Origin of the sequence: Allobosea sp. 2RAB26, assembly GCF_052115465.1 — a bacterium.
Classification (GTDB): Bacteria; Pseudomonadota; Alphaproteobacteria; order Rhizobiales; family Beijerinckiaceae; genus Allobosea.
In genome coordinates, this window is sequence record NZ_JBFRGS010000025.1 from 1 (window position 1) to 54,581 (window position 54,581).

At 65.6% G+C, this 54,581-nt stretch carries 60 protein-coding genes and 1 tRNA gene (1 of these 61 running past the window's edge); 20 read left to right on the forward strand and 41 right to left on the reverse strand.

All coding sequences use genetic code 11. The annotated features are described in order from the left end of the window. A partial coding sequence (locus AB4118_RS30250) for an autotransporter domain-containing protein (RefSeq protein WP_441493237.1) occupies positions 1-246 on the forward strand: 246 nt, incomplete at its 5' end. Positions 247-356: 110 nt separating this feature from the next. Here the strand turns inward: AB4118_RS30250 and AB4118_RS30255 are convergent. Next, a complete protein-coding gene (locus AB4118_RS30255) occupies positions 357-1,022 on the reverse strand; it encodes an LssY C-terminal domain-containing protein (RefSeq protein WP_441493287.1) in 666 nt (221 codons plus the stop codon). Between the two features lie 361 nt (positions 1,023-1,383). Next, a complete protein-coding gene (locus tag AB4118_RS30260; RefSeq protein WP_441493238.1) occupies positions 1,384-1,932 on the reverse strand; it encodes a GNAT family N-acetyltransferase in 549 nt (182 codons plus the stop codon). 129 nt (positions 1,933-2,061) lie between these two features. On the opposite strand from AB4118_RS30260, the gene AB4118_RS30265 reads away from it, so the two are divergent. Beyond that, positions 2,062-2,535: a GNAT family N-acetyltransferase gene (locus AB4118_RS30265; protein WP_441493239.1), complete on the forward strand. Its 474-nt coding sequence runs from the start codon at positions 2,062-2,064 to the stop codon at positions 2,533-2,535. Between the two features lie 235 nt (positions 2,536-2,770). On the opposite strand, the gene AB4118_RS30270 is transcribed toward AB4118_RS30265, so the two are convergent. Further along, the gene (locus tag AB4118_RS30270) at positions 2,771-3,112 is read right to left on the reverse strand and encodes a phasin family protein (RefSeq protein ID WP_441493240.1); all 342 of its coding nucleotides are present in this window, start codon (positions 3,110-3,112) and stop codon (positions 2,771-2,773) included. Positions 3,113-3,443: 331 nt separating this feature from the next. Between AB4118_RS30270 and AB4118_RS30275 the strand changes: the two genes are divergently transcribed. Continuing rightward, the gene (locus tag AB4118_RS30275; RefSeq protein ID WP_441493241.1) at positions 3,444-5,135 is read left to right on the forward strand and encodes an SPOR domain-containing protein; all 1,692 of its coding nucleotides are present in this window, start codon (positions 3,444-3,446) and stop codon (positions 5,133-5,135) included. Between the two features lie 45 nt (positions 5,136-5,180). Here AB4118_RS30275 and AB4118_RS30280 read toward each other — a convergent pair whose 3' ends face one another. Together AB4118_RS30280 and AB4118_RS30285 are read right to left on the reverse strand one after the other, a co-directional pair. Beyond that, a complete protein-coding gene (locus AB4118_RS30280; RefSeq protein WP_441493242.1) occupies positions 5,181-5,894 on the reverse strand; it encodes a J domain-containing protein in 714 nt (237 codons plus the stop codon). Next, a complete protein-coding gene (locus tag AB4118_RS30285) occupies positions 5,891-6,643 on the reverse strand; it encodes a VWA domain-containing protein (RefSeq protein WP_441493243.1) in 753 nt (250 codons plus the stop codon). Before AB4118_RS30285 ends, AB4118_RS30280 begins: the two co-directional genes overlap by 4 nt. 102 nt (positions 6,644-6,745) lie before the next feature. Between AB4118_RS30285 and panC the strand changes: the two genes are divergently transcribed. Continuing rightward, positions 6,746-7,594 carry a pantoate--beta-alanine ligase gene (gene panC, locus AB4118_RS30290; protein WP_441493244.1) on the forward strand — a complete coding sequence of 283 codons (849 nt, stop codon included), beginning with the start codon at positions 6,746-6,748 and terminating at the stop codon, positions 7,592-7,594. Between the two features lie 66 nt (positions 7,595-7,660). Here the strand turns inward: panC and AB4118_RS30295 are convergent, their stop codons facing one another. After that, positions 7,661-8,098: a DUF1489 family protein gene (locus tag AB4118_RS30295; protein WP_441493245.1), complete on the reverse strand. Its 438-nt coding sequence runs from the start codon at positions 8,096-8,098 to the stop codon at positions 7,661-7,663. Positions 8,099-8,265: 167 nt separating this feature from the next. On the opposite strand from AB4118_RS30295, the gene AB4118_RS30300 reads away from it, so the two are divergent. Both AB4118_RS30300 and AB4118_RS30305 read left to right on the forward strand, forming a co-directional pair. Next, complete coding sequence (locus AB4118_RS30300) at positions 8,266-9,048, forward strand: SDR family NAD(P)-dependent oxidoreductase (protein WP_441493246.1); 783 nt, start codon at positions 8,266-8,268, stop codon at positions 9,046-9,048. 6 nt (positions 9,049-9,054) lie between these two features. Beyond that, positions 9,055-9,894 (forward strand): aminoglycoside phosphotransferase family protein, encoded by an 840-nt coding sequence (locus AB4118_RS30305; RefSeq protein WP_441493247.1) that lies wholly within the window; start codon positions 9,055-9,057, stop codon positions 9,892-9,894. 106 nt (positions 9,895-10,000) lie between these two features. Here the strand turns inward: AB4118_RS30305 and AB4118_RS30310 are convergent, their stop codons facing one another. The 5 genes from AB4118_RS30310 to AB4118_RS30330 all read right to left on the reverse strand — a co-directional run bounded on the left by AB4118_RS30310 (position 10,001) and on the right by AB4118_RS30330 (position 16,104). Then, positions 10,001-11,983, reverse strand: coding sequence for an acetyl/propionyl/methylcrotonyl-CoA carboxylase subunit alpha (locus AB4118_RS30310; RefSeq protein ID WP_441493248.1), 1,983 nt, complete (start codon positions 11,981-11,983; stop codon positions 10,001-10,003). A 199-nt stretch (positions 11,984-12,182) separates the two neighbouring features. After that, entirely contained in the window at positions 12,183-13,433 is a 1,251-nt protein-coding gene (locus AB4118_RS30315; protein WP_441493249.1) for a YeeE/YedE family protein, read from the reverse strand. Positions 13,434-13,473: 40 nt separating this feature from the next. Then, the gene (locus tag AB4118_RS30320; RefSeq protein WP_441493250.1) at positions 13,474-14,409 is read right to left on the reverse strand and encodes a sulfurtransferase; all 936 of its coding nucleotides are present in this window, start codon (positions 14,407-14,409) and stop codon (positions 13,474-13,476) included. A gap of 161 nt (positions 14,410-14,570) precedes the next feature. Then, positions 14,571-15,245 (reverse strand): cation efflux transmembrane domain-containing protein, encoded by a 675-nt coding sequence (locus AB4118_RS30325; RefSeq protein ID WP_441493251.1) that lies wholly within the window; start codon positions 15,243-15,245, stop codon positions 14,571-14,573. A gap of 97 nt (positions 15,246-15,342) precedes the next feature. Continuing rightward, a complete protein-coding gene (locus AB4118_RS30330; RefSeq protein WP_441493252.1) occupies positions 15,343-16,104 on the reverse strand; it encodes an SDR family oxidoreductase in 762 nt (253 codons plus the stop codon). Between the two features lie 158 nt (positions 16,105-16,262). On the opposite strand from AB4118_RS30330, the gene AB4118_RS30335 reads away from it, so the two are divergent. Continuing rightward, positions 16,263-17,351, forward strand: a complete 1,089-nt coding sequence (locus AB4118_RS30335; RefSeq protein ID WP_441493253.1) for a Kelch repeat-containing protein — start codon at positions 16,263-16,265, stop codon at positions 17,349-17,351. Between the two features lie 25 nt (positions 17,352-17,376). Here the strand turns inward: AB4118_RS30335 and AB4118_RS30340 are convergent, their stop codons facing one another. The 3 genes from AB4118_RS30340 to lipB form a co-directional block, all read right to left on the reverse strand. Beyond that, positions 17,377-18,984 (reverse strand): carboxyl transferase domain-containing protein, encoded by a 1,608-nt coding sequence (locus AB4118_RS30340; RefSeq protein WP_441493254.1) that lies wholly within the window; start codon positions 18,982-18,984, stop codon positions 17,377-17,379. A gap of 106 nt (positions 18,985-19,090) precedes the next feature. After that, positions 19,091-19,273 carry a hypothetical protein gene (locus AB4118_RS30345; protein WP_113517734.1) on the reverse strand — a complete coding sequence of 61 codons (183 nt, stop codon included), beginning with the start codon at positions 19,271-19,273 and terminating at the stop codon, positions 19,091-19,093. Positions 19,274-19,366: 93 nt separating this feature from the next. Beyond that, the gene (gene lipB, locus AB4118_RS30350) at positions 19,367-20,068 is read right to left on the reverse strand and encodes a lipoyl(octanoyl) transferase LipB (protein ID WP_441493255.1); all 702 of its coding nucleotides are present in this window, start codon (positions 20,066-20,068) and stop codon (positions 19,367-19,369) included. Positions 20,069-20,199: 131 nt separating this feature from the next. On the opposite strand from lipB, the gene AB4118_RS30355 reads away from it, so the two are divergent. The 6 genes from AB4118_RS30355 (at position 20,200) to AB4118_RS30380 (ending at position 25,432) form a co-directional block, all read left to right on the forward strand. Then, a complete protein-coding gene (locus AB4118_RS30355) occupies positions 20,200-20,469 on the forward strand; it encodes a FliM/FliN family flagellar motor switch protein (RefSeq protein WP_074471588.1) in 270 nt (89 codons plus the stop codon). A gap of 109 nt (positions 20,470-20,578) precedes the next feature. Continuing rightward, a tRNA-Leu gene (locus AB4118_RS30360) sits at positions 20,579-20,663 on the forward strand. A 174-nt stretch (positions 20,664-20,837) separates the two neighbouring features. Beyond that, positions 20,838-22,244, forward strand: coding sequence for a magnesium transporter (mgtE, locus tag AB4118_RS30365; protein ID WP_441493256.1), 1,407 nt, complete (start codon positions 20,838-20,840; stop codon positions 22,242-22,244). 77 nt (positions 22,245-22,321) lie between these two features. After that, positions 22,322-23,254, forward strand: coding sequence for a glycoside hydrolase family 25 protein (locus tag AB4118_RS30370; protein ID WP_441493257.1), 933 nt, complete (start codon positions 22,322-22,324; stop codon positions 23,252-23,254). A 108-nt stretch (positions 23,255-23,362) separates the two neighbouring features. Beyond that, the gene (locus tag AB4118_RS30375) at positions 23,363-24,331 is read left to right on the forward strand and encodes a glycoside hydrolase family 25 protein (protein ID WP_441493258.1); all 969 of its coding nucleotides are present in this window, start codon (positions 23,363-23,365) and stop codon (positions 24,329-24,331) included. A gap of 105 nt (positions 24,332-24,436) precedes the next feature. Continuing rightward, entirely contained in the window at positions 24,437-25,432 is a 996-nt protein-coding gene (locus AB4118_RS30380) for a CorA family divalent cation transporter (RefSeq protein WP_441493259.1), read from the forward strand. Between the two features lie 22 nt (positions 25,433-25,454). Here AB4118_RS30380 and dmeF read toward each other — a convergent pair whose 3' ends face one another. Both dmeF and AB4118_RS30390 read right to left on the reverse strand, forming a co-directional pair. Continuing rightward, complete coding sequence (gene dmeF, locus AB4118_RS30385; protein ID WP_441493260.1) at positions 25,455-26,441, reverse strand: CDF family Co(II)/Ni(II) efflux transporter DmeF; 987 nt, start codon at positions 26,439-26,441, stop codon at positions 25,455-25,457. Between the two features lie 19 nt (positions 26,442-26,460). Beyond that, complete coding sequence (locus AB4118_RS30390) at positions 26,461-26,727, reverse strand: metal-sensing transcriptional repressor (protein ID WP_441493261.1); 267 nt, start codon at positions 26,725-26,727, stop codon at positions 26,461-26,463. A 212-nt stretch (positions 26,728-26,939) separates the two neighbouring features. Between AB4118_RS30390 and AB4118_RS30395 the strand changes: the two genes are divergently transcribed. After that, the gene (locus tag AB4118_RS30395; protein ID WP_441493262.1) at positions 26,940-28,112 is read left to right on the forward strand and encodes an isovaleryl-CoA dehydrogenase; all 1,173 of its coding nucleotides are present in this window, start codon (positions 26,940-26,942) and stop codon (positions 28,110-28,112) included. Between the two features lie 4 nt (positions 28,113-28,116). Beyond that, positions 28,117-28,635 carry a gamma-glutamylcyclotransferase family protein gene (locus AB4118_RS30400; RefSeq protein ID WP_441493263.1) on the forward strand — a complete coding sequence of 173 codons (519 nt, stop codon included), beginning with the start codon at positions 28,117-28,119 and terminating at the stop codon, positions 28,633-28,635. A gap of 204 nt (positions 28,636-28,839) precedes the next feature. On the opposite strand, the gene AB4118_RS30405 is transcribed toward AB4118_RS30400, so the two are convergent. The 3 genes from AB4118_RS30405 to AB4118_RS30415 form a co-directional block, all read right to left on the reverse strand. Next, positions 28,840-30,636: an ABC transporter ATP-binding protein gene (locus AB4118_RS30405; RefSeq protein WP_441493264.1), complete on the reverse strand. Its 1,797-nt coding sequence runs from the start codon at positions 30,634-30,636 to the stop codon at positions 28,840-28,842. Between the two features lie 384 nt (positions 30,637-31,020). Continuing rightward, positions 31,021-31,194 carry a hypothetical protein gene (locus AB4118_RS30410; protein WP_441493265.1) on the reverse strand — a complete coding sequence of 58 codons (174 nt, stop codon included), beginning with the start codon at positions 31,192-31,194 and terminating at the stop codon, positions 31,021-31,023. Positions 31,195-31,203: 9 nt separating this feature from the next. Continuing rightward, positions 31,204-31,626 (reverse strand): rhodanese-like domain-containing protein, encoded by a 423-nt coding sequence (locus AB4118_RS30415; RefSeq protein WP_441493266.1) that lies wholly within the window; start codon positions 31,624-31,626, stop codon positions 31,204-31,206. Positions 31,627-31,736: 110 nt separating this feature from the next. On the opposite strand from AB4118_RS30415, the gene AB4118_RS30420 reads away from it, so the two are divergent. From AB4118_RS30420 to AB4118_RS30430, 3 genes are all read left to right on the forward strand, one after another. Then, positions 31,737-32,426 (forward strand): DUF599 domain-containing protein, encoded by a 690-nt coding sequence (locus tag AB4118_RS30420; RefSeq protein WP_441493267.1) that lies wholly within the window; start codon positions 31,737-31,739, stop codon positions 32,424-32,426. 100 nt (positions 32,427-32,526) lie between these two features. Then, the gene (locus AB4118_RS30425; RefSeq protein ID WP_441493268.1) at positions 32,527-33,225 is read left to right on the forward strand and encodes an alpha/beta hydrolase; all 699 of its coding nucleotides are present in this window, start codon (positions 32,527-32,529) and stop codon (positions 33,223-33,225) included. 129 nt (positions 33,226-33,354) lie between these two features. After that, entirely contained in the window at positions 33,355-33,621 is a 267-nt protein-coding gene (locus AB4118_RS30430) for a DUF3253 domain-containing protein (RefSeq protein WP_441493269.1), read from the forward strand. Between the two features lie 18 nt (positions 33,622-33,639). Here the strand turns inward: AB4118_RS30430 and AB4118_RS30435 are convergent, their stop codons facing one another. The 9 genes from AB4118_RS30435 to crcB all read right to left on the reverse strand — a co-directional run bounded on the left by AB4118_RS30435 (position 33,640) and on the right by crcB (position 41,845). Further along, the gene (locus AB4118_RS30435; RefSeq protein ID WP_441493270.1) at positions 33,640-34,428 is read right to left on the reverse strand and encodes a YdcF family protein; all 789 of its coding nucleotides are present in this window, start codon (positions 34,426-34,428) and stop codon (positions 33,640-33,642) included. Positions 34,429-34,603: 175 nt separating this feature from the next. After that, a complete protein-coding gene (locus tag AB4118_RS30440) occupies positions 34,604-35,134 on the reverse strand; it encodes a hypothetical protein (RefSeq protein WP_441493271.1) in 531 nt (176 codons plus the stop codon). 36 nt (positions 35,135-35,170) lie between these two features. Continuing rightward, positions 35,171-35,791, reverse strand: a complete 621-nt coding sequence (locus AB4118_RS30445) for a glutathione S-transferase family protein (RefSeq protein WP_441493272.1) — start codon at positions 35,789-35,791, stop codon at positions 35,171-35,173. 96 nt (positions 35,792-35,887) lie between these two features. Continuing rightward, positions 35,888-37,888: an acetyl-CoA carboxylase biotin carboxylase subunit gene (locus AB4118_RS30450; RefSeq protein WP_441493273.1), complete on the reverse strand. Its 2,001-nt coding sequence runs from the start codon at positions 37,886-37,888 to the stop codon at positions 35,888-35,890. A 120-nt stretch (positions 37,889-38,008) separates the two neighbouring features. Continuing rightward, positions 38,009-38,446, reverse strand: a complete 438-nt coding sequence (locus AB4118_RS30455) for a hypothetical protein (protein ID WP_441493274.1) — start codon at positions 38,444-38,446, stop codon at positions 38,009-38,011. A 434-nt stretch (positions 38,447-38,880) separates the two neighbouring features. Continuing rightward, complete coding sequence (locus tag AB4118_RS30460) at positions 38,881-39,561, reverse strand: HAD-IA family hydrolase (protein ID WP_441493275.1); 681 nt, start codon at positions 39,559-39,561, stop codon at positions 38,881-38,883. A 55-nt stretch (positions 39,562-39,616) separates the two neighbouring features. After that, positions 39,617-40,105: a hypothetical protein gene (locus AB4118_RS30465; RefSeq protein ID WP_441493276.1), complete on the reverse strand. Its 489-nt coding sequence runs from the start codon at positions 40,103-40,105 to the stop codon at positions 39,617-39,619. Between the two features lie 91 nt (positions 40,106-40,196). Beyond that, a complete protein-coding gene (locus AB4118_RS30470) occupies positions 40,197-41,465 on the reverse strand; it encodes an RluA family pseudouridine synthase (RefSeq protein ID WP_441493277.1) in 1,269 nt (422 codons plus the stop codon). Further along, complete coding sequence (crcB, locus tag AB4118_RS30475; RefSeq protein ID WP_441493278.1) at positions 41,462-41,845, reverse strand: fluoride efflux transporter CrcB; 384 nt, start codon at positions 41,843-41,845, stop codon at positions 41,462-41,464. Before crcB ends, AB4118_RS30470 begins: the two co-directional genes overlap by 4 nt. A 159-nt stretch (positions 41,846-42,004) precedes the next feature. Here crcB and AB4118_RS30480 point away from each other — a divergent pair, with 159 nt between their 5' ends. After that, positions 42,005-43,318 (forward strand): hypothetical protein, encoded by a 1,314-nt coding sequence (locus AB4118_RS30480; protein WP_441493279.1) that lies wholly within the window; start codon positions 42,005-42,007, stop codon positions 43,316-43,318. A gap of 99 nt (positions 43,319-43,417) precedes the next feature. Here AB4118_RS30480 and AB4118_RS30485 read toward each other — a convergent pair whose 3' ends face one another. Continuing rightward, positions 43,418-44,725 (reverse strand): replication-associated recombination protein A, encoded by a 1,308-nt coding sequence (locus AB4118_RS30485; protein WP_441493280.1) that lies wholly within the window; start codon positions 44,723-44,725, stop codon positions 43,418-43,420. Continuing rightward, positions 44,722-46,155, reverse strand: coding sequence for a DegQ family serine endoprotease (locus tag AB4118_RS30490; RefSeq protein ID WP_441493281.1), 1,434 nt, complete (start codon positions 46,153-46,155; stop codon positions 44,722-44,724). The genes AB4118_RS30485 and AB4118_RS30490 overlap by 4 nt, the downstream gene beginning before the upstream one ends. Before the next feature lie 155 nt (positions 46,156-46,310). On the opposite strand from AB4118_RS30490, the gene AB4118_RS30495 reads away from it, so the two are divergent. Further along, positions 46,311-46,730: a BLUF domain-containing protein gene (locus AB4118_RS30495; protein ID WP_441493282.1), complete on the forward strand. Its 420-nt coding sequence runs from the start codon at positions 46,311-46,313 to the stop codon at positions 46,728-46,730. A 9-nt stretch (positions 46,731-46,739) separates the two neighbouring features. Here AB4118_RS30495 and AB4118_RS30500 read toward each other — a convergent pair whose 3' ends face one another. From AB4118_RS30500 to rplR, 11 genes are all read right to left on the reverse strand, one after another. Continuing rightward, complete coding sequence (locus AB4118_RS30500; RefSeq protein ID WP_441493283.1) at positions 46,740-47,711, reverse strand: tripartite tricarboxylate transporter substrate-binding protein; 972 nt, start codon at positions 47,709-47,711, stop codon at positions 46,740-46,742. Positions 47,712-48,108: 397 nt separating this feature from the next. Continuing rightward, complete coding sequence (gene rplQ, locus AB4118_RS30505; RefSeq protein ID WP_113517762.1) at positions 48,109-48,525, reverse strand: 50S ribosomal protein L17; 417 nt, start codon at positions 48,523-48,525, stop codon at positions 48,109-48,111. Between the two features lie 112 nt (positions 48,526-48,637). Next, a complete protein-coding gene (locus AB4118_RS30510) occupies positions 48,638-49,654 on the reverse strand; it encodes a DNA-directed RNA polymerase subunit alpha (protein WP_043237077.1) in 1,017 nt (338 codons plus the stop codon). A 90-nt stretch (positions 49,655-49,744) separates the two neighbouring features. Further along, positions 49,745-50,134 carry a 30S ribosomal protein S11 gene (gene rpsK, locus AB4118_RS30515; RefSeq protein WP_043237079.1) on the reverse strand — a complete coding sequence of 130 codons (390 nt, stop codon included), beginning with the start codon at positions 50,132-50,134 and terminating at the stop codon, positions 49,745-49,747. A gap of 118 nt (positions 50,135-50,252) precedes the next feature. After that, positions 50,253-50,621 carry a 30S ribosomal protein S13 gene (gene rpsM / locus AB4118_RS30520; RefSeq protein ID WP_043237082.1) on the reverse strand — a complete coding sequence of 123 codons (369 nt, stop codon included), beginning with the start codon at positions 50,619-50,621 and terminating at the stop codon, positions 50,253-50,255. Positions 50,622-51,105: 484 nt separating this feature from the next. Continuing rightward, positions 51,106-51,687 carry an adenylate kinase gene (locus AB4118_RS30525; RefSeq protein WP_441493284.1) on the reverse strand — a complete coding sequence of 194 codons (582 nt, stop codon included), beginning with the start codon at positions 51,685-51,687 and terminating at the stop codon, positions 51,106-51,108. After that, positions 51,687-53,024 (reverse strand): preprotein translocase subunit SecY, encoded by a 1,338-nt coding sequence (secY, locus tag AB4118_RS30530; RefSeq protein WP_069880173.1) that lies wholly within the window; start codon positions 53,022-53,024, stop codon positions 51,687-51,689. The genes AB4118_RS30525 and secY overlap by 1 nt, the downstream gene beginning before the upstream one ends. A 98-nt stretch (positions 53,025-53,122) precedes the next feature. Beyond that, positions 53,123-53,602: a 50S ribosomal protein L15 gene (rplO, locus tag AB4118_RS30535; protein WP_069880172.1), complete on the reverse strand. Its 480-nt coding sequence runs from the start codon at positions 53,600-53,602 to the stop codon at positions 53,123-53,125. Between the two features lie 13 nt (positions 53,603-53,615). Further along, positions 53,616-53,810, reverse strand: coding sequence for a 50S ribosomal protein L30 (gene rpmD, locus AB4118_RS30540; protein WP_069882649.1), 195 nt, complete (start codon positions 53,808-53,810; stop codon positions 53,616-53,618). A 10-nt stretch (positions 53,811-53,820) separates the two neighbouring features. Continuing rightward, positions 53,821-54,384, reverse strand: coding sequence for a 30S ribosomal protein S5 (gene rpsE / locus AB4118_RS30545; protein WP_113517766.1), 564 nt, complete (start codon positions 54,382-54,384; stop codon positions 53,821-53,823). A gap of 68 nt (positions 54,385-54,452) precedes the next feature. Next, positions 54,453-54,581, reverse strand: the 3' end of a protein-coding gene (rplR, locus tag AB4118_RS30550) for a 50S ribosomal protein L18 (RefSeq protein WP_441493285.1). Its footprint extends 234 nt past the window's final position; 129 of the gene's 363 nt are visible here — the last part of the coding sequence; the start codon falls outside the window, past its right edge; its stop codon occupies positions 54,453-54,455.

Sequence of the window (54,581 nt, forward strand, 5' to 3'; positions counted from 1 at the left end):
CGCGGCATGCTCGGTTGGCGCCATGCCTTCGGCGACACCACACCCGCGGCCAAGCTTGCCTTCATCGGTGCCGCAACACCGTTCCAGACCTTTGCCGCCCCGCTTGCCCGCAACGCCCTGGTGGCCGAGGCCGGCCTCGCCTGGCGCGCAACCGCCACCACCACGCTCGGCGTCAGCTACAGTGCCGCACTGGGCGACAACGCCCGCGATCATGCCCTCAAGGGCAGGCTCGACGTCAGGTTCTGACAGGCGCAACCTTTGAAGTGCGTGGCTCCGCGACGGAGCAGCCGCGCATTGCAACCGGCGCAGCACATCGCCGGAACAGGATGGTGCGCCTCTCCCGACACGAAGCGGTGTCAATCAGCAAGGAGGCGAGACCCCAGAGAGAATGCGGCATCCTTCAGCTGTATAAGGGGAGGTGGCGCCGTGATCTCGGCAGGCTTGGCTGCCTCGCTACCAGCGGTGACGAGGCGGGCTATCCAAATCTCGCCATCCGAATAATAGGGATCGCCCTCAGCGTTGCGGCCAGTCAGCGTCGGGCCAATGCCCTTCATCTGATCGATGCCGACCACCATGCGAGCTCTGTTCAGCCCCTCGATCAGCCTCTTGCGCTCTTCGTCGATAGCGGGGGCAATGCGGTGTGTAACCTGTCCGGTGTCGCGGCTGAGCGTGACCCCGCTGTCAAATGTTGCCGAGCCGAGCCAGACAGGACGCGTATCAGTTCCGTTTGCAAGCGCCTGCCAGAGCCGCACATGCTCACGACGATCGGCACTGCCGCCCGCGGGCCTTTCAAACGCCAGGTCCTCGCGTCGTCCTTCGAAGTAGAGAGGGCTGACCGGCGCGGTCTTGTAGGGCCTGTCGAGCAGGACGCTCCCGATGATTTCCAGGCTGGTCCGCAGGGTGACCGGATCGGCGGGATACCAACTGGCCGCATGAAACGCACGCACGACATCGTCACGCGTTCCGATCAGGCCGACATTGATCGGATCGCCCGGGATGCCCTGCGCATTCGCGGTCAACATCGTCCGTGTTGACAGCTCCGGCTCTCGCTCGATGCGCGTCCAGACCGCGGGCAGAATGAGATAGCTGACGCCGAGATAGAGAATGAGGGTCGCAGCAAGGAGCTTCACAGCTCGCCGCTTCCTTCGCCTCTCCGTCGTCGGTTCGGTCATAGGGGCACCGGACATCGTCTCGGCCTGGATTTCCAGGTCATCATCCGACGGTTCATGACCGGAGGGAAGAATGATACGAAAGCCGGGCTGGGATTGTTGACTGGGATCAGGGAGCCCGAACCGGATCGGCGACGATTACGCCATGCTTGACGACAAGGTCGACATGGCTCTTCGCTTCGGCCGCCATCCCCAATCACGGCGGTCGAGGGCGCTAGAAAGCCGTTGCAGCTTCGCCGAAGGTCAGTGAATACCGGACAGCGGGCTTTGCTGAATGCGGCGCGGCCCCCCGCTGCTTCAATCCAATCTTCTCCGCAACCCGCAGGGAACCGAGATTCTCGCGGTCGATCTCCGCAACAACCTCCGAGAGCTTCAGCACCTCGAAGGCGTGGGTCAGAACGGGTCGCGCGGCTTCCGTGGCCAATCCTTGACCCCAGAACCGCTGGCGAAGCCGCCAGCCAATCTCGATGTCCGGTCCGACTGCGTCGACGGGAATCAAGAGCACCCATCCGACGAAAACGGCAGGCTCCTGGCGCAGCACGATCGTCCAGTAGCCCATGCCTGGCAGCCACGGGCCGGACGTCCGATTCTCGATGAATTCCCGGTGGGCGGATGGGTCGGACCATGGACCGCTGACGAAGCGGGTGACCTCCGGCTCACGATCCATGAAGAAGCAATCATTGGTGTCGGCCAGCGTACGCGGACGAAGCAAGAGTCGTTCGGTCTCGAAGGTGTTGCAGGCACCGGCGCCGGTAACGATCATGTCGTGAGGCATCCCGCAGTCCGGTTCCGTACATTGGCCGCCCGCGTGGCCAGCGTAACTTCGCCTTCTCCCATAGCGCGACCGCCTTTGGCTTGCCATTGCGAACTGCCCCATGGAAAAGCCGGTGCGATGATGACGACGACTGACCAGACCATCGAGATTACGGCGCTGAGCGAACGGCCACATTTCCGCGAGGCGGTGTCCGACCGGATCTGGAAGGCATGGTGGCGCGACGAGGGATACCTCCTCGAGCAGATCGACGACCGCGTTCGGCAAAGCCTCGGACCCGAAATCATCCCGGCTGCGCTTGTCGCTGCCGCGGGCGAACGGTTTCTCGGAACGGTGTCGTTGATCGACAACGATATGGACGAACGGCCCGGGTACAGCCCCTGGATTGCGGCGCTGTGGGTCGATCCCGCGCATCGCCGACGGGGCGTAGGAGCGGCACTGGTGCGGGCCGCGGCGGCAAGGGCCTTCGAGGCGGGCTTTCCAACGGTCTATCTCTGCGCGACGCCTGACAACACGCCCTTCTACTTTCCCCTGGGCTGGCAACAGATCGAGGCGAATGTCGCGGGCCTGAACATCCTCTCGCTCTCACGATAAGGCCGGGCGCCAGGGCCCCTCTCCCCCTTCGGAGGTTGATCGCGCTCAGAGGCGATCTGGCTGATCTGCACTCAAAGCGGGACTCCATCAGGCGTGCTCCCGTCCCGTCCAGCGAGATCGGGAGCTTGCATGCCTCCGCAAAGAAAAAGCCCGACCAGATGGCCGGGCTTCCCGAAACTCAATGCTATCTGCCCGCATCGCGCCGCTATGAGGCGGCGCGGCAGCAGGCCGGGTATCACTTAGCGGCCGGGGTGACCTTGGCGACGATGCCTTCGAACGGCTTGTAGGCGTCCTTGGCCAGGGCGCTGTAGAGCTCGCCCATCTTGGTCATCTGGGCAACGGCGCCCTCGAACGAGGTCTTGATGAAGTCGGCCTGGATCTCAAGCGCCTTGTCGAGCGTCTTGACGCCAGCCAGCTTCTCGATGGCGGCAGTGCCGGCCTCGAAGGACTTCTTGGCATAGTCGGTGGCTTCGACGGCAATGGTCTGCACGCCCTTCGAGGTGACGCCGAAGGCCTTCAGAGCCGCATCAACGTTATCCTTGGAAGCCTTCTGGATCGTCTCGAACTGCTGGATCATTCTTCCCACAACGCGTTAGCGTTGCCTCCTTGCTGGCGAGCCCGTAGGCCCTGTTTCCACGCCCCAAGGCCTGATGAAACTGTTCACCACCGGGGACTTCCTGTATATTGTGCAGCGCAACATAAAAGTCAAGGCCGCGCTGCAATGCATCAAACGCTAGGTAATGCCATTCCGCCCGGAGCCCATCCGGGAGCGGGATCGGATCACGATCTTTCGCCGTTTAACGGCTCCGTAACCCCATCATCCTAACCTTCCCAACTGTGTCCTTCGCGCCACGTCGCCAGACGCCGCGGAGACCGGGGAACAGTAGTACTGGGTTGAGGCGGGTTGCATGAGTTCTGGTAGCGTTGGTTCCCGGCGCGTGCGTCTTCGCGCACTTGTCGGACTGATCGGTGTTGTCGCCGTCGCGCTCAGCGTGGCCGCGTCCCCTGCCGAGGCCGCACGCAAGAAGCGGCGCCATGTGGGCGGTGGCTATACACCGCCCTATGCGGCGATGGTCGTCGACGTGAAGAGCGGTCGCACGCTGCACGCGGCGAATGAGGATGCCCCGCGCATCCCCGCCTCCCTCACCAAGGTCATGACGCTCTATCTGCTGTTCGAGCAGCTCGAGCGCGGCCGCTTCAACATGAACTCCGAGCTGACGGTCTCGTCCTACGCGGCGCGTCAGGCGCCTTCCAAGATCGGCTTCGCGCCCGGCGAGACGATCGAGGTGCGCGACGCGATCATGGCGCTGATCACCAAATCGGCCAATGACGTCGCCATGGCGGTCGCGGAGAATGTCGGCGGTTCCGAGGACGAATTCGCACGGATGATGACGGCGCGCGCCCGCTCGCTCGGCATGAGCCGGACCAGCTTCTACAATCCGCATGGCCTACCGCATAATCCGCCGAACCTGACGACGGCGCGCGATCTCACCATTCTCGCCCGCGCGATCCAGGAACGCTTCCCGCGCTATTACCCGATGTTCTCGACCCGCGTGTTCAACTATGCGGGCGGCGCCTACCGCAACCACAACAAGCTGCTCGGCCGCGTCGAGGGCGTGGACGGCATCAAGACCGGCTACACCAACGCTTCGGGCTTCAACCTGATGACTTCGGCCAAGTCGGACGGTCGCCAGATCGTCTCGGTCGTGCTCGGCGGCCGCTCCGGCGCCAGCCGCGACAAGATCATGGCCGACCTGGTCGCCGCCAATCTGCCGCGCGCCGCGGCCGGCGGGCGGTCCGCCCCGATGGTCGCCGAGGCCGAGCCGGCGCAGGAGCGTCCGCATCAGGCGACCCAGGTTGCCGCGGCTCCCGTCCAGCATGCGGCCGCCAGCGAGCCCGCGCCAAGGCCGGTGCCGCGTCCGCGCGTCGAGAGCGAGCCGGAAGTCCCGGCGGCTGCCCGCGCCTATGCCGCAACCACCACCACACCGATCGCGCCGCCGCGCCCGATCAATCTCGGCGCTCAGCCGCTGCCGCTCTCCGGTATGCGTCCGGTCACCGCGACGACGACGCCCTCGGCCATGCGCTGGTCGATCGGCGCCCCGCCGGTTGATGGCAAGATCCTGCGCCCACCGGCGAATGTCGATGTCACCTCGTCGATTGCAAAGGTTGCCGAACCTGAAGAAAAGCCCGTCGCCCGGGCTCCCGAGCCCGCCAAGGTCGAACTGCGCCAGCCTGAAGTCGCCCCGGCCATCGCCCAGGCCAAAGCTCCCTCTGCCGGCACCACGACGCTCGCCAAGGCCCAGGACAGCAACAAGGCGAGCGATGCGCGCAGCGGTTCAACCGCGATCCCATCCGGCAAATGGGTGATCCAGCTCGGCGCCACCGATGACGAAGCCAAGGCCAAGGATATCCTGGCCAAGGCCCGCGCCAAGGCCGCAGGCCCGCTCGCCGAGGCATCCCCCTTCACCGAGAAGGTCGAGAAGGGCGGCACCACGCTCTTCCGCGCCCGCTTCGCCGGCTTCGAGGATCCGAAGGACGCTCAGAACGCCTGCGCCAAGCTCAAGCGCGACGGCTTCTCCTGCTTCGCGATCCGCGGCTGAACGAACTGGGAAAGGACCTCAGCCATGTCGTTCCAGCCCGGAATCTCACTTCAGCAGAGCATCCTTGGCCTGATTGACGCGAGCAGCAAGCCCGCTGGTGCCTCCGGCGTCCGGGTGGATCCGCTTCATCAGGGCTCGATGGGCCTCGCGGACCGCCTCCTCGCCCGCCCCAGGCTGAAGCCCCAGGATCTCGTAGGCCTCCTGTTGCGTCATCGCGCCCGGGCGCGTCGCGCCGCCCTGCCCCGCGTCGCGGTGACCATCAGCGTGTTCACGCCAGCCGGGCGTCCGGCGGTCGAGATAAGCCTCTAGCAGCCGCGCTCCCTCCGGGTCCTGCGCCAGGCAGTCCCGCATCAGACGGGCGATCTCGTCGAGGCTCAGCGCATCGAGATCGCGGCCGGCGAAAGCGCCGGCCTTGACCTTGCCGGTCATGCCGCCGCTGTCATGGTCGAGTTCCATCTCCAGCAATGTCGACGAGACGCGCGAGCGCGCGCCCGGTGTCTCCCGGGCCCCGCCGCTCCAGGGAAAGCGCATTCCGCCGGGCCCATAGGCACTCCAGCCGAGGAGCCAGGCTCCGATACCGCCGACGAAGATCGCCATGTCGAGCCGGCCTCGCAGCATCATGAGAGCCGCCACGCCAAGCGAGAGAACGCCACCCAGCGTCTTCAGCGCCTTCGCCAGCAGTTGCGGATTGGCCCCGGTGAAGAGCTTCGAAACCCACCAGAGCAGGATCACGACGGCGATGCCGTAGAGCAGCGTCACCGACGGCCTCCATCCATGGCAGCGAGCAGGCCCTTCACGGCGGGGCTCGCACCGGCAAGCTTCAGCATCGCCTCGCGTCCTCCGCTGGCATAGGCGGCGGCGCCGCGCAGCAGATCGAGCAGCGAGCCCGGCGCAGTCGCGTCGAAACGCGCATAGGCGCCACCGGTCAGCCGCGCGATGGAGGCGAAGGCAGCGCTTGCCGCAGGATCGCCCCCCTCCTGGAACATGAAGCCGCGAATGCCGCGCAGGCCGAGTTCGCCGGCAAGGGTGGCAAGCGTGTCGACATCCTCCTCCATCGCATCGCCGACGAAGACGAAGGCGCGCACCGGCACTGCCCTGGCCTCGTCGCGGACGTGCCTGAGCACGCGCGAGATCTGGGTCTGCCCGCCTTCGCAGGCAATTTGCGTCATCAGCCCGGTCAGGCGGCGCGGTTCGCCAATCCAGCCCGAGGCGCGGCATTCGGCAAAGCCGCGGAAATAGACGAGTTGGACGGCGAGCCCGCCGGAGCCGGCCGCGACCTCGAACATTCTTGCCTGCAGGGAGCAGGCGAGGTCCCAGGTCGGCTGACGGCTCATCGTGGCGTCGAGCGCGAAGACGAGCCGACCGGCCTGCCCGGTCGCAAGCGGTGCGAGCTGCTTGGCGGCGCCGAGGAACCTGTCGATCTCTCCCGGCGCGGAATGGCCGGCCTGTGGCGCATTGGGCGAAACGCCCGCCGCCTTGCCTACAGCCTTGTCGGTCTCTCGCGTCATCAGGGTCCCGGGCGCATCACGCTGCCAAACTCGAATCCAAACCTGATATTGGCCATCGCTCCCGCATTTGCTACCCGTCTCCGGCCGATGGAGAGAGAACCGATGACGCAGGTGGCGGTGGTGGAGACGGTCCGGGACCTGCGCCGGGCGGTGGCGGGCTGGCACGCAGCGGGCGAAAGGGTCGCCTTGGTGCCGACCATGGGCGCCCTGCATGAGGGCCATATCGCGCTGGTGAAGCTGGCGCAGCAGCATGCGCGCCGCGTTGTCGTCTCGATCTTCGTCAATCCGACCCAGTTCGCCCCGCACGAAGACTTCAAGAAATATCCCCGCACATTCGACACCGACCGCAGCCTGCTGGAAGCGGCGCAGGCGGACGCGATCTTCTTCCCCTCGGTCGAGGAGATGTACCCGGCGGGCTTCGCCAGCCGCGTGCTGCTGCTCGGCCCGGCCGCCGTCGGCCTCGACGATCGCTTCCGCCCGACGCATTTCGAGGGTGTCGCAACGATTTGCTGCAAGCTGTTCACCCAGAGCCGGGCTGATTGCGCCGTCTTCGGCGAGAAGGACTACCAGCAGCTCAAGGTGGTGACGCGGATGGGGGCGGATCTCGATCTCGGCATCGAGATCATCCCCGCGCCGACCCATCGCGAGCCGGATGGCCTCGCGATGTCCTCACGCAACCGCTACCTCTCGCCTGAGGAACGCGCGCTGGCGCCCCTGCTCCACCGTGTCATGCAAAACCTTGCCATGCGCATCCGCAACGAGGACCCGCTCTTCCAGGCGGTCGGCCAGGCGCAAAGCGAGATCATCACCGCCGGGTTCGAGCTCGACTATCTCGAGGCCCGCCACGCCGAGACGCTGGCCCCGGTCACCGGCCTGGCCGACGGCCCGATCAGGCTGCTGGTGGCGGCGCGCCTCGGCGGAACGCGGCTGATCGACAACATTTCCGTGTGACGGGCTAACCCGGATCCCGAGCAGCCCTTGGGGGCGCAGTCGGCCGCTCCCCGAGAGAACACGGGCCTAAAGCAGACCCAGCCCAGCCAGTTCGCGTCGCATCTCTTCCGGCATCTCGGCAAGGTCACCGCCATGCTGGCCGATGTCGCGCGGGGCGTCCTTGGGCTGCAGGTAGCGCCAGCCCTGGAAGGGGCGGAACGGCCGCGGCTCGACCGGGATCACTACCGGCTCCATCACCAGATGGCAGCGCCCGATCCCCTCGCCATCGGTGAAAGGCCGAATATCCGTCAGTCGCTGGCGCGCCGAGATCTGCCCCTTGATCACCCAGTAGAGCGAGCCGCCATCGACGATCTCCTTGATGCGCTTGGGCACCATGCGGGTGGTATGGGTCTGCTCTTCCCGGCGGCCGAGCCGGCGCATCAACGCCATCTGCTCCTCGACCCATTCCTCGAGATCGCGAATGGATTCGGCGCCGACGCAGAGTTTGAGCATGTGCAAGGCCATGGCCGCATATTAATCCCCCCTGGCGAACCGGGCCAGCGTTGCCGGAGTTTCTCCACAGAGGCTGGATCGCCCGCTCTCAGCCGTCTCCGGGCTCTGCTTGCGCTGACCCGGGATGACGACAGCCGAGAGACGCGATACCTCAGTACCGGGAGAAGGAGACCCAGAACATGCGCGGACTTGCTGGCAAGGCCATTCTCGTCACCGGAAGCACATCGGGCATCGGCTATGCGATGGCGGAACGTCTCGTCGCCGAAGGCGCCAAGGTCCTGGTTCATGGCCAGGACGACGCACATGTGGCGGCCGCCTGCGCCAAGCTCGGGGCCTCCACGCAGGGCGCGACCGGCGACCTCGCCGAACCCGCGACTGCCCAGATGCTCGTCGACGCCACCGTCAGGGCCTTTGGCCGCATCGACGGGCTGGTCAACAATGCTGGCATCTATCCACGCGGCGTCATCGGCGAGACCACGGCCGCCTTCTTCGACCATATCTTCGCGATCAATACCCGCGCCCCGCTTCTGTGCGCCGAGGCGGCGATCGCCGCCTTCCGCCTGCAGAAATCCGGGGGCGCCATCGTCACAGTCGGTTCGATCAACGCGCTCTGCGGCCAGAGCGACCTGACGGTCTATTCCATGTCGAAGGGCGCATTGACGACGATGACGCGTAATCTCGCCGATGCGCTCGGGCAGGAACGCATCCGGGTCAACGCGCTGAATGTCGGCTGGACCTTTACGGCGAACGAGGACGCGACCCAGCAGCGCGAGGGGCGCGAGCCGGGCTGGCAGAACCATGTTTCGCCGATCTTCGCCCCGACGGGCCGGATCATGCAGCCCGACGAGATCGCCGCCCACACAGCGTTCTGGCTCTCCGACGATAGCGCACCGGTCTCCGGCCAGATCTACGAGGTCGAGCAATATCCCCTGATCGGCCGCAACCGCACGCAGACGACCTGAGGCAGCATGCCAGACTATGACTACGCGCCCCATCTCGCACGCTGGGGCCTGGTGCCCGACGGCGTGCCGATCGTCACCCATAGCAGCCACCTTCTCCCGGTCAGGCACCATGGCGCGCCCGCCATGCTGAAGCTGCCGGAGGCGCCCGACGAGCGCCTCGGTTATTTGCCGCTGGAATACTGGGCTGGCGAGGGGGCGGCACGGCTGCTCGCCCGCAGCCCGACCGGCGACGCCATGCTGCTCGAACGCGCGACCGGCCAACGTTCGCTTTCGGCCATGGCTCGCAACAGCGCCGCTGCCGACGACGAGGCGACGGCGATCCTGTGCGAAGCGATCGCGGGATTGCACAAACCGCGCGGCCGGGCACCGGCCGGCCTCATTCCGCTCGAAACCTGGTTTGCGGACCTGTTTCCGATGGCGGCGCAGCGGGGTGGCATCCTGGCGCGCTCTGCTGCGGCGGCGACCGAATTGCTCCCGGCGCAGCGCGAGATCGTGCCGCTGCATGCCGATCTCCACCACGACAACGTGCTCGATTTCGAGTCGCGCGGCTGGCTCGCCATCGACCCGAAATGTGTGCTCGGCGACCGCGCCTTCGAGTACACGATCCTGTTCTGCGATCCCGATCTCTCGGACCCCGATCCACCTGTCGCCATCGTCCCGGGGCGTTTCGAGCGTCGGCTGGAGATCGTTCTGGAGAAATCGGGGCTGGAACGCCGCCGCCTGCTGAGCTGGCTCCTGGCCTGGTGCGGATTGTCGGCCGCCTGGTTCCTCGGCGACGACGACCCGCTTGCAGAGATCAATCTTGCCGTCGCGGAAAAGGCTGCGGCGCTCCTCGATGAAACCTAGAGCCGGCCCAATTCTCGGCTGGCACAAGGCTATCCCGCTGAAGCGCGGCGGTGGCATCAACGATGGCGGGCCAGCAACGCTGGGATAACCGAAATCAGTTGGAGCCCTACTCTCCCAGCACCACGACCTTGGCGCCCTCGGCCACCTGTGCCCCCGGCTGACCGGCAACTTCGGTCACGGTGCCGTCGCGCGGAGCCGTCAGCACATGCTCCATCTTCATCGCCTCGACGATCGCGAGCCGCTGGCCCTTGGTGACCAGCTCGCCGGGCTGGACGAAGAGCGCGATCAGCTTGCCATGCATCGGCGCCTTGATGACGCCCCCAGACCCCGCGGCGGCGTCGAGATCGACCGCAAACGGATCGTAGAGCGAAACCGTCGTCTGCCGCCCGCGGTGCAGCGCGAACCAGACGCCCCGCTCGGCCTGCGCCAGCGTGATCTCGTGCTCGCCCTCATCGATCTCATGGCCAGGCAGGCTGACGCGCGCACCGTCTTCATGCCACTCGATCCGGGCATCGATCCGTTCGCCGTCGACTGAGAGCGGCAGGCCAAGCGGCTGGCGCGGCATCAGCGAGAAGGCATCGGGAACGACCCAGGGCGAAAGCGCCCCGCCCTCATGCGCCGCCGCTGCAACGAGGCCGGCCTCCTGGCGCTGCTCCTCGAGCTGCAGCGCGGCAGCAGCTACCGCCGCGGCATCGAGCGGCTGCGGCACGGCACCCAGCGCATCGAGATTACGATCGATGAAACCGGTATCGAATGGCCCCTGCCGGAAGCCCTCGGCCTCCGCGAGATGCTTGAGGAAGGCAAGGTTGGTGCGCGGCCCGGCGACGATCGTTTCGCCCAGCGCCTGCGCCAGTCGGTCGAGCGCCTCATTGCGATCGGCGCCATGGGCGATGACCTTGGCAATCATCGGATCGTAGAACGGCGTCACCGTGTCGCCGGCCTCGACGCCCGTATCGATGCGGATGCCTTCCCCCTCGGTGAACTGCAGCGCCCAGAGCTTGCCGGTCGACGGCAGGAACCCCTTTTCGGGATCCTCGGCATAGAGCCGCGCTTCGACGGCATGCCCATTCGCCTGCACATCGGACTGGGTGAAGCCGAGCGGCTCGCCGGCCGCCACCTTGAGCTGGAGCTCGACCAGATCGAGCCCCGTGATCGCCTCCGTGACCGGGTGCTCGACCTGCAGGCGCGTATTCATTTCCATGAAATAGAAGCGGTCGGCCCTCAGGCCTTCCCGCCCATCCGCAATGAACTCGACCGTGCCGGCGCCGACATAACCGACAGCGCGCGCCGCCTCGGTGGCTGCCTTGCCCATCGCCGCCCGGACCTCGGCGCTCATGCCCGGAGCCGGGGCCTCCTCGATCACCTTCTGGTGCCGGCGCTGCAGTGAGCAATCGCGTTCGTAGAGGTGGACGACATTGCCATGACTGTCGCCAAAGACCTGAATTTCGACATGGCGCGGCGAGAGCACGTATTTCTCCACCAGCACGCGGGCATCGCCGAAGGCGCTCTTGCCTTCACGCTGGGCGCTGGAGAGCGCGTCGGCGAAATCCTCTGGCCGATCGACCTTTTTCATGCCTTTGCCGCCGCCACCCGCGACCGCCTTGATCAGCACGGGATAGCCGATCACTTCGGCTTGCCCCGCGAGGAAGCCGACATCCTGTTCGGCGCCGTGATAGCCCGGGACCACCGGCACCTTCGCCTTCTCGACCAGCGCCTTGGCTGCATCCTTCAAGCCCATGGCGCGAATGGCCGAGGCCGGCGGACCGACGAAGACGATGCCGGCAGCGGTGCAGGCATCGGCGAAATCGGCATTCTCGGAGAGGAAGCCGTAGCCCGGATGGATGCAGGCAGCATTCGCCTGCCTGGCAACGGCCAGGATCTTCTCGGCGTCGAGATAGCTTTCGCGGGCCGGCGCAGGACCGATCCGATAGGCCTCGTCCGCCATCTCTACGAAGAGCGCATCCTCATCGGCGTCGGAATGGACCGCGATGGTGCGCAGGCCCAGGCGCCTGGCTGTCCGGATGACGCGGCAAGCGATCTCGCCGCGATTGGCGATCAGGATGGAAGGCAGTTTCTCGGCGATCGTCATGGGCCGCGTCCTTTGAACGTCTGCCCCGTTATAGCAATCCGCACGGCGATGTCTGCGCGCCATTGCGCATCTGCGGATGCGCGGCTCGTCGCGCTTACGCCTCCTCCCCGCTTTGGGAGGAGGCGCAGCCGACTGACCGATCGCGAGGCAACAGAGCAGCCCTTTCGATAGCTTCGTTGCGCTCCAAGGGAAGACCCGCCTAACTCAGCACTCCGAGTCGGCGGCCGAGTTTCAGCGTGACCGTAGCTCCGACCAGCAGCGCCACACCAAAGATCCAGCCGGAGACTGCGCCTGCCGATACGCCCGAGAGCAGCGTGCCGACCGTGCAGCCAAGCCCGACCAGTGTTCCCCAACCGAGGAGCACGCCACCCAGAATCCCACGCAGGATCTGTGGCGGACGCGGCAGGCTCGGCCTGAACTCGCCCGAAGCGAGCGCAGCGCAGAAGGACGCCAGCACAAGGCCGATGACGAACAGACCGTTCGGCGTCAGCAAGGCGTCACGGATCACCGTGGCGCAGCCGCGAAAGCTGTCGAGGCCTTCCAGCCGCTCCGGCAGCAGGTCGAAAGCGTTCGCCACCTGCCGTGAGCGCGAGCCGAGTTCGGCCGTGACGCCGAGCGGGCTCAGCCGCAGATAGGCTGCTATGCCGACGAGGCCGAGGAAGAGACCGCCGAGCCAGGACGGCCAGCGCGCGACGAAGACCTGATGCAAAGGGGCTTGTGACTCCGCTTCGGTCCCGCCGATCGGCCGCCCTACCCGCAACAGCACGAGCGCCAGCGCGGCCAGCGCGCCAAGGCCACCGAGCAGCGCGCCGGCATAGCCGAGATGGCGCGGCAGCCAGAGCACCGCGGATTCCGAGATGCTGAGCAGGTAGAGTTCGTTCCAGCTCAGGAAACCGAGCCCGAAGCCAAGCCCGGCCCCGATCAGCGCGAAGGGCGCGGTCGGCGAGCCTTCGCCCAGTCTGTACCAATGGGCACTGATGCAGGAGCCGGAGATCGCCATGCCGGCGCCGAAAGCCAGGCCCGCCAGAACCAGTACAGGACCGACCGGACCGATATGGGCCGTCGGCGGCAGCCGTGCCCCCGACGGGTCGGGCAGCCAGGCTCCGAAGATCAGGGTATAGCCGACGATGCCGACCGCAAGCGCAGTCAGGATACCGAGCAGACCGCGCGGGTCGCGCCGGTCGAGCCAGTCCCGCCAGATGCAGAGGAAGCAGAAGCGGGAGCGCTGCAGCACGAAACCGAAGACCGCGCCGAGGATCAGCGAGAGCTGCAGTTGCGGTGCCGGGTCGCCATGGGTTCCGACGAGATGGATCGCCCCGGCGAGCACCAGGACGACGGCCGTCGCGGCCACGAAGCGCGCAGGCGGGAACTGCAGCTCATCGGCAGCAATCCCGCCCGAGGCGGCTTCGCGCGCCCGCTGATAATCGAGCGCGCCAGTGTCGTCGGACATGCTCATGGATGCTGCCCGGGCAGACTCGCCAGCCTGGCGCTCACTTGCCGCTCCAGACCGTGCCCGCCGGGTTATTGATCGGCAGGCCGACGACATTGCCGTACTCAGTCCAGGAACCGTCATAATTGGCGACCTGGTAGCCAAGCAGGCGCGACAGGATGAACCAGCTATGGCTCGATCGCTCGCCGATCCGGCAGGTCGTGATGATCGGCTTCGAGCCGTCGATGCCGATCTCGGCATAGAGCTTCCTCAGCTCCTCGACCGGCTTGATCGTGCCATCAGCCTGGTTGACTGCGCGTGCCCAGGGCAGGTTGACGGAGCCTGGGATATGGCCGGCGCGGAGCGCCAGTTCCTGGAACCCAGCCGGTGCGATGATCTTGCCCGAGAACTCGTCGGGCGAGCGGATGTCGAGGATGCGGGCATCGGACTTCCTTTCGACGACATTCACGACATCCGTCAGCCGCGCGCGCAGCGTGCGGTTGGGTTGGGAGACGGTGAAGCCCGACGCCTTGACCGGTGCCGGACTGGTCGCGACCGGGCGCTTCTCCAGCTCCCATTTCTTGCGGCCACCATCGAGCAGCTTCACGTTGTCGCGCAGGCCGTAGATGTCGAACACCCAGGCGCCCCAGGCGGCGAACCAGTTGTTGCTGTCGCCGTAGAGAACGACCGTCGTATCCTTGTCGAGGCCGAGCTTGCGGGCCAGCGCCTGGAATTTCTCAGGTGTCGCGATATCCCGTGACACGGTCTCGACCAGATCGGTGTGCCAGACGACGTTCTGCGCCCCCGGGATATGGCCGCGTTCATAGAGCCCAGGCTCGACGCTGACCTCGACGATCCGAAGCGTCGGATTCGCGAGGTTCTGCTCGAGCCATTCGGTCGTCACCAGCGGACCGCCATTCGCCCAGGCAGCCCCGATCGATGCGAGCCCCCCCAGCACCGAACCGAGCACCCATCCCAGTCGCGTCTTCCCAGCCATATCGCCTCAACTCCGTCCATTTGATCGAGAAATCGGGAGGGAGATCGTCGCCGCCAGGGCCGCGCAAGAACAGCCGAACAGGATTTTTTTGTTTGCCGGGTGCGGACAAGAACCGTCCCCCGGCGCCTGCCGTAGGGGAAGATCCTTCCGAAAGGCCCGTGTCAGGCTTCCGCTGGGAGGGTTTTGTCCTGCGGCACCCGGGCAGCTTTCCAGATCGCCCAGGTCGCCTGGAAGCAGATGCCGGCCACGATGAGGTCGAACAGATATTCCGGCCAGCGCACCGGGGCGACGCGGGCGACGAGACCAAGCAGCGCAAAGCCGGTGGTCGAGATCACGTCGTTGCGGCTGGAGAGCCAGGTCGCCTTGATCACCGGATTGGTCTCGCGGCGGAAGCGCCAGAGCAGCGCGACGATCAGGATGGCGATGACGATCGCGCTCGCCGCGGAGAAGCCGAGCGTCCAGATCTCGATCGGCCTTGGGCTGACAATCTTGTCCCAGAGGTCGTAGAGCGTGTGGATACCGGCGACCGCCATGACCGCCCCGATACCGAGCGCGGCCCAGCGCTCGGCCCGCTCGTCACGGCCGAAGACCAGCGCGGCGATGCCGTAGAGCAGGACGTCGTAGACCCAGTCGACGCCGTCCTTGAGCAGTTGGGCGTTGCCGATGCCGTGCGCCCAGAGCACGACATGGGCGGCGAACAGGAAAATGCCGAGCGCGATGCCCCAGATGGTCAGGCGATAGGCGCGGGCCATGCGTGCCTGCGCCTTGCTGTCATGGCCGGGCCCGCCCCGACCTTCCATGTCTTCAAACGGCGTGTTCGTCTCGAACGCGGACATGCAAGGCGCTCCTCAAGGCCGGCATCCCACTGTCCTGCAACGAGCTGGCGACGCAAGGCGTCATGACCGGGACAGGCCCAGCCGTGACGCCGAGAGATCAGCCGCGCCCGACCAGCGGCGCCTTGGTCGCCATCACGGTGACGAACAGCACATTGGCCTCGATCGGCAGGCTCGCCATGTGCAGAACCGTGGAGGCGACATGCGCCACGTCCATCACCGCCTCAACCTTGATCGAGCCGTCGGCCTGCGGCACGCCGGTCGTCATCTTCTGCGCCATCTCGGTCAGTGCATTGCCGATATCGACCTGGCCGACCGCGATGTCGTATTTGCGGCCGTCGAGCGATGCGGTCTTGGTCAGGCCGCTGATCGCGTGCTTGGTCGCGGTATAGGCGGCCGAGTTCGGGCGCGGCACCTGCGCCGAGATCGAGCCGTTGTTGATGATGCGACCGCCGCGCGGGCTCTGGTCCTTCATCTGCTTGAAGGCCTCCTGCGTGCAGAGGAACGGCCCGGTCAGGTTGGTGTCGACCACCGCCTGCCACTGCTCTAGCGAGAGATCCTCGAGCAGGATTCCGCCCGGTGCATTGACGCCGGCATTGTTGAACAGCACGTCGAGGCGGCCAAAAGTCTCCTTCGTCCTGGCAAAGAGGTTCTTCACGGAAGCCTGGTCGGTCACATCGGTCGAGACGGCGAGCGCCTGCGCGGCCGGGGCGCCCGAGAGCTTGATCGTCTCCTCCAGCGCGTCCACCCGACGCCCGGCGAGGACCGTGCGATACCCGTCCTTGAGGAAGGCGATCGCGACGGCGCGGCCGACGCCCGAACCCGCACCGGTGATGATGGCGACCTTGTTGTGCCCAGACATGCGTATCCTCGCGTTTCCCGTGATTTCAACCGTTTCAGGCGGCCGGACCATAACAGCGTATGCAGTATGCGGAACAGGGTTTGGCGCAAGCCCGTCCCCGCCCTTTCGCTTGCCAAGGCCCGCGGCTGACATAGTCTTGTAGCGAGGGAGGATGCATGATGACCAGCCTGAGCCGCCGCCGTTTCATCGCCACCGGAGCGGCAACGCTTGCAACTGCCCCCGCACTGGCCCAGCAGCCGGGCCACGAGCACCATGGCGGCGCCTATGAGCGGCTGAACCAGCCCGGCCGCATCGACCGGCCGGAACTTGCAAAGACGCAGAACGTCTTCGATTCCCCTGCCCCGAAGGCCGCCAACCCCGGCCGCTGGCAGGCGAAGGCGCCGCTGCCGATGCCGCGCTCGGAAATGGCCTGGGCGACGGCGCATGAGGGCAAGATGCACATCGTCGGGGGGTATGCCGAGCAGCGCGTCGACCGCCCCTATCACCATGTCTACGAGGCAGCCTCCGACCGCTGGAGCGATGCCGCTCCGTTGCCGCTAGGCGCCAACCATGTCGGCGTCGCCTTCCTGGACGGAAAGCTCTACGCGATCGGCGGCTTCCTGGAGCAGAATCGCAAGCCGCATCCGCGCTGCTTCGTCTATGATCCGGCGAGAGACAGATGGGCCGAGATCAGGTCCCTGCCGCGCCCCGTCGGCTCGGCGGCGATTGTTGGCCTGGGCGGTCGGTTGCATGTCATTGGCGGCGCCATCGGCGAGACGACCGACAGCAAGAAGTCGATCGACTGGCACCTGACCTACGATCCCAAGGCCGACAACTGGGAGAACCGCGCGCCGTTGCCGACCGCCCGCGACCACACCGGCACGCTCGCCATCGCGCCCCTGATCCATGTCATCGGCGGCCGCGTCGACTCCTTCCACACCAATTCGAACCTGCACCACGCCTATGACCCGGCGACCGACAAATGGACGCCGCGCAATCCGCTGCCAACAGCCCGCTCCGGCCACGGCGCGGTGCTCTACCGCGGAAAGGTCTTCGTCATGGGCGGCGAAGGCACCAACCGCGTCTTCGGCCAGATGGAGGCCTATGACCCCGTTGGCGATGCCTGGGAGCAATACGCTCCAATGCCAACGCCCCGCCACGGGCTCGGCGCTGCACTGGTCGGAGACGCCATCCATGTCGCCGGCGGCGGCCCGATCATGGGCGGCGGCGTCCAGAGCGCCGTGCACGAGGCATTTGTGCTGGGCTGAGCCCCTGGCGGCCAGCGCTCCCGCCTCACATCCGGAAGACGCCGAAGCGGGTCTCCGGCACTTCGGCATTGAGACAGGCGGAGAAGGCCAGCGCCAGCACGCGGCGCGTCTCGGAGGGAAGGATGATGCCATCGTCCCAGAGCCGCGCGGTGGCGTGATAGGGCGAGCCCTCATCCTCGTATTTCGCGCGGATCGGGGCCCTGAAGGCCTCTTCCTCCTCGGCCGACCAGGACTTGCCCTCAGCCTCGATATTGTCGCGGCGGACGGTCGCGAGCACGCTCGCCGCCTGCTCGCCGCCCATCACCGAGATACGGGAGTTGGGCCAGGTGAACAGGAAACGCGGTGAATAGGCGCGCCCGCACATGCCGTAATTGCCGGCGCCGAAGGAGCCGCCAACCAGTACGGTGATCTTCGGCACGCGGGCCGAGGCGACTGCCGTGACCAGCTTGGCGCCGTCCTTGGCAATGCCGCGCGTCTCGACATCGCGGCCGACCATGAAGCCGGTGATGTTCTGCAGGAAGAGCAGCGGAATGCGACGCTGGCAGCAGAGTTCGATGAAATGCGCGCCCTTCAGCGCGCTCTCCGAGAACAGGATGCCATTATTGGCGATGATGCCGACCGGCATGCCGTGGATGCGGGCAAAACCGGTGACCAGCGTCGTGCCGTAGAGTCGCTTGAATTCGTCAAATTCGGAGCCGTCGACGAGCCGGGCGATAACCTCGCGGATGTCGTATTGCTTCTTCAGGTCGGTCGGTACCACGGCCTCGAGCTCGGCGGGGTCGTAGAGTGGCTCCTCCGGCTCGGCAATGTCGATATCGGGACGCTTGACGCTGTTCAGGTTGGCAGCGATGCGGCGCGCAATCGCGAGCGCATGGGTGTCGTCGCCGGCATAATGGTCGGCGACGCCGGACAGCCTCGCATGGACATCGGCGCCGCCCAGGTCCTCGGCCGAGACGACCTCGCCGGTCGCCGCCTTCACCAGCGGCGGACCGCCCAGGAAGATCGTGCCCTGCCGGCGCACGATCACCGTCTCGTCCGACATCGCCGGCACATAGGCTCCGCCGGCCGTGCAGGAGCCCATGACGACGGCGATCTGCGGAATCCCCTCCGCCGAGAGCGTCGCCTGATTGTAGAAGATCCGGCCGAAATGCTCGCGATCGGGGAAGACATCGGTCTGGTGCGGCAGGTTGGCACCGCCGGAATCGACGAGGTAGACGCAGGGCAGCCGGTTCTCGCGTGCGATCTCCTGCGCGCGCAGATGCTTCTTCACCGTCATCGGGTAATAGGTGCCACCCTTGATGGTGGCGTCGTTGCAGACGACCATCACCTCGCGGCCGGCAACGCGACCGATCCCGGCGATCATGCCTGCGCCGTGGATCTCCTTGTCATACATCTCGAAGGCGGCCAGCGCCCCGATCTCGAGGAAGGGCGAGCCCGGATCGAGCAGGCGCAGCACCCGCTCCCGCGGCAGCAGTTTTCCACGAGCGGTATGGCGCTCCCGCGACTTGGCATTGCCGCCGAGCGCAGCGGCCGCGCGGTGCCGGGCCAGCTCGGCACGCAGGCCGTCCCAGGCCTCGGCGTTGGCGCGCGTCTCGGCCGAGTTGAGATCGACCTTGCTCTCGATGACCGCCACGGCACGCTCCCTTAAGCGAAGAAGTCCTCGCCGGTTTATGGCGCGCCACGCGAAAAACGCCAACCGGCGCGGATGCGCAGGGGCGCGAGCGCAAATCCGCCCGCTCTCAGCGCGCCACCGCAGGGGCAGCCACGGCGCCGATCGCGCCCCCCGCAACCGCTCCGATCGGCCCGCCGATAAGGGCCCCCGTGCCGGCGCCCGCAGCCGCGCCGGCGATGATCTTGTCGTTGGTGGTGCAGGCACCCAGCACGACCGCGCAGGCGGCCGCGAACATCACTGTCCGGATCATCTTCGTCCCCGTTTCCGATTCATCCCACCGCGGGAGGTTGGCCGGCTTTGGTCAACGGATGGTGAACGAAGGATGAAGAGCCTTAGTCGAGGCTCAGGCGAGAACGGTTGCCCCGAAGATCCTCTCGAACTCGGCACGCAGCATCGAATCGACCTCCGGAAGCGTCACCGGCAACCCGAGATCGACCAGCGAGGTCACGCCCTGGTCACTGACGCCGCAGGGCACGATTCCCCCGAAATGCGACAGCTCCGGCTCGACATTCAGCGAGATGCCGTGGAACGAAACCCAGCGCCGGACGCGGATGCCGATGGCGGCGATCTTGTCCTCGCTATCCGCTCCTTTCTCGGGCCGGCGCACCCAGACGCCGACACGGTCCTCGCGCCGCTCGCCGCGGACATTGAAGCGCTCAAGCGTGCCGATCAGCCAGGCTTCGAGGGCGGCAACGAATCGCCGGAGGTCGGGATCGCGACGCTTCAGGTCGAGCATGACATAGGCCACCCGCTGGCCGGGACCGTGATAAGTGAACTGCCCGCCCCTGCCGCTCTGATGCACCGGAAAGCGTTCGGGCTCGATCAGATCGGCCTCGCGGGCCGAGGTGCCGGCGGTATAGAGCGGCGGATGCTCGATTAGCCAGACGCGCTCGCGGGCCTTGCCGTCCGCGATCAGCGCCGCGCGCGCGTCCATCTCGGCGACAGCTTCGTCATAGCCGACAAGCCCCCCGGCATGGACCCATTCGACGGGCTCGGAGCCCGGCTGCGGCAGGAATGAAACCGCAAGCGTCTCACGTGTCTTCACGGTGCATTAACTCTGTTTGTTCAACGATCGCTAACCGGCTACCGCCTGTCGCCGGCAGGCTCATGCGCCGAAGCCGGCCGGCAGGCAAGTTTCGTTGGTTGAATTCGCAAGTAGGGTTTCGGAGGCAGGACTTGAAGGCCGATCTCGATCTCGTTTCGGTGGAGCTCACCGTGGTTCTGGGCTCGACTCAGATGCCGATCTACAAATTGCTGCGCATGGGCCGCGGTGCGATCATCGAGCTCAACGCCACCGAGAACGACGAAGTCCAGATTCTCGCCAACAATCACCCGTTCGCCCGCGGCAACGTCGTGGTCAGCGGTTCGCGCATCTCTGTCGAGATCACCGAGCTCCTGAAGCGCCCCACGGTCTTCAGCGCGCAGACCATTGCCGAGGCCGCCTGAAAAGGATTTCAAAGTTTTCCACACAACGAGCTTGTCGCGGCGGATTCGATTTGTTAGACCCGCGCCGCTCCGGAGTTCACCGCCTCACCGCGGTTTTCTCTTAGCCGCTGCGGTCATGGCGGAATTGGTAGACGCACTACCTTGAGGTGGTAGCGGGGAGACCCGTGGAGGTTCGAGTCCTCTTGACCGCACCAAATTCAGGCTGATGCCTTGAAACGGCGACCCTCGCGGGTCGCCGTTTTGGTTTTCGGCCCTGCCGGCCATGAAACGTGAGGTCGCCGCGGCGCGTTGCCAGCACAGTCCACGGCTGACACAAGAGGCCCTTCCCTCGAATCCAAGCCCTTTCCTCAAATCGTGGAGTCGGACCGATGGTCGAAGCCGAAAACGCTCCCGACGAATCCGCCACCCGCAGGATTCGCGACGAGGATGGCGCGATTGATCCCGCGCTGGTCGAACAGGTCTCGCAGGCCGTCCTGCTCTCGGACGTCACGACGTTGCGCGGCATCGTTGCCGACATGCACGAGGCCGATCTCGGCGCATTGCTGGAAGCCCTCGACGCCGACGAACGCCCGCGCCTGATCTCGCTGCTCGGCTCCTATTTCGACTTCACGGCGCTGACCGAAGTCGACGACACCGTTCGCGAGGAAATTCTCGAAGAGCTCTCGGCCGAGACCGTCGCGGAAGGCGTACGCGAACTCGACACTGACGACGCGGTCTACATTCTCGAGGACCTTAACGAGGCGGACAAGCAGGAGGTCCTCGACAAGCTCACGCCCTCCGAGCGCATCGCCCTGCAGCAGGGCCTGGATTATCCCGAGGACACGGCCGGCCGGCGCATGCAGAGCGAGGTCATCGCCGTGCCGCCCTTCTGGACCGTCGGCCAGACCATCGACTTCCTGCGCGACACCGCAGATCTGCCCGACCGATTCTTCGAAATATTCGTGGCCGACCCGGCCCATCATTTCGTCGGCACGGTGCGGCTGGACCGGCTGCTGCGAAATCGGCGCCCCGTGGTGATTTCGCAGCTGCTGGAGGAAGACCGACGGGTCGTCGAGGCGACCGACGAACTCGAGGACGTGGCGCGGCTGTTCCAGCGCTATAATCTGGTTGCCGCACCGGTGATCGATGCGACCGGTCGTCTCGTCGGCGTGCTGACCATCGACGATATCGTCGACGTCATCGAGGAAGCCGCGGACGAGGATGTGAAACAGCTCGGCGGCGTCAATCCCGACGAAGAGCTCTCCGACCCGGTCCGAAAGATCATCTGGAGCCGCTTCAGCTGGCTCTTCGTCAACCTGATGACCTCCTTTCTTGCCGCCGCGGTGATGAGCCTGTTTGAGAATCAGCTCGCAAAAGTCGTGGCGCTGGCGATCCTGGCGCCGATCGTAGCGAGCCAGGGCGGCAACGCCGCCACTCAAACCATGACGGTCGCTGTCCGCGCCCTGGCCACGCAGGAGCTTGGCGCCTGGAACCTGCGGCGCTTCTTCACCCGCGAGCTCGTCGTCGGCCTCGTGAATGGCTTCGGCTTTGCCGTGATCACCGGCGCCATCGCCGCCGCCTGGTTCGGGAGCGCGGGCCTCGGCGCCGTCATCGCGATCGCGATGGTCGTCACCCTGATCTCGGCCGCCATTGCCGGCGTCCTCATTCCACTGGCACTCGACAAACTCGACATCGATCCGGCGATTGCGTCCGGAACCTTCGTCACGACGGTCACCGACGTGGTCGGCTTCTTCGCCTTTCTGGGGATCGCCACACTTCTGCTCGGCCTGGGGTGACGAAAGCAAAAACTTCGGTAACGTAAACCGGGCGTCAAGTTTTCTCCGCAATTCTCCGCGAGATGATCGCCCGTCGCATGTCCCGCCTCCGTTCAGCCCCATTTCTCGCCGTCGCCGTCGCCGCGCTCGCGGTCCTTGGCGGCTGCGTGGCGTTCGAGGGCCGATATCCGCAGAAGGGCGATGCCCGGCCGCATCCCGGCGTCGCGAGCGCCCTGAACTATGCCGTCCAGGGCATCGATATCTCGCGCTGGCAAGGCGAGATCGACTGGGCCGCGGTCAAGGGCGCCGGCACCCGCTTCGTCTACATGAAGGCGACGGAGGGCGGCGACCACATCGACCCCTCCTTTCTGCGCAACTGGGAAGGCGCGCGCCGGGCCGGCGTGCCGCGCGGAGCCTACCACTTCGTCTTCTGGTGCCGCCCCGCCCATGAGCAGGCAGTCTGGTTCAAGCAGCATATCCCGAACGACCCCGGCGCCTTGCCGCCGGTGCTCGATGTCGAGTGGAATGGCCATTCCAAGACCTGCCCGCAGAAGATCGACCGCTCGCTGGCACTGGAGAAGATCCAGCTGATGCTGACCGAGCTCGAGCAGCTCACCGGCAAGAAGCCGATCATCTATACCGACATCACCTTCCATAAGGACGTGTTGGAAGGGCAGTTCAACGAATATCCCTACTGGATCCGCTCGACGGCAGCGAAGCCCGAGACACGCTACGAGAACCGCCCCTGGGCCTTCTGGCAATTCACCACGACCGGCCGCGTGCCGGGCATCAGGGGCGATGTCGACCGCAACGCGTTCTTCGGCGACGAAGAGCAGTTCATCGGCTGGATCAACGGCGAGTTCGACATCGGCCGGAGGCAGTGGACCAAGCGGCGCGCCTCTCCGGCGCAACCCAGCCCCAGCATCGTCAATGATCCGGAATTCGAGCCTCCGGTCAGCCAGGCTCCGCCCGCCCCGGTCATACCCGGCGCGCTGCAGCCGGTGCCGTCCTCGCTGCAGATCGGCGGATAGCGGGCGCGCCGGTTAACCAACCCTGAAATCATCCGCTCGCATCCGAGCGAACGCTTACCGCGCCTTAACCACGACTGCCGCACCACTGTTTGCATGCAGGAGGGGCGGATGCCGGCGCGTATGAAGACCGATTACAAGGGACTGCGGTGCTTTCTTGCAGTTCTCGGCCTTACACTCGGCTGCTCCGGCCCTGCCCTCGCGCTCTATCCCAAGAAGGGCGACGCCTCGCCCCATCACGGCGTCCGCGATGCACGCCGCCAGGCTATCCAGGGCATCGACATTTCGCGCTGGCAGGGCGAGATCGACTGGGCCAAGGTCAAGGATGCCGGCACCCGCTTTGCCTTCATCAAGGCGACCGAGGGCGGCGACCACCTCGACCCCAGTTTCCGCAAGAACTGGGAGGGGGCGAAGAAGGCCGGCGTCGCGCGCGGTGCCTACCATTTCGTCTATTGGTGCCGCCCGGCCAAGGATCAGGTGCGCTGGTTCAAGCGGCATATCCCGAAGGACCCGGATGCCCTGCCGCCTGTGCTCGATGTCGAATGGAACGGCGAGTCGGAGAGCTGCGGCAAGAAGATCCCGCGCGAGAAGGCGCTGGCCAAGATCAGCGAGATGCTGAAGGGCCTGCAGGAACACACTGGCAAGAAGCCGATCATCTATACCGACATCACCTTCCACGAGGATGTGCTGGAAGGCGAGTTCAACGATCATCCCTACTGGCTGCGCTCAACCGCGGCCCCACTGCGCCATCGCTATGAGCGTAGCAAATGGGAATTCTGGCAGTTCACCACCACAGGACGCGTGCCCGGCATAACCGGCGATGTCGACCGCAACGCGTTCTTCGGGTCCGAGCGGGAATTCGCAGCCTGGCGCGAGGGCCGTTTCGACATCGGCGCCCGGAAGTGGCGGGGTGGCGAGCCGAAGGTTGCCGGCAACCGCGCACCTGCGACATCGGCCGGCTCCAAGGCGCCGCAGGCTGCCGGAGGCGCGACGCTCAAGATGCTGCCTCCCGCGCGCGTCCCGGGCAAGGCGACCGCCAACCGTGATCCACAAGTGACCGGCTCTCTCGCCCGCGATTGACTTTGCGGCACCCGCTGCGCTGTCACGAAGCTGTCATGAGACGCGCGCCCTGATCCCGGGCAGCGCAACCTCTCATGAGAAATCGCCCGCCAGGGCGTGGCCGGAATGCTCCATGATCTGCAATCCCGGGCCGGGTTCGTCTGGGTCTACCATTTTGATTCCGACGGCCGTGCGCATCTCCTTCCTCGCCGCGAGATGCCCGACCTTGCCCTCCCCGGGGCCGAGTTCGTCTGGATCCATCTCGATCTCGTGCATGGCCGCGCCAAGCAATGGGTCGCCGATTGCACCGCTCTGCCCGCCGAGGCGCAGACCCTGTTCCTGACCCAGGACGATCACCAGCGCCTCCATCACAATCGTGACTTCGCCTGGGGCATCACCTTCGACCAGATCCGCGAGGTCGACAGCCCCGCCGACGAGATGGGCATGCTGCACTGGATCATCGCCGACCGGTTTCTGCTGACGGGTCGGAGACAGGCCATGCAGGCAACGCGCCTGACGCGCGACGCCTTGGAGGCCGGCTACCGGGCGAGCTCGCCGGTGATGCTGTTCGAGCGCATCATCGAGTTCGTCATCGAGGATGTGGCCGAAGCGGTGATGCAGCTGACAGAGGACACCGACTCGATCGAGGACCATGTCATCGACGAGCGCGTCAGCGACGAGGCGCGCCGGTTAGGGTTGATCCGCCGGCGGACGGTGAGGCTGCACCGCCAGCTCAACGGGCTGCACCAGCTCTTCCGTCGCTTCTCCGAGAATGCCTCGACACGGGCTGCGCCGGAGACCGTGAAGAGCGCCGCCAGCCGCCTGCTGCAGCGCGTCGACACCATGCTGACCGACGTCCAGATCGTGCAGCAGCGCGCCCGCCTGCTGCAGGACGAGATTGCCTCGCGCCTGACCGCCCAGACCAACAGCCATCTCTATGTGCTCTCGATCCTGACCGCGACGCTGATGCCGGCGACGCTGATCACCGGCCTGTTCGGCGTCAACACCAAGGGCCTGCCCTTCCTCGAGAACGAATGGGGCTTTGTCTATGTCGTGATCCTGTGCGCCGTGGCAGCGCTCAGCGTGTATCTCCTGCTCAAGCGCCGCGACATGATCCACTGAGCCCGGGCGGGCTCCTGATGCATCACAGCGCGGCGATGCGCGGGTTCACCTCGACGGTGACATGGGACAGCATCGGCAACCCGGCGAGCAGCGCCTTGTAGGCTGCGGGCGGCTTCGGATCAGTGGCCACGACCGAGACGATCGCCGAGCAATGCCCCGGCCCAACCTGCCAGAGATGCAGGTCTGCGACCTCTGCGCCCTCGGCGGTGAGTCGCGCCTCGATCCCGGCGGCGAGAGCCGTGTCGGGCACAGTGTCGAGCAGCACCGCCCCCGAGGCGCGCAGCAATCCGAACGACCAATGCGCGATCACCAGCGCGCCGACGATGCCCATCGCCGGGTCGAGCCAGACCCAGCCATAGAGGCTGCCGCCGAGCAGCGCGACGATGGCAAGCACGGAGGTGAAGGCATCCGCCAGCACATGCAGATAGGCCGCCTGCAGATTATGATCCCGCCCACTCCCGGCGTGGTGGTCATGATGGTGATTGTGGTCCGCGCCACCATGCGCATGATGGTGATGGTCATGGTGATGCGCAGGGCCATGGTCATGTCCGTGTTCGCCCTTCAGCAACCAGGCGCTGGCGAGATTGACCGCAAGGCCCAGAACCGCGACGGCAATCGCCTGCCCGAAGACGATCGGCACCGGCTGGACAAGCCGCATCACCGATTCCCAACCGATGAACAGGGCGACCAGCGCCAGGACGAGCGCGCTCGCGAAGGCTGCGAGGTCGCCGAGCTTGCCGGTGCCGAAGCTGAAGCGTGGGTCGCGGGCGTGGCGCCGCGCGAAGCGATAGGCGAGAGCCGCAATCAGCAGCGCCGCCGCATGGGTCGACATGTGCCAGCCATCGGCGACGAGCGCCATCGAGCCGAACAGCGTGCCGGCGGCGATCTCGCCGACCATCATCGTCATGGTCAGCGCAATGACGATCCAGGTGCGCCGCTCGTTCTCCTGGTGGTCTGCGCCGAGGAAGACATGGTCGTGACGCGGCGCCAGGCTGGCCAGTTCGGACATCGCTGGAACTCCCGTTGGATCAAAGATACTTGGTCAGCGCCTTCAGGCTCTCGATCGAGCGCCGCGTCTCGGGCGTCTGCGTGCCTGTCGTCTCGAACAGGTGATGGTCGATATGGTCGAAGATCAGCAGCATCTTGACCTTCTCCAGCGCCTTTTCGACCGCCTGGAGCTGCTGCACCACCTCTGGCACCTCGCGCCCTCCCGCGAGCATCTTCACGACGGTGTCGAGATGGCCCTGCGCCCGGCGCAGCCGCTTGACGATATCGGGATCATGTGCGTGGCTCATGCTCACATCCTATCCAGGGGATAGGATGTGTAAACCGAGTGTCGGCGCTCCCGCCCCCTCTCGGTCGCCGGCTGCAAGTGGCATAGCAGATCACCCGCCGGTGTGGCCACGCCCATCCGGGAGATCGCGCTGGAACAGCCTGACAGGGCCACAAAGCGCGCTATAACGCTGCAAAGCCGTGCCCGATGCGCGGCGTCTTCCGGGAGGCCACCATGCTCGCCAACGCCCCGCGCCCGTTCAATTTCGATCTCGGCGAGACCGCCGACGCGATCCGCGACACCGTCCACGCCTTCGCGCAGGAGAAGATCGCGCCGCGCGCCGAGGAGATCGACCGCTCAAACCAGTTTCCGCGTGACCTCTGGCCCGAGATGGGGGCCCTCGGCCTGCATGGCATCACGGTCAGAGAAGAGGATGGGGGCGCAGGCCTCGGCTATCTCGAGCATGTCGTGGCGATCGAGGAGGTCAGCCGGGCCTCCGCCTCGGTCGGCCTGAGCTACGGGGCCCATTCGAATCTGTGCGTCAACCAGATCGCCCGCAACGGCAATGCCGCGCAGAAGGCGAAGTACCTGCCAAAGCTGATCTCGGGCGAGCATGTCGGATCGCTCGCGATGTCCGAGCCCGGCGCCGGCTCGGACGTGGTCTCGATGAAGACACGGGCCGAGAAGAAGGGCGACCGCTACGTCATCACCGGCAACAAGATGTGGATCACCAACGGCCCGATCGCCGAGACGCTGGTGGTCTACGCCAAGACCGACCCCGCCGCCGGCGCGAAGGGCATCACCGCCTTCCTGATCGAGAAGGGCATGAAGGGCTTTTCGACCGCCCAGAAGCTCGACAAGCTCGGCATGCGCGGTTCGGACACCTGCGAGCTCGTCTTCGAGGAGTGCGAGGTCCCGGAGGAAAACGTGCTCGGCCAGGTCGGGCGCGGCGTTAACGTGCTGATGTCGGGGCTCGACTATGAGCGCGTCGTGCTCTCGGCCGGGCCCCTCGGCATCATGCAGGCGGCCATGGACGTGGTCATGCCCTATATCCACGAGCGCAAGCAGTTCGGCCAGTCGATCGGCGAATTCCAGCTCGTCCAGGGCAAGGTCGCCGACATGTATGTGATGATGAATGCCTGCAGGGCCTATGTGTATGCCGTCGCCAAGGCCTGCGACCGCGGCGAGACCACGCGAGAGGATGCCGCCGGCGCCATCCTGATCGCGGCCGAGAAGGCGACGCAGATCGCGCTCGACGCCATCCAGCTTCTGGGCGGCAACGGCTATATCAACGATTATCCGACCGGCCGCCTGCTCCGCGATGCAAAGCTCTACGAGATCGGGGCCGGCACCAGCGAGATCCGCCGTATGCTGATCGGCCGCGAGCTGTTCCAGAAGACGAAATAGGCCAGTGCCCCTCTATTTCGCCTATGGTCTGAATATGGACATCGCCGGGATGGCCAAGCGCTGTCCCGGTTCGAAGCCACTCGGTCTCGCGCGCCTGCCGCGCCATCGTTTCATCGTGACGAGCGATGGCTATGCCTCGGCTGTTCGCGATCCGCGCGAAACCGTCCATGGCGTGCTCTGGGACTGCTCGCTCGGCGACATCCGTGCACTCGACAAGTTCGAGGACATCGCCAGCGGTCTCTATGTGAAGATCAGCCAGCCGGTCATCGTCGAGGGCGGCGCCAAGCGGGCCCTGGTCTATGTCGGCCGCAGCGGCACGCTCGGAAAGCCGCGCCCCGGCTATATGGAAACCGTCATCGCGAGCGCCAAACACTGGGCGTTGCCAGAGACTTACGTCACAGGCCTGAATCGGTTTCTGACCAAACCGAATCTCGACATGAAGTCGTTGAATCCAGATGTGAGCGCGGAGCTTCCGCCCGGCCCCGTCGCGGGTGTCCGGCCGCGGGCCCTGGCTCCGAAATAGGTCGCCCGGAACCTCCACGTCTTGTCCCCCCGGAGACGAAGACGCGTATGGCCGGGACAAGCCCGACCATACGCAAAGGGCGCTCCGCAGGTAGTCTGGCGGCTCAATGCATCGGCCCGAAAAGTGGATTGCGGTTTTCGGGAAAGCCGATGCAATGACAGATGGTTAGATCATCGGACCGGATACGATATCCGGTCCGATGATCTATGCCGCCAGCCCCTTCGCCAGTTCGCTGACCTGCTTCTCGAACAGCGCGCGATAGGCGCCGTTCTCGCGGGTCAGCAGCGCCTCGTGGCTGCCTTCTTCGACCACCCTGCCGCGATCGAAGACCAGGATGCGGTCCATCGCCCGCACCGTCGAAAGCCGGTGCGCAATGACGATGGTAGTGCGCCCCTGCATCAGGCGCTCCATCGCCTCCTGGATCAGCGCCTCCGATTCCGAATCGAGGCTCGAGGTCGCCTCGTCCAGGATCAGGATCGGCGCATCGGCCAGGAAGGCACGCGCGAGCGCAACACGCTGGCGCTCGCCACCCGAGAGCTTGACGCCACGCTCGCCGACCAGCGTCGCGTAGCCCTTGGGCAGGCGCATGATGAAGTCATGCGCGTTGGCGAGCTTCGCCGCCTGGACAATCCGGGCCATCGAGGCGCCCGGCTTGGCATAGGCGATGTTCTCCGCCAGCGAGCGGTGGAACAGCACTGGCTCCTGTTGCACGATGGCGATCTGCGCCCGCAGGGAGGTCTGCGTCACATCAGCGATGTCGCGCCCGTCGATGGCGATGCGCCCCCCGGAGACGTCGTAGAGACGCTGAACCAGCTTGACGAAGGTCGTCTTGCCGGAGCCGGAGCGCCCGACCAGACCGACCTTCTCGCCGGCCCGGATCGTCAGCGAGAAATCGCGATAGAGCGGCTCGACATGGCCTCCGTAATGGAAGGTCACCTGCTCGAAGGCGATCTCGCCCGCCGGCACCACCATGTCGGTCGCTCCCTTGCGATCGGGCACCCCATAGGGATGGGCATGCATGGCGACGAGTTCCTCCATGTCGTTCACCGAACGCTGGAGGTTGTGCACGTGCTGGCCGACATCGCGCAGATAGCCGTGAACGACCGCGTACGAGGTCAGCACGAAGGCGACGTCGCCCGGCGTGGCCTGGCCGTTGGCCCAGAGCCAGATGACCAGGCCGATGACCGCGGCGCGAAGCGCCAGCAGGACGATCTGCTGGGCCGTGCCCGAGGTCGTGCCGCGCACCCATGTCCGGCGGGTCCTGAGCGCCCATTTTGCCAGGACACCCGCCAAGCGACCGTCCTCGCGCAGCTCGGCGCCATAGGCCTTGACCACCGGATTGCAGGAGATCGCATCAGCCAATGCACCGCCGACACGCGTGTCCCAGCTATTGGCGAGCCGCGCAGCGGGCGCGACATAGCTGAGCGACAGCGCGATCGTGACACCGACATAGATCACCGAGCCAAGGAAGACGACGAGGCCCATCGCCGGCCAATGCCATGCCAACAGTGCCGTCGTGCCCACCAGCACGACCAGCGACGGCAACAGCGCGATCAGGACCGTGTCGGTCAGCAGGTCGAGGGCCCACATCCCGCGGGTGATCTTGCGCACCGTCGAACCGGCAAAGTTGTTGGCGTGCCAATCGGTCGAGAAGCGTTGCAGGCGTGCGAACGCCTCCTGCGCCGTCTCGCTCATGGTGCGCAACGTCATGCCGGTGATGCCGATGAAACCGAGATGCCGGAACAGCACGCTGACCGCTCCGAGTGCGAGCATCGCGCCCAGCGCCCATAGCGCCGCATCGAGTGCGCTGGCGCCCTCGCCCGCCACCGCATCGACGAGGCGGCCGGCATAAAGCGGCATGAACAGGTCCGCGGCAGTCGCCGCCATCATGGCCCCGGCCACGCCGAGAACCGGCCCTGGTCGGCGCGCCCAGTGCCGGAATGTGAAGCCGAGAACGGCCCGGAACGGCTCCTGCCGCCCGGTTGAGGATTGAAGAGACATAGAAATCATTCGGCGCCGCGCGGGAGCCGACTCCAAATCAGGTGGAGCCGATGCGAATGCGATCGTCTCCGGATGAAACGTAGAGATGAAAAACCCTGGCTGGGGACCGCCTCAGGCGGGCCGCGGCAATGTCCGACCTAGTGGCGGGACATTCGTGGGGGAGTGGCGACGATGATCATGAATTGCATTCAGCCCTCCCATTTCGCGTGTTGAAGCCAAGATAAACAACATGCCGCATCGGCAGCGAACGCGCAAGCCGCTTCATTTGCAACCGGGGCATGTGTGACCTCGGGGGCACAGGCAATCTTCGGGCAACCCTGGAAAGCGGACCGCAGCGATGACGCCCTGCATGGGCAAGTCCCGTTATCGGACCTGCCGGATTTCCTACCAGAACAGGGCAACCAGCCTGACGGCGATTACCAGCAGGAAGGCGACGATGATCGTGCCGAGCACCTGTTGTCGCTTGGCGCGATCGGGAAACTGGCGAGCCAGCAGGCGTCCGAGCGGCTTGCGGAAGATGACGCCTGCGACGAGCAGAACGATCAGGATATGGGACAAGATGCAGACCTAGCCCTTGTCGCCGGCGTTCCTCGGCTCCGGCGCATCGAGGGGCGCACCAGCCTTCTTCCACGCGCCGAACCCGCCGGCGATATGCGCCACCGGCTTCAACCCCATCTCCTGCGCGGCCTGCGCAGCAAGCGCCGAACGCCAGCCGCCTGCGCAGAAGAAGACGAAGCGCTTGTCCTGCTGGAACACCGGCTTGGCATAGGGGCTTTCGGGATCGATCCAGAATTCGAGCATGCCGCGCGGGCAGTGGAAGGCACCAGGCATGCGCCCCTCCCGCTCCAGTTCACGCGGATCACGCAGATCGACGAAGACGACGTCGTCACGGCCGACCAGCGCGTTCGCCTGCTCGACGGAGAGCGTCTCGACCTTGGCCTCGGCTTCCGCCAGCAACGCCTTGTAGCCTTTGGTGATCACTTGCGGCATTGCCGGCCTCCATCTCGTCGGCGGCACCGTGGCTGCTCGTGCACATCGCGTCAATCGCGGGCTTGCAGCGCGGCCATGCCGACAGCACTCTGGCCCAAGGGAGGCGATTCATGGCCGGCTTCACGACGATCGATATGATCGCCTTCATCTTCTTCGTCGCCTCGTGGCTTGGCTATGGCCTGGCCGTGGAAAAGGGCCCACATGCGGAGCGAAGCCTCAACGCGCGGATGAATCTCCGTCGCGCGCGCTGGATCCAGGAATCGGTCCGGCGCGAAAACCGCATCATCGATACCCAGGTGATGAACGGACTGCAGAACGGCACCGCCTTCTTCGCCTCGACCTCGTTGATCGCGATCGGCGGCTCGCTCGCCCTGCTGCAATCCACCGACCGCGTCGTCGCGATCTTCGCCGATCTGCCCTTCACCGCGCCGACCTCGCGCACGGCCTGGGAGATCAAGGTGATCGGACTTGCGGTGATCTTCGCCCATGCCTTCTTCAAATTCGCCTGGAGCTACCGGCTCTTCAACTACTGCGCGATCCTTCTCGGCGCGATCCCGCCAAGGGAGCGGGTCGACGAGCAGGAGACGAAGGAGGCCGTCCGCGAGACCATCGCAATGAACATCGCCGCCGGGCGGCATTTCAACCGCGGCCAGCGCGCCTTCTTCTTTGCGCTCGCCTATCTCGGCTGGTTCATCGATCCTTGGCTGTTCCTCGCTGCAACGGCCGCCGTGCTGACAGTGATGTGGCGCCGGCAGTTCGCGTCGGAATCCGCACGAATCTTCACAAGCCCCGGTCACTGATTCGGACTGCCCAGCCGCAACGATTGCGCTGGACACCGGCTGAACCTCCATGAGACCGTCCGATCCGGGGGCAAGCCGATCCGCGGATCAGGAGGCCAGCATGAGCAAGCAGCCAGCAATCGTCCTGGTGCATGGTTTCTGGGGCAATGCCTCACACTGGAACAGGGTGATCCTCGAACTCTCCCGGATGGGCTACACATCGCTCCACGCCGTCGAAATGCCGCTGACCTCGCTGGCCGATGACGCCGAGCGCACCCGCAAGATGGTGACGCAGCAGAAGGGCCCGGTGCTGCTGGTTGGGCACTCCTATGGCGGCGCAGTGATCACGGAAGCCGGAGATCTGCCCAATGTGGTGGGTCTCGTCTATATCGCGGCTTTTGCCCCAGATGCTGGCGAGAGCCCGGGCGGAATCACCCAGGAACACCCGCCAGAGGCGGCAGCAAACCTCTCTCCCGACAGCGACGGCTATCTCTGGGTCCTGCCCGACAAATTTCATGAGAGCTTCTGCCCCGACCTGACGCCCGAAGAGGGCTTCGTGATGGGTGTGACGCAGAAGGCCCCGCTTGCCAGCACCTTCGGCAACACCATCACCGCGCCGGCCTGGAAGAAGAAGCCATCCTGGTACCAGATCTCCGGTGAGGACCGGATGATCGCGCCCGCGAACCAGGAGCGCATGTCGGCCCGCCTCAACGCGCGAAAGGTCATCACGCTCGCTGCCAGCCACGCTTCGCTCGCCTCCAAGCCGGCCGAAGTCGCCGCTCTGATCGACGAAGCAGCCAAAGCGACCGCACCGGCTTGAGCCCTTCGTCTCCGCGCACCGCCGCGATGGCGACCGCAGTGCCTTTGACCTCACGCGGCAGGGCAAGCCGATCCCTCCGCCCTGGCCTCGCCGCTTGACGAATCCTGCAGCCCTGCCTCTCTGGGAGGCATGACCGATCACGTTGACGCCCTCGAAGCCGCCATACTCGACCTGCTCACGGAGGCAGGACCGGGTCGTACGATCAGCGCGATGGATGCCGCGCGCCGCGTCGGCGGCGACCATCCCGATGGCTGGGGGCCGCTGATGCAGCCGATCCGCCGCATCGCCGTGCGGATGATGAAGGAAGGTCGCCTCGTCATTACCCGAAAGGGCCGCCCGGTCGATCCGGACGATTTCCGCGGCGTCTACCGCCTGTCCTTGCCAAGCAGCGAATAGGCCCTGCTCCCCGCAACGTCAGGGAGCGGGGAACAGCGCATCCGTGTAGCCGGCGGCGTAATAGGCAACGAGACCAGCCCATTCCTTGAAGGCGAGCTCTGCGATGTCGAGGCCGCGGGACGCCTCGCGGTAGGGCCGGAAGAAATCGGCCGGCTCATTGCCCGAGAGATAGTCGACCGGGAATGCCTCGACCGCGAATCCGGCCTTTCGGAAGACGCCCATCGCGCGCGGCATGTGCCAGGCCGAGGTCAGGAGCAACCAGCGCTCGCCCGGCTTCGGCATCACGAGGTCGCGGGTGAAGATCGCGTTCTCGTGCGTATTGCGCGACTTGTCCTCGAGCACCACCCGCTCGGGCGGCAGGCCCAGCGCCTCGAACAGCAGCCTGGCGCCATCGGCCTCGGTCCTGATCACGGGCGAGAGCAGATTGGCGCCGCCACCGGTGAAGGCGATTTTCGCCTCCGGATGCAGCCGGGCGAGCTCGACCGCCTTGGTCATGCGGGCACCGGCGTGGTTCAGCACGATGTCGCCGCGCGCGACGCCGATTGCGCCGCCCAGCACGATAACGCCGGTAACCGGCCCTCTGGCGGCCTCCTGCTGCGGAAAGCGGTTTTCCAGCGGCCGCACGATGATGCGCGGCAGCGGGCTGAAGGACAGCACCAGGATGCCGAGCATGGCAAATCCGCCGAGCCAGCGCGCCGAGCGCGCGAAGCGGGTAAAGGCCAGCAGCGCCGCCAAGGCCGCCAGCAGGATCAGCAGATTCACCGGCGAGAACAGGAACCAGATAATCTTGGACAGGACGAAAAACATCGGCGGACTCCGGAACGCACCGGCTGTCTAAGCATCGGCCCGAAAACCGGATTGCGGTCTTCGGGACAGCCGATGCAAACACAGAAGGCTAGATCATCGCACCGGATGCGCTCGCTATCCGGTCCGATGATCTAGCCGATGACGAGACGACGCTGCATTAACGACGCAACGACGCTCAACGGATAATGCTGGGTGGATTGGAGGGGCGGCGCACCGGATTGCGCTGGCCGACCATTCGCTCGAGTTCAAGCGAACGGCTGGCCACCTCGCGCAACATGCAGCCCGCCTGCATCCCGGCCACGCGGGCAGACGGCTGCATGCTCCCGTAGAACGCACATTTCTGTGCGGCATAGCCTTCCCAGGCAACCTGAAGCGCGGCGAACTGGCCCCGCGCGCCGCTTTCGGCATTGCGCATCACCGCCACGCTGGCAAAAGTCAGGCGCTCGCGCCAGACCGCCTCTTCCCGCCTCGCGCAATCGGCTTCGGCAACGCGCCGATCGCCTGAAGCCGCTCGCACGCAAGTGACCGCCACCGAACCGATGCAGGCACTGGCAGCGGTATCGCTCTGGCTCAGGCAGGACACCATCTGCGTGCGGTCGGCCGATAGCACCGGATTCGAGGGAGGCGACTGCGCCCAAGCGTCTCCTGCAGCCATTGCCGCCATGCCGAATGCAAGAATTCCCAAGCGGGTCATGGTCACCATCATGTCAAGCTCTGCGGGGAGGGCAAGGCGGCGACACGCTCACGTGATCGGCAGGGGCAGCGCTGGCTTCGCAGCAGGCCGGGCCACCACTGTCTCGTACCAGCGCTGGACATTCGGCCAGGACGCACGCGGCACCGGCATGTTGAGCCAGCGATGCGCGCCCGGCGCAACGGCGATATCCGCCATGCCGAAGCGCGAGCCGGCAAGGTAGTCCCGTGAAGCCAGATGCGCCTCGAGGATGTCCAGCTTCGCCTCCGTCTTGGCGATGGAGGCCTCGATGACAGCCATGTCACGCTTCTCCGCCGGTGTCCGGATCAGACCGATGAAGGCCGGAGCCATCGCCGGTTGCAATTCGGCAATCGTCCAGTCCATCCAGCGATCGGCCTCGGCGCGGCGCGAGGGATCCTCCTCCCAGATCCAGCCGGCCCCATAGCGGGCCGCGAGGTAGCGCACGATGCTGCTGGACTCCCAGATGCAGACATCGCCATCCTCCAGAACGGGGATCATGCCGTTGGGGTTCTTGGCCAGATAGGCCGGCTCGCGGTTGCCGCCGAACGCGCCGCCAAGATCGACCCGTTCAAAACTCTGGCCAACCTCACCGGCCGCCCAGACGGCCTTCTGCACATTGATGGAACTGATCCGTCCCCAGATCGTCAGCATGAAGAGCTCCCCGCCACCCTTTGGCCGGACAGACTTTCCTGCCTGACGCCACGGAAAGCAAATCGTTCTATCTGCAGGCGGTCTGCCGCCTCAAGCTCAGGCGAACTCCATGATCACGGCATCGACCGCGAGCGAATCGCCCTCCTTGGCGAGGATCTTCGCGATGGTGACGTCCTTCTCGGCACGCAGCACGTTCTCCATCTTCATCGCTTCGACCATGCAGAGCGCCTCGCCGGCCTTGACTTCCTGGCCGACCTTCACGGACACGGCCTTGACCAGCCCCGGCATCGGGCAGAGCAGGAATTTTCCGGTATCGGCCGCAACCTTCTCCGGCATCAGGGCGGCAAGCTCGGCCTCGCGCGGCGTATAGACATGGGCGCTGGCATAGGCTCCGGCATGGCCAAGCGATACGCCGTTGAGGATCGCCCTCACCTGCGCCGCAATCGAGACACCATCGAGCGTGCCGCGCCAGACCGGTTCACCCGGCCGCCATTCGGAGGCGACCGCCAATGAACGGTCGCCGAAGCTGACGAGGATCGTCTCGCCCTGCTCCGCCACGATGCCCTCGAAGCGCTCACCGCCGAGCGTCACGATGCGGGTGCGTTCGAACTCGACCTTGCGCCATCCCTCCATCTGGGCCGAGACATGTCGCTTGCGCTGGTTGAGACGGTGGTCGCAGGTGATCGCGATAGCGGCCATGCGCAGCGCTATCTCTCCCTTCGGCTGCGGCAGGGAGAAGCCTTCCGGAAACTCCTCGGCGATGAAGCCCGTCGACAAGTGTCCGGCGATCCAGCGCGGATGCTGCATCAGCGCCGAGACGAACGGGATGTTATGGCGGATGCCCTCGATGGCAAAACCATCGAGAGCACGGGCCTGCGCCTTGATCGCCGCCTCGCGCGTCGGCGCGTGGGTCACGAGTTTTGCGATCATCGGGTCGTAATAGATCGAGATCTCGCCGCCTTCGAAGACACCGGTGTCATTGCGGACGGTCGCCTCGCCATCCGGACCTTCGGCCGGTGGGCGATAGGTCACCAGCCGCCCCGTCGAAGGCAGGAAATTGCGGGTCGGGTCCTCCGCATAGACGCGGGATTCGACAGCCCAGCCGTTCAGCTTGACATCGGCCTGCGTCAGCCGGAGCTTTTCGCCATAGGCGACACGGATCATTTCCTCGACGAGGTCGATGCCGGTGATCATCTCGGTGACGGGATGCTCGACCTGGAGCCGGGTGTTCATCTCTAGGAAGAAGAAGGAGCGGTCCTGCCCTGCGACGAACTCGACCGTTCCGGCCGAATCATAATTCACCGCCTTGGCGAGGGCCACCGCCTGCTCGCCCATCTTGCGCCGGGTCGCCTCGTCGAGCAGCGGCGACGGCGCCTCCTCGACGACTTTCTGGTTGCGGCGCTGAATCGAGCACTCGCGCTCGCCGAGATAGATGACGTTGCCGTGCTTGTCGCCAAGCACCTGGATCTCGATATGACGCGGGTCGACGATGAACTTCTCGATGAAGACGCGGTCGTCGCCAAATGAGGACGCCGCTTCCGATTTCGCCCGGGCAAAGCCCTCGGCGACTTCCCCGGCCGAATGGGCAATGCGCATACCCTTGCCGCCGCCGCCGGCCGAGGCCTTGATCATCACGGGATAGCCGATCTCGTCGGCGATCTTCACGGCTTCGGTGGGGTCTTCGATGACGCCGAGATGGCCGGGCACGGTCGAGACCTTTGCCGCGGCGGCCGCCTTCTTCGACTCGATCTTGTCACCCATCGCGGCAATCGCGCCGGGATTGGGGCCGATGAAGACGATACCTGCATCCTTGAGCGCCTGGGCGAAGGCCTCGCGCTCGGACAGGAAACCATAGCCGGGATGGACAGCCTCTGCCCCCGTCGCCTTGCAGGCGGCGATGATCCTGTCGATCAGCAGATAGGATTCGGCCGCGGGCGCCGCGCCGACATGGACCGCCTCATCCGCCATCTCGACATGGAGCGCGTCGCGGTCGGCATCCGAATAAACGGCAACCGTCTTGATGCCCATCCGCCGCGCGGTCTTGATGACACGGCAGGCGATCTCGCCACGGTTCGCGATCAGAATCTTCGTGAACATGGGTGGCGTCTCCCGGCTGTCTGAAAACACTGTGACAGTCGGGGTTTATTGGAGGCCGCAGCCCGCGTCCACTGATGCGAAAGTTCGGGAATGGGCGGCGGGCTGTGCGCGACCGCCTGATCAGTTCGTCCGAAGAACGCGTTCGAGGCGCTGGCCCGGCACCATGAACGTGCTCTTGCGCATGGCGAAGGCGATCAGCATCTCGTCGCAGCGATCCGCCTCGCGCACGATCTCGAAGGCAATGCGTCGCGCCGTCTCGGTCGGGCCGTCGCCGGCAGAGAGCGTCGTCACCAGCCAATGTGCCTTCTCGCGATCGATCACGCCTGTCGGGCGGCTTTCCCAGACAGCGAAGTCGACGACCAGAGTGACCAGGTAATTGGCGAAGGAGGCGCTGGTCGCGACGACCGCGCGATCCAGCGCAATCAGAACATCGATGACATCGCGCGTCATCACGCTATCGACCAAGATTTCGCGCTGAAGCATCTTGGTGTCTTGATCGTCGATCGCGTGCTTTTCCATCACGCGATCGACGAATTCACGGAGCTCATGACCAATCATCGTTCGACTCCTGCCCAGCTTTATTTTGCGCCGGTGCGTTCCTGTTGTGGGAACACCATGACGCGGCACCCGCCAGCAGGTGGTTAACGGCCAAATCTGAACTTCTGTTCAGGTTAAACGGTCCTGATCGGACGTGGTTGCGAGGATGTTACTGAAGTGCCGCCATACATCGGTTCGCGGTCGAAATCCGGCACCGAATCGGTTTCCGCTCGACGGCACGCCATCCTGCTCGCCGCGATGACGGGACCTCCGCGCGTCTCTCTTACGGACAGGGCGTTTCGGCTGCGCAGTTTGCGGCGATTTCCAGTTCGACCGGGACGTCGGCGCGAAGGAGCGAAGCGGTGACATGGATCAGTCTTCGCGCCGATCCGTCGGCGCGAAGAGACTGTGGAACCCGATCGGAGCGGAACGTCGCAGTGCCCTCGCCGCCGCCCTCAGGTCGGCTCAGCCACCGCGAGCCCGTCAATGATGCCCGTCAACTCGGCACAATCGGTGAGGACATGGCGCGCGCCGAGCGCCTGCAGGGATGCCACCGGCTGGAAGCCCCAGGAGACGGCTACCGGCGTGACCCCAGCGGCAACCGCCATCTGGATATCGAAGGAACTGTCGCCGACCATCAGGGTACGTTCCGGTCGCGCGCCGGTTTCCCTCATCGCCTGCAGGATCATGTCGGGATGGGGCTTGGACGGTGCATCATCGGCCGTCTGGATCGTCGCCATGTGCTGACGCCAGCCATAGCGCTCGACGATGTAGTCCGCGCCCCGACGGGACTTGCCGGTCGCGATGCCGAGCACCGTATCGGGCCGCGCAACCAGCGCGTCCAGCATAGCGGCAACGCCCGGGAAGAGCGGCTCGGCGAGGCTTGGATCGGTCTCGGCCTGCCGCCGCATGGCGCCGAAGACCTCCCTATAGGTTTCCGTCAGCTGGTCGTCGGGGCGTTCCAGCCCCGCAAGCTGCATCAGCGCAATATCGAGCGTCAGCCCGACGATGCCGAGCCCGGCCTCGCGGCCTGGATAGACCAGGCCGCAACGCTTGAAGGTCTCGACCTGGGCGCCGAGGATGATGGCGGCTGAATCGATCAGCGTGCCGTCGAGATCGAATATGACGAGGTTCATGCAGGCGCTTTATCGTGGATCGCGACTGCGATCCACTGCACCCGGCGCGGCTCCGTCATGAACGGCTCTCGCGGGCGCAGTCCGCGACCGCCTTGCGCAGGTCCTCGCCATCGAGCCCTTTCGCGCGGCTCTCCTTGCGACATTCGGCACGAGCCGCCAGATCGGGCCGCTTCGCCTTGAAACAGGCGGCCAGCGCGTCGCGCCGCGCAGCGCCGGTCAGGCCACCCTCATCGGCCTCCGTCTTGCAGGCGGTACGCGCCGTCACGGCCGTGGGCTTGCCGTCGCGCGTCAGCCCATCGCGGGCATAGAGTTGGACGCCCGGAAACTTTGCCTGCATGCAATCGCGCATGGCCTGGCGCAAATCGTCGCCACTCAGCGCAATATGTTCGGCGACACAATCCTGCCGCGCCTTGGCGCGCTCGACGCGCGGCACAGGCTCATCCGCCGCTACAGCAGCAGCTTGCGGGGCGGTTGGTGACTGCGCAGCGGCAGATGTGGCAAGCGAAAGGGTCAGGCCGGCAAGAACGAAGGCGAAACGCGTCATGGGAGCACCTGCGTAAGAGTGACGAGAACAAAATTAGAACATATCTGTTTTTGTTCCGCAAGCGTTCTCTTACGCAAGGTAACACCAACTCCTACTCGTCGGGCGCGTCCACGATCGGGTCATAGCGCTCGTCCTCGAAACCGAGCAGGTTCCAGGACTGGCGCATATGTGGCGGCAGCGGCGCGCTGACATCGATCGTGCCCTTGCCGCGCGGATGCGGCAGCACGATGCGGCGAGCCAGCAGATGCAGCTTGTTCTGGATGCCGCCCGGCAGCTCCCAGTTCTGAATGTTGAAGTATTTGGGATCACCGACGATCGGGTGGCCGATATGGGCCGCATGCGCACGCAACTGATGGGTGCGGCCGGTCACCGGTTTCAGCGAGAGCCAGCCGAGCTTCTGCGCCGCGGTCTCGACCACGGCGTAATAGGTCACGGCATGCATCGCACCGTCGTCGCCATGTTTGGCGACCGCCATCCGCTGATCGCCATCATAGGCTTCCTCGCGGGCGAGATAGGTCGAGATCCGGCCCTGCCGGACGCGCGGGACGCCCGCAACCAGCGCCCAGTAGACCTTGCGGGCCGAGCGCGAACGAAAGGTCTTTGCCAGCGTCGCCGCCGCAAAGCGCGATTTGGCGATGACGAGGCAGCCGGACGTATCCTTGTCGAGCCGGTGCACGAGGCGCGGCTTCTGGCCGTCCTTGCCGGTCAGGGCATCGAGCATGCCGTCGACATGGCGCGTGGTGCCCGAGCCGCCCTGCACGGCCAGGCCGGCAGGCTTGTTGAGGACCATGACATCGTCATCCTCGTAGAGCGTGATCGAGCGCAGGAACTCGACCGTGTCGGAATCGGCCCTGGCCGACCGCGGACGCTCCGCCTGCTGCTCGAGCTTCAGCGGCGGAATGCGCACAGTCTGGCCGGCCTCGAGCCGGTCCTTGCTGTCGGCGCGCTTGCCGTTGACGCGCAGCTCGCCCTTCCGGACGATCCGCTGGATATGGCTGAAGGACAGCTGCGGAAAGCGTGTCTCAAGGAAGCGATCGATCCGCATCTCGTTCTCGTCCGGCGTCACGACGAGTTGCTGAACGCCGGTGGCAAGCACCTCTGCGGTCACGGCCTTGACCTCGGCCCGCGTCGGTCCGGCTGGGCGCTGTGCCCGTTGCACTGGCGACCTGCCAACCGGTGCGCGGCGCGCGACGTCCTCGCCCTCGCCCGGCCTGGCCTGGCCCGAAGCGCGCGCCGGCCGGCGCGCGTCATGGCTTGGCCGCTTCTTCCCGGCACCGGCCGCGGGAGGCCTGCCGCCGCGACCCGTTTGCCCCTTGCCGCCGGAGCCCTTGCTGCCGGAGCCCTTGCCACCTTGCCTCATGATAGCCCCCGGACGAATGCGAGCCCACCGACCAGCGCTGCCAGAGACAGCGCGACGGAGCCCAGAACATAAATGGTGGCGAAGCCCAGTTGGCCGCGCTCCCAGAGCAGAACGGCCTCAAGCGAGAAGGCCGAGAAAGTCGTGAATCCACCCAGGACGCCCGTGGTCAGGAAGAGGCGCGCCTGTTGCGACCAGCCCTCGCCCGCCCTGAAGGCGAGCCAGCCGACGATCAGCCCCATGATCCCCGAACCGAGAATATTGATGGCCATTGTGCCATAGGGAAAACCCGTCCCCAGCCATTTCAGTGAGGTGTAGTTGACGCCGTGTCGCAGCGCGCCGCCGATGCCGGCGCCCAGGAAGACGAGAAACGTGGATGTCATCGTCCTGCAATAGCCAGCACACCCGACCTGCACAAACGAAATCCGGTCTCAGGCCCCGACAATCACGGGAGTGCGCCCTCTCACGGCGCAATTGACACACCCGGATCCCGTAACGACAGATGACCACTGACGACAATGCCTTGGAGCCGCCCGCCACCGATGACCGCCGTGACAGGCCGCGCTGAGGAGAAGCCCTGCCTGCATCGCACCTGGGCGATCGCAGCCTCGGCCTTGCTTGCCTTGCCGGCCTTCGCAGCACTGACCGGGGAAGCAGTCGCACTCCCGCCGCCCAAGGGCCTGAAACCCGCCCGCCCCCCGAGCCTTGCGCGCAGTTGCACGATCACGCCGACCGAGCTTGAGCCCCTCTTCGGCGGCAAGGCCGATCCCCGCCGGCAAATGGAGGACGAAAGCAGCGATGACGAGGAAGAGGACGATGACGAGGACAGCATCCCTGGCCTGATCCTGCCCGGCTCCGCCACCTGCCTCTCGGTGTCGGGCACCGTCAGCGCTGGCCTGCAGAATGACAGTGTCCGGGCATCGCGCTCCGTTTCCTTGCCGCAGTCGAGCCTGACATCCTTTCCGACAAGCGCGAGTATTCGCATCGCGACGTCGCATGATCTCGCCTCCGGGCTGCGCGTCGGCAGCGCCTTCTCCTTCACCATGCAGAGCCCGACCGACGATGTCGCAGGACTCACTTTCGACGAGGCGACGGTGTTGGTCGGGCCCTGGATTTTCGGCCTGGACACCTCGCGCTTCAGCTTCTGGACGGGCGACGAGTTCATCTTCAGCACGCGGGTGCCAAGTCGGACCGTCGGACTGTTGGCCCTGGAATTGCCCTTGACGGAGACCTGGATCGCGACACTTGCCATGGAAGATCCCGCGTTGGGCACGACCTCGACCCTGCCGGTTGCGGCCGGCCGCATGCCGGATGGCGTGGCACGGCTCGTCTACCAGTCCGGGCCATGGACGTTGCATGGCGCTTTGGCACTTCGCGACATCTCCGGCCGAAACTCCCGCTTGGGACGCGCCGGAATTCTGGGCGTTACCTATGAGGCCGAGATGCTGGGGCGCCCCGGTAGCATCACGGCCCAGGTCGCAGGCGCGGTCGACGCGGCGCCCTATATCGGCTCGCAACTCGACGCCGCCGTCGTTCGGACGGTGCTCCTCGGCAGCGACCCGACCCGCGGCTTCTCGACCGCCCTTGTGATGCGGCGGGAATGGACCGACGAGATCGCGACCAATTTTTACGTCAGCCGCTACCAGCTATCGGTTCCGCTGATCGACCAGGCCAAAGGCAAGATCAGCATCGACCGCGCCGCCGCCAATCTGGTCTGGACACCGGTCGAGGGTCTCAAGGCCGGGATCGAAGCGTCAGTCGCGCAAGCCCGAGTATCCCTGACTGGCCGGCAGGTCGCCGCAGGGCTGGCGGGGCGTCTGATCTCGACTCAAGTCTTCATAGAGCGCGCGTTCTGATGCATCGGCCCGAAAAATGGAGCGCGGTTCCCGGAAAGGCCGATGCGGACGCAGAAGGTCGGATGATCGGACCCGATACCTGTCCGATGGTCTGATCTTCTACCTGCTGCGCTCCGCCCTGAGCTTTTCCCAGTATTCCAGCCGCTTTCGGATCTCGCGCTCGAAGCCACGCTCGGGTGGATCGTAGAACAGCTGCCGGCCGAGCGCATCGGGCCAGTAGTTCTGGCCGGAGAAGGCATCGGGTGCGTCGTGGTCATAGGCGTAGTCAGCGCCGTAGCCCTCTTCCTTCATCAGCTTCGTCGGCGCGTTCAGAATGGTCTTGGGTGGCATCAGCGAGCCGCCCTCCTTGGCCGCGCGCCGCGCCGCCTTGTAGGCGATATAGGCCGCATTCGATTTCGGCGCCGTCGCCAGATAGATCACCGTGTTGGCGAGCGCGAGCTCGCCCTCGGGGGAGCCCAGTTGTTCATAGGTCTCGGCCGCGGCGCGGGCATGGACGAGCGCCTGCGGGTCGGCGAGCCCGATATCTTCCACCGCCATGCGCACCAGCCGCCGCGCCAGGAAACGCGGATCCTCGCCGGCATCGAGCATGCGGGCGAAGTAATAGAGAGCCGCATCCGGATCAGAGCCGCGGATCGTCTTATGCAGTGCCGAGATCAGGTTGTAGTGGCCGTCCTGCGCCTTGTCGTAGATCGGTGCGCGACGCTGGATCACCTCGGCGAGACCGGCCTCGTCGAAGATCTCGTCCGGCTTGGCGGCACGCCAGATTTCCTCGGCCAGCGTCAGTGCCGCCCTCCCGTCGCCATCGGCAAAGCGGGCAACCGCCAGCCGCGCCTCCGGCGTCAACGGCAATTCCTTGTTCTCCAGCACCTCGGCCCGGCCGAGCAGAAAGAGCAGCGCGTTCTCGTCGAGGGATTGGAAGGTGAGCACCCGCGCCCGCGACAGAAGTGCGGCGTTGAGCGCGAAGGACGGATTCTCGGTTGTGGCACCGACCAGCGTGATCGTGCCGTCCTCCATGACTGGCAGGAACGCATCGAGCTGAGTGCGGTTGAAGCGATGGATCTCGTCGACGAAGAGCAGCGTGCCCTTGCCTCCCAGCCGTCGCCCGCGCGCTGCCTCGAACACCTTCTTGAGGTCCGCGATCCCGGAGAAGATCGCGCTGATCTGCTCGAACCCGAGATCGACCGCACCGGCGAGCAGGCGCGCGACCGTCGTCTTCCCGGTGCCCGGCGGCCCCCAGAAGATCAGGCTGCCAATCGAGCCCGAGGCCAGCAGTCGCGTGAGCGCGCCATCCGGCCCCGTCAGGTGCCCTTGCCCGGTGACCTCGGCCAGCGTCGTCGGCCGCAAACGGTCGGCAAGCGGGCGCGGCCCCGCCTTGTCGAGGCCGGAAGCGGAAAAGAGGTCGCTCACCCCGGGAAGACCGATGTCACGGTCTGTCCCGCACGCGAGATCGTCACCTCCCAGGCGCGCTTGCGCTGACGCAGGGCCGCCTCGACATCGCGCGAGCGCTCCATGCGCTCTCCGTTCAGGGCCAGGATGATGTCGCCCTTCTGGAAACCGACGCGAGCCGCAAGGCTGCCTTCCTCGATGGCACTGACCACGACGCCTTCGGTTCCGGCATCGATCGAAAGCTCCTCGGCAACCGCCGGCGACAGGTTGAGCACCGTCAGCCCCGAAAGCGGCGTGCGGCCCGAAAGCGTCACGGTTTCGCGCGGCCGCGTCTCGGGCGCCGGAACGAGCTTCACCGGAACCACCAGGCGCTTGCCGCCGCGCAGGACGGTCAGAGAGGTCGTACCCCCGATCGGGCGGGTCGCGAAACGATAGCCGAAGGCCTCGGGATCATCGACGGCGACTCCGTCAAGCGCGAGGATGACGTCCGAACGCTTGAGCCCGCCCTCGGCGGCCGGCCCCTTCTCGACCACGCTGGCAACGACCGAGCCGGCCGGGCGGTCGAGCCCAAGCCCGTCGGCGACATCGGCCGTCAGTGCCTGCAGCCTGGCGCCGAACCACGGCCGGCGCACCGAAGCAGCACCCGACTTCGCGCTTTCGACGACGACGCGAACCATCGACGAGGGAATCGCAAAACCGATGCCGTGGCTGCCGCCAGAGCGCGAGAAGATCGCGGTGTTGATGCCGATCAGTCGGCCTTCCATGTCGACCAGCGCGCCGCCGGAGTTGCCGGGATTGATCGCCGCATCGGTCTGGATGAACGACTGCGCATCGGCGACACCGACCTGCGTACGAGCCAGCGCCGAAACGATGCCCTGCGTCACGGTCTGCCCGACGCCGAAGGGATTGCCGATCGCCAGCACGATATCGCCGACCTGGAGCTGGTCGGAATCGGCAAGGTCGATCGCGCTCAGATCCTTGGCGCCGTTCAGCTTCAGCACGGCAAGATCGGTGCGTGGATCGCGCAGGACAATCGTGGCTTCCACCTCGCGCTTGTCCGCAAAGGCGACCTTGACCTCGCTCATGCCCTCGATGACGTGGTTATTGGTCACCACGAGCCCGCTCGCATCGACGATCACGCCTGAGCCAAGCGATCGTTGCACGCGTTCGCGCGGGACACCGAACCCGTCATCGCCAAAGAAGCGGCGAAAGAACGGATCGTCCATGAAAGGGTTCTGAGCCCGACGCTCGACACGGGCGCCATAGACATTCACGACCGACCCGGCCGTCTTCTGCACGATCGGCGCAAAGGAAAGCTGAACCTGCTGACGGGTTTCCGGAACCTGCCGCGCCTGCGCAAGCAATGGCAGCGGCGCAAGGCTCGCAAAGAGCATCAAGGCGGCCGGCAAGGCAGTTCTTCCGAAACGGACCGGCATGATCCCGCGCTTCATTCCTGTCTCCACGCTGAAACAAAACACCGCTCGCGGCGTTCCAAGTCTTCCAATACGAACCATTCCCGGGAAATCTCTTCGCCCGCGACGCCACTGGCGCCATCCGGATCATCGAACGGGTCAGTCGAGCAAAGATCCGCGAAGGAGCTGGTCCCTTGAGTCTGATACGTCTTGTTTATGCCAGCCGGAGTCGCCTCGTCGAGGCCAATCGCAGTGAGGAGGTTGGCAGGATGATCGCCAGCGCCCAGCGGCTGAACGTACAGAACGAGGTGACGGGATTTCTCCTGGTGACGCCCGGGGCCTTCGCGCAGGTGCTCGAAGGCGAGGCGCATAATGTCGCGGAGACATATGGCCGGATCGTGGTCGATCCACGCCATACCGGGATCCGCCTGCTGGCCGAAGAGCAGATTGCGGCCCGGAGCTTCCAGAACTGGTCGATGGGCCTCGCCGAACATGACGAGACCACGCACTTCATCTTCGGTCTCTACGGTGTCACGCCAGAGGCCGATCTCCAGGTCCAGCCTGCCGACGTGCTGCTGGATCTCGCTGGCGAGCTTGCCCGCCAGCGAGCATAGGGCCAAGCCTCACTTGTCCTGAAGCAGGATCTTGTACTTTTCGATCTCGCCCGGAACCATCGCGCCGACATGGGCAGGCGTGAGTTCGTTCTCGGCTGGCAGCACGGACGAAAGCTCCTTGAATCGAGCTTGCAGATTCGGGCTCGCAAGCGCGGTCCGCAAAGCCTGATTCAGCTTGGTGACGATCGGTTCAGGCAGGCTTTTTGGGCCGAAGAGCGCATTCCAGCCCTGGGCCTCGAAAGCCGGCAGCCCGGCCTCCCTGGAGGTTGGCACATCCGGAAGGCTGTCGAGCCGGCTCGGTGTCGCGACCACGAGCGCCTTGACCTTGGCTCCCTGCACCGCGCCCGAGAGCGAGGTTGCAGCATCGCAGACGCCGTCGATCTGCCCGCCCATCAGGTCGTTCAAAGCCGGTCCTGCGCCCCGATAACTGACGAGCGCAACCTCGACACCAGCCGCCTTGATGAAGTTCCGGCAGATCAGATAATTCGACGAGCCGACACCAGCATGCCCGAGACTGACCTTGCCGGGGTTCTTCTTGGCATAGTCGACGAACTCCATCAGGTTCTTGGCCGGAAAATCGAGCTTGAGCGCGATCATCGGCGATGTCTTGGCGACGAGGCCGATCGGCGCGAAATCGGCCTGGGTGTATTTCAGATCCGGATAGATCGAATAGGACGCAGCATTGGTTCCGCTATTGCCGATGACGATAGTGTAGCCATCGGGATCGGCCTTGGCGGCGCGCGTCAGCGCCGTCGCGCCCCCCGCCCCTGCCATGTTCTCCATGACGATGCGCTGGCCGAGCACCCGCCCCATCTCGTCGCCGACCAGCCGTGCGATCACGTCGGAGGAGCCCCCGGCTGCGAATGGCACGATCATGGTGATCGGCTTGTTGGGATAGCCGTCCTGCGCCAGGGCGGGAGCCGCCAGCGCCAACATCGCCGTCAGCGCCAGCCGCCGCGTGGTCAATAGTCTTGAAATCATCAGTCTCTCCCTCCGGGGCCGCCTCTTGCGGGCGGTTTTCGCTGGGAAGCTTGACCATTGCGCTTTGTGGCGCACAAGCGGCGTTTCGAGCAATAATCTTCGGCATCAGTTGCCGATCCAGCGCCTACTGACGCGAAACGCGATGCCGCGCCTGTCACCGCGAACGAAGCTCTGGGCCTCCCGCGCTTGATGGCCGTCCGCTCCGGGCCGGTCGATGTCATCCGCGCCCCGCGCGAGCCTTCATTTCCACCACCAATTGCGGTCGAGAGCCCCGTCGGACTGTGTCCATACGTCATCGCAGAGGCCGACATCCGGGTCGCGCGCCTCCCCGGCCCCTTCGCAAAAGAAAAGGCGGCCTTGCGGCCGCCTTTTAAAATCTCCGGGGAAGCAGCCTTGCTCAGGCGGCTTCGTCGTCAGCCGTGAAGACCGGGCCGGAATCCTTGCCCTTGGCATCGACATCGCGATCGACGAACTCGATCACGGCGAGCGGGGCGTTGTCGCCGAAGCGGAAGCCGGCCTTCATGATGCGCAGATAGCCGCCATTGCGCTCCTTGTAGCGCGGGCCGAGGACCGCGAAGAGCTTGCCGACGAGTGCGACATCCTTGATCTGGGCGATCGCCTGACGGCGGGCGTGCAGGTCGCCGCGCTTGGCGAGGGTCACCAGCTTCTCGACGACCGGACGCAGGTCCTTGGCCTTCGGCAGCGTGGTGGTGATCTGCTCATGCTTGATCAGGGCCTGGGACATGTTGGCGAACATCGCCTTGCGATGCTCAACCGAGCGGTTGAAACGACGACCGCGGAAACCGTGACGCATTTGGCTCTCCTGTGATTACGGCCGCCGTGCCACGGTACGGCCGTTCATTATGCTCCGGCGCTCACGCACCGTGCGGGAAACAGGCGCGGAGGCAAGCTCCGCGCCGGCGGGATCAGTAATGCTCTTCGAAGCGCTTCGCCAGCTCTTCGATGTTCTCCGGCGGCCAGCCGGTCACGTCCATGCCGAGATGGAGGCCCATGGTCGCGAGCACTTCCTTGATCTCGTTCAGCGACTTGCGGCCGAAGTTCGGGGTACGAAGCATCTCGCCCTCCGACTTCTGGATCAGGTCGCCGATATAGACGATGTTGTCGTTCTTCAGGCAGTTCGCCGAACGCACCGAAAGCTCGAGCTCGTCGACCTTCTTGAGCAGCGCCGGGTTGAAGGGCAGCTGCGGCGCGGTCGATACGGCCTCTTCCTTGCGCGGCTCCTCGAAGGTGATGAAGACGGCAAGCTGGTCCTGCAGGATGCGGGCGGCGAGCGCCAGCGCGTCCTCGGGAGTGACCGAGCCGTTGGTCTCGATCTGCAGGGTCAGCATGTCGCGGTCGAGATTCTGGCCCTCACGGGTGTTCTCGACGCGATAGGAGACCTTCTTGACCGGCGAATAGAGGCTGTCGACCGGGATCAGGCCGATCGGTGCATCCTCGGGACGGTTCTGCTCGGACGGGACATAGCCCTTGCCGGTATTGACCGTGAACTCCATGCGGATCTCGGCACCCTCGTCCAGCGTGCAGAGCACGAGCTCGGGGTTGAGGATCGACACATCGCCGACAGTGTTGATGTCACCGGCGGTGACGGTGCCCGGGCCCGACTTGCGCAGGGTCATACGCTTGGGGCCCTCGCCCTGCATCTTGACGGCGATCGCCTTGATGTTGAGGACGATGTCGGTGACGTCCTCGCGAACGCCGGGAATCGACGAGAACTCATGCAGCACGCCGTCGATCTGGACGGCGGTGACCGCAGCGCCCTGAAGCGAGGAGAGCAGCACGCGCCGCAGCGCGTTGCCGAGCGTCATGCCGAAGCCGCGCTCGAGCGGACGAGCGATCACGGTAGCATGGCGCTTGGGGTCGTCTCCGACCTTGATTTCGAGCTTGTTCGGCTTGGACAAATCCTGCCAGTTCTTGCTGATCACGACCGCACTCCTGGTGCTTCATCTCTCGGCGGCGACGGGCCGCCCCGTACCGGCGCCCGCCAGTGCGAGCGCCGCAATCCAATCCGGGCGTCAGACGCGACGGCGCTTGCGCGGCCGGCAGCCATTGTGCGGGATCGGCGTCACGTCGCGGATCGAGGTCACGGTGAAGCCGGCGGCCTGGAGGGCGCGCAGAGCCGATTCACGCCCCGAACCCGGGCCCGTCACCTCGACTTCGAGGGTGCGCATGCCGTGCTCGGCAGCCTTGCGGGCCGCATCCTCGGCCGCGACCTGGGCGGCATAGGGGGTCGACTTGCGCGAACCCTTGAAGCCCATGGTGCCGGCGGACGACCACGAGATCGTGTTGCCCTGGGCGTCGGTGATGGTGATCATGGTGTTGTTGAACGAGGCGTTCACATGCGCGACGCCAGAAACGATGTTCTTGCGTTCACGACGACGAACGCGCTGGGCTTCCTTGGCCATGGTCTCTTTCTTTCATCCTTCGAGCGCGCCCGTCATGCCAGGCGCTGGGGATGTCGCCTGCCCTTGAACGGGTCAGGCGACGCATAGACAGCGGGCCGGATGACCGGCCCGCCGAAACTCACTTCTTCTTGCCGGCGATCGGCTTGGCCTTGCCCTTGCGGGTGCGCGCATTGGTATGCGTGCGCTGGCCACGGACCGGCAGCGAGCGACGATGACGCAGACCGCGATAGCAGCCGAGATCCATCAGGCGCTTGATGTTCATCGAGACTTCACGACGCAGGTCGCCCTCGACAAGGTAGTCGCGGTCGATCGTCTCACGGATCTGAAGCACCTCCGCGTCGGTCAGCTGGTTGACGCGACGCTCGTCGGCGATGCCAACCTTCTGGCAGATTTCCTTGGCCTTCTGGGCACCGATGCCGTGGATATACTGCAAACCGATGACGACGCGCTTGCCGGTCGGAATGTTAACGCCCGCGATACGAGCCATGGTCTCTTCTCCATTGTCGGCCGAGGCGCCCGATGGCTGCCCGGCAGTGAAAACCTACCCGCGTCCGGTGGAGGCCGGCCCCTGCGAGCGTTGAATCGGCTCCATGCGAGAACGCGACGTCGCCCCTCCTCGCGAAGGTAACGGCATCGCCACATGCAACCGGATGAGGGTCGTTAGTCGGTCGAAGCTCTTGAGTCAACCCGCCGAACTCAAGAATCATGCCAGCTTCCTCGAAGCTGCTCTTACTCGGCCGGCAGGCGGCGTTACGGCTCAGCCCAGCTCGAGCGGACTGCGCCCCGCCCGACTGAAATCGATTCTGCACCTGCCGCAAGCGCGTTCCGGGCTTCGTTGATCGGGGCGGCATACGCCCTCTTCCAAACAGAAATCCCCGGCGCGACGAGAACCGTCTCCGCCGGGGCTGATATCGCTGACGACAGCAAGGTCAGAAGCACGAGCCCGATGCCGAACCCGTGCCCGCGCATTGCTAAGCGCCGAGTGCCTTGCAGATCGCGCCCGTCACCTCGTCGATCGGCTTCATGCCGTCGATCGCAGTGAGCTGACCACGCTTCGCATAATAGGGCGAAACCACCGCGGTATCGCGGTTATAGGCTTCGAGCCGGGTCTTGAAGACCACCGGATCGTCATCCTTGCGCACCGGTTGCCCGGCCGCCTTGGCCTCCTCGGCACGCCGGATGATCCGGTCGACGAGCTTCTCCTGATCGACCGTGAGCTCAAGGACCGCGTCGAGCTTCAGCCCCTTCTGCGCCAGCATGGCGTCGAGCGCCTCGGCCTGGGCCAGCGTGCGCGGAAAGCCGTCGAGGATGAAGCCCCGCTTCGCGTCCGGCTCTTCGATGCGATCGGCAACGATCCCGATGACGATATCGTCCGAGACCAGTCCGCCGGCATCCATCACCGCCTTGGCCTTGAGCCCCACCGGCGTCCCGGCCGCAACCGCGGCCCGGAGCATGTCGCCGGTCGAGAGCTGCGGAATGCCGTGCTTCTCGACGATACGGGTTGCCTGAGTACCCTTGCCCGCCCCCGGCGGCCCCAGGAAGATCAATCGCATCAGCGCCTCGCCCCTCGCAACTTCGCCTTCTTGACCAGCCCCTCATACTGGTGGGCCAGCAGATGCCCGTGAACCTGCGCCACGGTATCCATGGTTGTCGTCACCACGATGAGCAGCGAGGTGCCGCCCAGGAGGATGATCGGAATCTGGGCATACGTGATCATGAACTCGGGGATAAGGCAGACAATAGTCAGATAGCCTGCGCCGAGAACGGTGATCCGGGTCAGCACGCGGTCGATATGCTCGGCGGTGCGCTCGCCCGGGCGGATGCCCGGCATGAAGCCGCCATGCTTCTTGAGGTTGTCCGCCGTCTCGACCGGATTGAACACGATGGCGGTGTAGAAGAAGCAGAAGAAGATGATCAGCGCGGCGTAGAGGATCATGAACAGCGGCCGGCCATGCGCCAGATAGGTCGCCACCGTTGACAGCATGCCGGTGCCGCCCGAGGCCTGCGAGAAGCTGGCGATCGTCGTCGGCAGCAGCAGCAGCGAGGAGGCGAAGATCGGCGGGATGACGCCCGACGTGTTGAGCTTCAGCGGCAGGAACGAGGTCTGGCCCTCATACATGCGGTTGCCGACCTGGCGCTTGGGATAGTTGATCAGCAGGCGGCGCTGGGCCCGCTCCATGAACACGCAGAAGGCGATGACGCAGATGGCCATGACCAGGATCAGCAGCAGCAGGCCGGTCGAAATCGCGCCCTGACGGCCAAGCTCAAGGGTCTGGGCGAGCTGCGACGGGAACTCCGCGATGATGCCCGAGAAGATGATCATCGAGGTGCCGTTGCCGATACCGCGGCTGGTGATCTGTTCACCGAGCCAGAGCAGGAACATCGTACCGCCGACCAGCGTGATCGTCGTCGAGAGCAGGAAGAACGGGCCGGGCTCGAGCACCAGATTGCCGGACCCCTGCAGGCCGACACCGATGCCGTAGGCCTGGAACACGGCCAGCACGAGGGTCAGGTAGCGGGTGTACTGGTTGAGGACCTTGCGGCCCTGCTCGCCTTCCTTCTTCAGCGCCTCGAAGGTCGGCACCACGCTCGACAGGAGCTGGATGATGATCGAGGCCGAGATATAGGGCATGATCGCGAGCGCAAAGATCGCCAGTCGCCCGACGGCACCGCCCGAAAACATGTTGAACAGGCCGAGCACGCCGGTCTGCGACTGTTTGAACAGGTCGGCAACGGCGTCGGGGTTCATGCCCGGCAGCGGGATATAGGTACCGAGCCGGTAGACGATTAGCGCCCCCAGCGTGAACCAGATCCGCTTCTTGAGCTCGTCCGCCTTCGCGAGCGCGCCGAAATTCAGGTTTGCCGCAAGCTGTTCAGCCGCCGATGCCATGCGTCCGGTCCTTGATCGGAATAAACGTCAAACAGTCGAACGGCGGCCTAGGCTTCTGGCCTGGCCGCCGTTCGCAATCGCTCATGTAAGCGTCGCTGTCACGCCTGTGAAGCAGCAGCCGCCAGGATCTTGACCGAGCCGCCAGCCTTTTCGATGGCCTCGACCGCCGACTTCGACGCGCCTGCCACTTCGAAGGCAAGCTTCGTCTTCAGTTCGCCGACGCCGAGGATCTTGACGCCGTCGGGGGCCGCCTTCGAGATCACGCCGGCCGCAACCAGCGCCTCGATGGTGACGACGCCCTTGCCGTCGAGCTTGCCGGCCTCGACCGCCTGCTGGATCCGACCGAGATTGACCTCGTTCAGTTCCTTGGCGAAGAGGTTGTGGAAGCCGCGCTTCGGCAGGCGACGATAAAGCGGCATCTGACCGCCTTCGAAGCCCTTGACCGCCACGCCGGCACGGGCCTTCTGACCCTTGACGCCGCGTCCACCAGTCTTGCCCTTGCCGGAGCCGATACCACGGCCGACACGGATGCGGGACTTGTGGGCGCCTTCGTTGTCACGAATGTCTGTGAGTTTCATCGGACAATCCCCCTCACTTCGCGTCGACGACGCGGACGAGGTGCTTGACCTTCTCGATCATGCCACGGACGGAAGCGGTGTCCTGCAGGGTCGATTGGCGGCGGATCTTGTTCAGGCCGAGACCGATCAGGGTCTGGCGCTGCGAGGCCTCACGGCGGATCGGGCTACCGATCTGCTCGACGACCACGGTCTTTTCAGCTTTTGCCATGGTGCAGCCCTCACGCTTCGGCCGCGGCGTCGGTGCCGGCATCGCGACGACGCGACTGCAGGGCCGAAACCTTCAGGCTGCGGCGCGCGGCGACGCCACGCGGGCTGTCCTCGTTCTTGAGCGCCGAGAAGGTGGCGCGCACGAGGTTGTAGGGGTTCGACGAACCGAGCGACTTCGACACGACATCCTGCATGCCAACCGCCTCGAAGACGGCGCGCATCGGACCACCGGCGATGATGCCGGTACCGGCCGGAGCTGCACGCAGCACGACGCGACCGGCGCCGTGGCGGCCCTGGACGTCGTGATGGAGCGTGCGACCTTCGCGCAGCGGAATGCGGACCAGCCCCCGCTTGGCGGCTTCAGTCGCCTTGCGGATGGCTTCCGGCACTTCGCGAGCCTTGCCATGGCCGAAGCCGACGCGGCCCTTCTGGTCACCGACGACGACGAGGGCAGCAAAGCCGAAACGACGGCCGCCCTTCACCACCTTGGCGACGCGGTTGATGTGGACCAGACGATCCACGAATTCGGAATCGCGCTCTTCGCGATCCTGACGGTCACGAGGTTCTCTCGCCATGTCATCCTCTTACTTGCGCGGACGCTGCCTGATGCAGCGCCGCTCGCTCGAGCATCCCGGATGGGATGTCAGAAATTCAGTCCGGCCTCGCGGGCCGCATCGGCAAGCGCCTTGACGCGACCATGATACATGTAGGAGCCGCGATCGAAGACCACGTCCTTCACGCCGGCCTTGACCGCACGCTCGGCAACCAACTT

Bases quoted from the DNA above. Each gene is read 5' to 3' on its own strand.
- AB4118_RS30255 (WP_441493287.1), bottom strand. From the start codon at position 1,022: ATGTTGACCGCGAATGCGCAGGGCATCCCGGGCGATCCGATCAATGTC.
- AB4118_RS30260 (WP_441493238.1), bottom strand. From the start codon at position 1,932: ATGATCGTTACCGGCGCCGGTGCCTGCAACACCTTCGAGACCGAACGA.
- AB4118_RS30265 (WP_441493239.1), top strand. From the start codon at position 2,062: ATGATGACGACGACTGACCAGACCATCGAGATTACGGCGCTGAGCGAA.
- AB4118_RS30270 (WP_441493240.1), bottom strand. From the start codon at position 3,112: ATGATCCAGCAGTTCGAGACGATCCAGAAGGCTTCCAAGGATAACGTT.
- AB4118_RS30275 (WP_441493241.1), top strand. From the start codon at position 3,444: ATGAGTTCTGGTAGCGTTGGTTCCCGGCGCGTGCGTCTTCGCGCACTT.
- AB4118_RS30285 (WP_441493243.1), bottom strand. From the start codon at position 6,643: ATGACGCGAGAGACCGACAAGGCTGTAGGCAAGGCGGCGGGCGTTTCG.
- panC (WP_441493244.1), top strand. From the start codon at position 6,746: ATGACGCAGGTGGCGGTGGTGGAGACGGTCCGGGACCTGCGCCGGGCG.
- AB4118_RS30295 (WP_441493245.1), bottom strand. From the start codon at position 8,098: ATGGCCTTGCACATGCTCAAACTCTGCGTCGGCGCCGAATCCATTCGC.
- AB4118_RS30300 (WP_441493246.1), top strand. From the start codon at position 8,266: ATGCGCGGACTTGCTGGCAAGGCCATTCTCGTCACCGGAAGCACATCG.
- AB4118_RS30305 (WP_441493247.1), top strand. From the start codon at position 9,055: ATGCCAGACTATGACTACGCGCCCCATCTCGCACGCTGGGGCCTGGTG.
- AB4118_RS30310 (WP_441493248.1), bottom strand. From the start codon at position 11,983: ATGACGATCGCCGAGAAACTGCCTTCCATCCTGATCGCCAATCGCGGC.
- AB4118_RS30315 (WP_441493249.1), bottom strand. From the start codon at position 13,433: ATGTCCGACGACACTGGCGCGCTCGATTATCAGCGGGCGCGCGAAGCC.
- AB4118_RS30320 (WP_441493250.1), bottom strand. From the start codon at position 14,409: ATGGCTGGGAAGACGCGACTGGGATGGGTGCTCGGTTCGGTGCTGGGG.
- AB4118_RS30325 (WP_441493251.1), bottom strand. From the start codon at position 15,245: ATGTCCGCGTTCGAGACGAACACGCCGTTTGAAGACATGGAAGGTCGG.
- AB4118_RS30330 (WP_441493252.1), bottom strand. From the start codon at position 16,104: ATGTCTGGGCACAACAAGGTCGCCATCATCACCGGTGCGGGTTCGGGC.
- AB4118_RS30335 (WP_441493253.1), top strand. From the start codon at position 16,263: ATGACCAGCCTGAGCCGCCGCCGTTTCATCGCCACCGGAGCGGCAACG.
- AB4118_RS30345 (WP_113517734.1), bottom strand. From the start codon at position 19,273: ATGATCCGGACAGTGATGTTCGCGGCCGCCTGCGCGGTCGTGCTGGGT.
- mgtE (WP_441493256.1), top strand. From the start codon at position 20,838: ATGGTCGAAGCCGAAAACGCTCCCGACGAATCCGCCACCCGCAGGATT.
- AB4118_RS30370 (WP_441493257.1), top strand. From the start codon at position 22,322: ATGTCCCGCCTCCGTTCAGCCCCATTTCTCGCCGTCGCCGTCGCCGCG.
- AB4118_RS30375 (WP_441493258.1), top strand. From the start codon at position 23,363: ATGCCGGCGCGTATGAAGACCGATTACAAGGGACTGCGGTGCTTTCTT.
- AB4118_RS30380 (WP_441493259.1), top strand. From the start codon at position 24,437: ATGCTCCATGATCTGCAATCCCGGGCCGGGTTCGTCTGGGTCTACCAT.
- dmeF (WP_441493260.1), bottom strand. From the start codon at position 26,441: ATGTCCGAACTGGCCAGCCTGGCGCCGCGTCACGACCATGTCTTCCTC.
- AB4118_RS30390 (WP_441493261.1), bottom strand. From the start codon at position 26,727: ATGAGCCACGCACATGATCCCGATATCGTCAAGCGGCTGCGCCGGGCG.
- AB4118_RS30395 (WP_441493262.1), top strand. From the start codon at position 26,940: ATGCTCGCCAACGCCCCGCGCCCGTTCAATTTCGATCTCGGCGAGACC.
- AB4118_RS30405 (WP_441493264.1), bottom strand. From the start codon at position 30,636: ATGTCTCTTCAATCCTCAACCGGGCGGCAGGAGCCGTTCCGGGCCGTT.
- AB4118_RS30415 (WP_441493266.1), bottom strand. From the start codon at position 31,626: ATGCCGCAAGTGATCACCAAAGGCTACAAGGCGTTGCTGGCGGAAGCC.
- AB4118_RS30420 (WP_441493267.1), top strand. From the start codon at position 31,737: ATGGCCGGCTTCACGACGATCGATATGATCGCCTTCATCTTCTTCGTC.
- AB4118_RS30425 (WP_441493268.1), top strand. From the start codon at position 32,527: ATGAGCAAGCAGCCAGCAATCGTCCTGGTGCATGGTTTCTGGGGCAAT.
- AB4118_RS30430 (WP_441493269.1), top strand. From the start codon at position 33,355: ATGACCGATCACGTTGACGCCCTCGAAGCCGCCATACTCGACCTGCTC.
- AB4118_RS30435 (WP_441493270.1), bottom strand. From the start codon at position 34,428: ATGTTTTTCGTCCTGTCCAAGATTATCTGGTTCCTGTTCTCGCCGGTG.
- AB4118_RS30440 (WP_441493271.1), bottom strand. From the start codon at position 35,134: ATGATGGTGACCATGACCCGCTTGGGAATTCTTGCATTCGGCATGGCG.
- AB4118_RS30445 (WP_441493272.1), bottom strand. From the start codon at position 35,791: ATGCTGACGATCTGGGGACGGATCAGTTCCATCAATGTGCAGAAGGCC.
- AB4118_RS30450 (WP_441493273.1), bottom strand. From the start codon at position 37,888: ATGTTCACGAAGATTCTGATCGCGAACCGTGGCGAGATCGCCTGCCGT.
- AB4118_RS30455 (WP_441493274.1), bottom strand. From the start codon at position 38,446: ATGATTGGTCATGAGCTCCGTGAATTCGTCGATCGCGTGATGGAAAAG.
- AB4118_RS30460 (WP_441493275.1), bottom strand. From the start codon at position 39,561: ATGAACCTCGTCATATTCGATCTCGACGGCACGCTGATCGATTCAGCC.
- AB4118_RS30465 (WP_441493276.1), bottom strand. From the start codon at position 40,105: ATGACGCGTTTCGCCTTCGTTCTTGCCGGCCTGACCCTTTCGCTTGCC.
- AB4118_RS30470 (WP_441493277.1), bottom strand. From the start codon at position 41,465: ATGAGGCAAGGTGGCAAGGGCTCCGGCAGCAAGGGCTCCGGCGGCAAG.
- crcB (WP_441493278.1), bottom strand. From the start codon at position 41,845: ATGACATCCACGTTTCTCGTCTTCCTGGGCGCCGGCATCGGCGGCGCG.
- AB4118_RS30480 (WP_441493279.1), top strand. From the start codon at position 42,005: ATGACCGCCGTGACAGGCCGCGCTGAGGAGAAGCCCTGCCTGCATCGC.
- AB4118_RS30490 (WP_441493281.1), bottom strand. From the start codon at position 46,155: ATGAAGCGCGGGATCATGCCGGTCCGTTTCGGAAGAACTGCCTTGCCG.
- AB4118_RS30500 (WP_441493283.1), bottom strand. From the start codon at position 47,711: ATGATTTCAAGACTATTGACCACGCGGCGGCTGGCGCTGACGGCGATG.
- rplQ (WP_113517762.1), bottom strand. From the start codon at position 48,525: ATGCGTCACGGTTTCCGCGGTCGTCGTTTCAACCGCTCGGTTGAGCAT.
- rpsK (WP_043237079.1), bottom strand. From the start codon at position 50,134: ATGGCCAAGGAAGCCCAGCGCGTTCGTCGTCGTGAACGCAAGAACATC.
- rpsM (WP_043237082.1), bottom strand. From the start codon at position 50,621: ATGGCTCGTATCGCGGGCGTTAACATTCCGACCGGCAAGCGCGTCGTC.
- AB4118_RS30525 (WP_441493284.1), bottom strand. From the start codon at position 51,687: ATGCGATTGATCTTCCTGGGGCCGCCGGGGGCGGGCAAGGGTACTCAG.
- secY (WP_069880173.1), bottom strand. From the start codon at position 53,024: ATGGCATCGGCGGCTGAACAGCTTGCGGCAAACCTGAATTTCGGCGCG.
- rplO (WP_069880172.1), bottom strand. From the start codon at position 53,602: ATGAAACTCACAGACATTCGTGACAACGAAGGCGCCCACAAGTCCCGC.
- rpmD (WP_069882649.1), bottom strand. From the start codon at position 53,810: ATGGCAAAAGCTGAAAAGACCGTGGTCGTCGAGCAGATCGGTAGCCCG.
- rpsE (WP_113517766.1), bottom strand. From the start codon at position 54,384: ATGGCGAGAGAACCTCGTGACCGTCAGGATCGCGAAGAGCGCGATTCC.